This is a genomic window from Tenacibaculum sp. SG-28 (assembly GCF_002954385.1).
In the GTDB taxonomy this organism is placed as follows: Bacteria; Bacteroidota; Bacteroidia; order Flavobacteriales; family Flavobacteriaceae; genus Polaribacter.
This window is the reverse complement of sequence record NZ_MQVY01000003.1, coordinates 83,420-141,090: the sequence shown is the minus strand read 5'-3', so window position 1 is coordinate 141,090 and position 57,671 is coordinate 83,420. Positions and strand designations below refer to the sequence as shown.

Here is a 57,671-nt window from a genome sequence, read left to right as displayed (position 1 = left end):
CAGAGCCACACAGAAAACATATTTACCAGAAGATGGTACATGAACTTAAGCTATCTCATATGAAGGTTTCGATGGTATATGCTTTGTTGCAAATTTTAATCAATTTGGTTGTTTTTAAATTTTATAATGCAGATTTAAATACGCAATTATTTATAATTTTCTTGGCAATAGGTTTTTCGATCTCATTATATATTATGATATTTAAGTACGTTGAAAAGACTCAAAAAAAATTAAAATGAAAAAAATTGCAATTGTAGGATCAGGAGGATTAGGACGTGAGTTACTTGGTATAATTCAATCTATTAATCGTAAAATTGAAACATGGGATATTTTAGGATTTTATGATGATAATTTAATAAGTGAAAAAATTAATGGTTATCCGATAATAGGCAAAATTAAAGAATTAAATGATATTAGAGAGGAAATAAGTGTAGTTATAGCCATTGGAAATCCAAGAGTCAAAAGTATAATTAAAAATAAAATTAACAATCAAAATATTATTTTCCCAAATATTATTCATCCATCAGTCGAGATTTATTCTAGTGATAATGTCACTTTTGGAGAAGGGGTAGTAATTGCTGCTAATGTTGTTTTCACTGTAAACATTAAGATAGGTAATTTTGTTTATATAAATACTTCCTCAGTAATAGCCCATGATACTTGTATTAATGACTTCAGTATGATAATGCCTACAGTTTCTATTTCTGCTGGAGGTGAAATAGGAGAAAGAGTTTACATAGGTAATGGTGCAAAAATTGATTATTATGTAAATATTCCAGATGATACTGTTATTAGTTCAGGTACGATCTTATCAGGATAATTATATAAATCTAACTTATTTGGTTAACTTTAGAACTCTATAGATAATTTATGAAAGGCATCATCTTAGCAGGCGGTTCAGGAACAAGGCTTTACCCTTTAACAAAAGGGGTTTCTAAACAGTTATTACCGATTTATGACAAACCCATGATTTATTACCCTTTATCGGTTTTAATGCTGGCTGGTATTCGGGAGATTTTAATTATTTCTACGCCACAAGATTTGCCAAATTTTAAAAAACTTTTAGGAGACGGTTCCGATTTGGGAATTGCCTTACACTTTAAAGAACAATCTACACCAGATGGTTTAGCACAGGCATTTATCATAGGGAAAGAATTTATTGGTAATGATGATGTGTGTTTGATTCTTGGCGATAATATTTTTTATGGGCATGGCTTTTCAAAAATGTTACAAAATTCGATACGGATAGTACAAGAAGAACAAAAAGCTGCCATTTTTGGGTATATGGTAAAGGATCCACAACGCTATGGGGTAGTTTCTTTAGATACAGAAGGAAATGCTATTTCTATCGAAGAAAAGCCAAAAGTACCCGCTTCAAATTATGCCGTAGTAGGTCTGTATTTTTATCCTAATGATGTTGTTGGTATAGCAGAAAAAGTAAAACCTTCTAATAGAGGGGAGTTAGAAATTACTTCAGTAAACCAAAGCTATCTTACACAAAACAGGTTAAAAGTTTCTCTAATGGGACGTGGTTTTGCGTGGTTGGATACCGGAACACACGACTCCTTAATGGAGGCTGGGCAATTTATTGAAACCATCGAAAAACGTCAAGGCTTAAAAGTAGCGTGTTTGGAAGAAATAGCCTATAACATGGGGTATATTGACAAAGTACAACTAGAAAAAATCACGAAACCTTTACTTAAAAGTGATTACGGACAGTACCTTTCTCGTTTGTATTTGTAAACTATTATCATGAAGTCAGTCGAAGGGTTGTTCTCGACGGAGTTTATCTTGAGCAGTAGTCGAAACACTCGAACTGACATTTTCTTGACTCGAGCTTGAACTGAGAATGTTTTTGTTTAAACAATTTTATTTACGGTGTTACTTCTATTTTTTTCGTAGGTTTGTTTTTATAGTTTTAGGTATTAGTTAAGAAGAAAGTATTCCATGAAAAATATTTTGGTAACAGGAGGTGCTGGGTTTATTGGTTCGCATGTCGTACGTTTGTTTGTGAATAACTATCCAAACTATAACATTATTAATTTAGATGTGCTCACCTATGCAGGAAATCTGGCAAATTTAAAAGATATTGAGCATAAACCGAATTATACTTTTGTAAAGGCAGATATTTGTGATTACCAGAACATGGTAAAGATCTTTAGTGAGTTTAGCATTGATGCTGTGATACATTTAGCAGCCGAATCGCATGTGGATCGGTCTATTAAAGATCCGTTTTCCTTTGCGAAGACCAATATTATGGGAACCTTAAGTTTGTTAGAGGCAGCTAAACAGCAATGGGATGGTAATTTTACAGGTAAATTATTTTACCATGTTTCCACCGATGAGGTTTATGGAACTCTTGGTGATGATGGGCTCTTTACAGAAACAACTCCGTATGACCCACATTCGCCATATTCCGCCTCAAAAGCTTCTTCCGATCATTTTGTAAGAGCTTTCCAGGATACCTATGGCTTACCAACAGTGATTTCGAACTGTTCCAATAACTATGGTTCGTATCAGTTTCCAGAAAAATTAATTCCACTTTTTATACATAATATTTCTAGTAATAAACCTTTGCCAGTCTATGGAAAAGGGGAAAACATTCGAGATTGGTTGTTTGTAGAAGATCATGCTCGTGCTATAGACACTATTTTTCATAAAGGAAAACGAGGAGATACTTACAACATTGGAGGTTTTAACGAGTGGAGAAATATAGATGTAATAAAAGTTTTAATTCGTACCGTAGATAGACTTTTAGGGCGTAAAAAAGGCCAGTCTTTAGATTTAATCACCTATGTTAATGATAGACCCGGGCACGATTATCGTTATGCTATCGATTCGTCTAAATTAAAGGATGAACTAGGTTGGGAGCCATCTTTACAGTTTCAAGAAGGAATCGAGAAAACAGTACAATGGTACTTAAACAATGAAGCATGGGTTCTTAACATAACTTCCGGAAGTTACCAACAATACTACAAAGACATGTATGGGAAGTAAACAGTAATTTTTATAAGCAACCAATAAAGTATGGAATCTATTGTAACAGGAACGCATATAGATAAACTTTTATTCGATTCAGTTAACTATAAAATCTTATTTATATAGAGATTATTAAAGATATAAAACGGTAATTCTACATGCAATTACGAATACCCAACCAATTAAAGCACATAATAAGAATTATCTTATTTCAGTCTTCGCAAGCTCAAATCCGGGTTGTATTGGATGATAAATAATCCTGTATTGGTGGCTGCACCAAACATTTTTTTACGGTAGTCAAATTTATTTTCTAAGCGGAAAGATACACCGTCTTTAAAGGTACTACTTAATTCATTTCCAGAAGCCATACGCATTAAGATATCATAAGTAACATCAAAACCCCTAATGGCATATTCCGATGGTAAGGCATTGTTTTTCACTCGGTAGGTTTTGTAAAAGGCGTTTAGTTCTGGAGAGTTCTCATCGGCAAAATAAGGTGCTACATAGGTGAAATCCATAGCAGCCAATTTGTTGTTGTCTATTTTATCGTATCCTTTACTCTTATGAATTGCAAAAACCTGTACCGTAACCCCTTCTGGAAGCCCAATCATGCTATTTAGAGCGTCCGCAATTGCCACCTCATTCTCTGCTGTTATAATGATCCAGTTGCGATGTGTGATACTCATTTTTTCCGTAAAACGCGACTTTTTAATATACCCATCTTTGGGGTTTAAAACATGAATATCACCAATAGAATCGTGTTTTTTAAGATCTGCAACGATTTCCTTACCGATACTTTTGGAATTGGTTTTGTTATCTCCTACAACAAAAATAGTCTCGCCTTGGTAATTCTCTTTTAGGTATGCGGTTAAGTAAGCTGCATAGGTTTTCTTTTCAGGCGCTGCTTTTACTAATTTAGACGACGATAAATTACTTTGCTTGCTCGAAAAATGAGGGAAAATAACTGGCACATCTACTTTTTTGGTAACCATGCTAACTTTATCGGAATAAAAAGGTCCGATAACTACATCTACCGCATCCAAACGATCTTCTGCTAGAATACGTTCTACTTGATTTCCTCGATTTCCGGTGTCAAAAACCGATTCGTTTACTGAAATTCCTTGGGTACGAATCGAATCCATAGCGATGGTAGCTCCTAGATAGAAGTCAGTAACCATATTTGCTAGCGTATTTTTTTTGAAAATTGCAGCAGGTGCTAAAGTATCGTATTCGGTAGCTTTAAATGGCAATAAAAAGGCAACATTAATAGATGTGTTTTCTGCTATTACGTCTTGATAAAAGCTACGATTTTCATCTGTACTATCGGCGTCTTTGCGTTTTATTTTCAACAATTGTCCTGCGGAAATAGCGTCGTTCTGAATCTCTGGATATTCCGGATTTAACGCAACAAGATCTGGTTTGCTAATATTGTAAAAACGCGTTATGCTGTATACCGTCTCTTTTGGCTGTACTTCATGCGTAACAAATTGTGCTACAATTTCTTTTTTGTTCAGCGTTATCGTTTCCCGATTCGCCTTTACTTTTAGAACCTGTCCAATACTTAATGTGTTACTTTTAATACCAGGATATTCTGGGTTTAAGGCCATTAAATCGGTTTTAGAAATACCATACATTTTGGTAATTCGATAAACCGTTTCTCCGGCTTGCACTTCATGAGTTTCGTAATTGGTAATAACGGTAGTTTCATATACTTCTTCTTCCTCTGTAGAAGTAGCATCTTCGTCAGTAGACTCTACTTGCCCTTTTGTGTCTTTTTCATCAGGAGTAACCACAGCATAGCTTGGTTCATCTCCTAAATTACTTTTCGCAATGGCAGGATTTGGAATTACAATTACATAGTTACCTTCTAAGGATGCGTTTATATCCGGATTCAAACGTAGCAAATCACCCTCAGAAATCTGCAAACGCTTGGCAATCTCTGCTATGGTTTCGCCTTCTTGTACTTTATAGGATATATATCGCTTTTGTTGTCCGCACGATATGGTAAAAGATAAAACTCCTGCTACGATTAAAAACTGTAATTTTCTCATGTATTTTCTCCTGTTAATGTAACCAATTAGAAATACAACGTTATTCCCACTCAATTGTTGCTGGTGGTTTTGAACTGATGTCGTAAACCACTCTGTTCACGCCTTTAACGTTGTTAATTATTTTATTAGAGGTCTTTTGTAAAAATGCATAGGGTAAATTTACCCAATCGGCTGTCATACCATCCGTACTTTCCACAGCGCGCAATGCTACTACTTTTTCATAGGTTCGCTCGTCGCCCATAACACCAACAGAATTTACAGGTAGTAAAATTGCTCCCGCCTGCCAAACACTATCGTAGAGACCGTCTTCTTTTAAGCCTTGAATAAAGATGGCATCTACTTCTTGTAAGATACGAACTTTTTCGGCAGTAATGTCACCGAGAATACGAATGGCCAAACCAGGTCCCGGAAAAGGATGTCTTCCTAATAATTCTTTATCAATTCCCATAGAGGCACCGACACGTCGTACTTCATCTTTAAAAATCATACGTAAGGGCTCTACCACTTTTAATTTCATAAAATCGGGTAAACCACCAACATTATGATGACTTTTTATTGTTGCCGAAGGTCCTCCGTTTACCGATACGGATTCGATTACATCTGGGTATATTGTTCCTTGTGCTAACCATTTAGCATCTTTAATTTGATTTGCTTCGTCGTCGAAAACATCGATGAATACCTTGCCAATTGCCTTGCGTTTTGCTTCCGGGTCGGATAACCCTGCTAAGGCATCTAAAAAACGAGAGGAAGCATCAACTCCTTTCACATTTAACCCCATACCTTCGTATTGTAGCAGTACATCGGTAAATTCATTTTTACGCAACAAGCCATTGTTTACAAAAATACAATGCAAATTACTGCCAATTGCTTTGTGCAGTAGCACTGCTGCAACGGTAGAGTCTACACCACCCGATAAGCCTAAAACTACTTTGTCGTTTCCAATTTTTTCACGCAAACCACTTACTGTTTCGTCTACAAAAGAGGCCGGTGTCCAGTTTTGTGTAATTCCAGCGATGTTTACTAAAAAGTTCTCTAGTAGTTGTTTGCCATCGGTAGAATGATAAACCTCTGGGTGAAATTGTATGGCATAGGTAGTCTCTCCCTCAATTTTATAGGCAGCATTGGCCACATCATGTGTACTTGCTAAAAGTACCGCATTGGTTGGTAATTCTTTAATAGTATCAGAATGGCTCATCCATACTTGACTTCCGGTGTTTATGGCAGCAAAGAAAGGTTCGTTATCTTTGATGTATGAAAGGTTAGCTCTTCCATACTCTCTGGTATTAGAAGGTGCTACCAAACCTCCCGAAAAATGGGCGAGATATTGCGCTCCATAGCAAACAGCTAGCATCGGTTTTTTCCCTCTAATTTCCGTTAGGTCGGGGTGTGGTGCTTCTTCTGCTCTTACGGAAGAAGGACTTCCCGAAAGAATTACCGCTTTAAAATCGTTTAGGTTTTTAGGGATTTTATGGAATGGATGAATTTCACAATAAATGTTTAATTCTCTTACACGGCGCGCAATTAATTGCGTGTATTGCGATCCGAAATCTATTATAAGTACGTGGTGTTGTTGCATCCGCAAAAATAATATTTAGATTTTAGATTTTCCTATTTTGTAGCTTTATTTTTTGATTAATATTGATAGATAATGGCATTTATATTCATTCCGGCACCAACCGAAGCAAGCATAATTACATCGCCCTTTTCAATTTCATGGTTTGGAAGTTTTCCCTTGAGAATTAAATCGAGAAGGGTCGGCACCGTTGCTACGGAGCTGTTCCCTAGTTTTCCAATGCTCATAGGCATAATATTCTCCGGAATTGGTTTTTTGTAGAGACGATAAAAACGCTTAATTATCGCTTCGTCCATTTTTTCATTAGCCTGATGGATGAGTATTTTCTTTAGCTTTGCCACAGGAACACCGCTTTTATCTAGCGCAGTTTTCATGGCCATGGGTACCTTATTTAGAGCGAATTCGTATATTTTACGACCATGCATTTTGATATATCTGGTATCTTGATCTAAAGCGAGGTTGTATGATTTTCCAAAAAATAAATGGTAAGCTTCCTCTTTCGCAAAGGTCTGGGATGCATGACTAAGAATACCCTTAGACGAAGTTTTTTTTGCCTCTACGATGCAGGCACCCGCACCATCGCTGTAGATCATGCTATCTCTATCGTGGTGGTCTATAACTCTCGAGAGTGTTTCTCCGCCAATAACCAATACTTTTTGAGCAATACCAGCTTGAATAAAAGCCTGTGCCTGGATTACGCCCTGTACCCAGCCAGGGCAACCAAAAAGGATATCGTATGCAATACAATTTGGGTTGTCTATCTGAAGTAAATGCTTCACTCGTGTTCCTAAACTCGGTAAAATATCGGTTTGGGTAGTTTGGTGCCGCACATCCCCAAAATTGTGCGCAAATATGATATAGTCTATAATTTCTTTATCGATTTTAGCATCTTCAATGGCCTTTTGCGCAGCGAAAAAACCAAGGTCGGAGGCAAGGTGATCGGAAATCGCATACCGACGTTCCTCAATACCAGTTATCGATTTGAATTTTTCAATAATTACCGGATTTTCATTTTCAAAAGCGACTCCATTAGTATGTAAAAAGGTATTTGTATTAAATTGGTCGTTTACTTTGGTAACTGGAGGGATATAGGTACCTGTGCCTGTTATTACTGCATTCATCATAAGGGATTTCTCATATTACATCCCATAAATAAAAGGATTTAAATTTACAAGAACGGGAACTTCCAAAAGAATCGTAAAATTTTTACGATTATGATAAAAAAAACTCTTGTTTTTTATAGATATGAGCTATCAAAGGAAAATGGAAGTAGGGATAACAGCGATTTAATTTTTACAATTTTTCCAACTTCCCCCATAAAAATCAGGGTTATTGGTTCTTTTTGATTGATTTCATATTCAGAAAGGGTTTGTCTGCAGGCGCCACATGGCCCCACGGGTTTGTCTACGGTACTTGTACTTGAAGAGGCAGTGATGGCTATTTTTTTAACGACCATGTTTGGGTGCTCTGAACCCGCTTTCCATATAGCAACTCGCTCTGCACACATACCTGACGGGTAGGCAGCATTTTCTTGATTATTACCTGTGATTATGGTGCCGTTATCTAGTAAAAGAGCAGCACCTACACTAAACTTAGAGTAGGGGGCATAGGCAAGATCTCTAGCTGCAATAGCTTGCTTCATGAGCTGAATGTCTTCTGCAGAAAGCTCCGACATTGTTTCGTAAACTGTGGCAGCCGTTGAAATAGTAATTTTTCCATAAATAATATCAAGTCGAAAAAAGCCGCCAAAAATGACAGCTTTATATTTCTATGGCTAATTTACGAAAAAAACAATACTAGTAATCGTCGTAAATTTCTCCTAAGTCAAAGGCTAGAGAGAAACGTAAGGTGTTTTCTAACGGATTGTTTACGTCTGAAGTATTCATTAAATAAGAAAGGTCTAGAGAAAAAGAACGCGCTTTAAAACCAGCACCCAAGGTAAAATATTGTCTGTTTCCTTTGTTTTCGCTTTCGTGAAAATATCCAGCACGTAATGCAAAAGCTTCATTGTACAGATACTCTGCGCCTAAGGCCCAAGTGATTTCTTGCATTTCTTCGCTAAAACTGCGATCTCCCAAAGAAGTAAACATGCCTTCAAACCATCCTTTGGTAGAATTAGGATCGGAAGGAACCAGTAATTTGGTAAACTCTAGGTTTAAGCCTAAGAGGTTGTAATCGTCGAAGATAAAATCAAAACCACCACCCAATTTAAGGTTGGTCGGAATGAAGTTTTCGGTGCCCGGAGTATAGCTTACTTTGGGTCCTATATTGGTTATGTTTACTCCAAAGCGGTATCGTCCATTAAAAGTACCGTAATTGTCTTCTTCCGAGCGATAATACGCCGATACGTCTACACCAAAAGAGTTCACTGCTTTTAAAGTATTGTCTACGTCTAAGTTAGAGTTTATATATTTCAAACCAACTCCCATAGAGAAGGTTTCACTTAATTTTAAAGAGTAAATTCCTGTGATTGCAAATTCATTTGGATTTTCATATCCTAAATTTTGGGCAACATCACTGGTAAGTTCTATTTCTCCTAAAGAAAAATATTTGATGTCTACTCCCCAAGCTGCGTTTTCTTTAAAACGATTGACATAGGATAAATTTCCGACAAAAATATCATCGGTAAGGTTCCGTAACCAAGGAGTATAATTTAAACCAATACTAATTTGGTTTTCGTTAAAAGCTGTTTTGGCCGGGTTGTGAAAAATAGCATAGGCATCCGACGAGGTTCCGACTCCGATATCACCCATACCTCCGGCGCGAGCATCGGTGGTAATAAGTAAAAATGGCATAGCGGTAGTAATTCCCTGTTGTGCCTTGGCATTGAAGGAGATACTTAAAAATAACAGAAGGGACGTTAATTTTTTCATGTAAGGTTTTATTGTTGACGTTTGCAAATATATACTTTTAAAAATGATTATAAAATGACCAGTTTTTCATACTTTTCAGCAACGATATTGGTGGTGTTAGACCGCACACTTAGCTTGTACACATAAACTCCTTTGGCCAGTTTATTCCCAAAATCGTCTAAACCGTTCCATTGAATTTCTCGCGATAAATTACCCGTAGTTTCTACCAATTGATTGAGGGTTTTTACTAATTTTCCTGCCACGGTAAAAACTTGTACCTGAACTTCTAACGGTTCATTGGGCCTATTGTGGTTAAACCAAAACTCCGTGTAATTTACAAACGGGTTGGGGTAGTTTAACACGTTTGTTAGGCTTAAGGTAGCATCGCTAACAACCATAAAGCTTAACGAGGTTTCGGATGAATTATTGTAGGTGTCCCAAGCTTTTATTTTTAAGGTGTGCATCCCTGTGGAAAGATTTCTCAGTTTGTAGCTAACTTCACCTTTAGTAAAATCGTCTAGTTCTGTTTGGTAGAAGTCGTTTAATATAATAGGTTCAGCAGCATTGTCGTCTAAAATGGCCACGATATCGTGGTCTACGGCAGTGATGGAAGTATTGATGCCACTTTGGTCTGCTAGTTTAACAATTAAATTTGGAGAGCTGTTGGTGTTGCCACCATCTACGAAGGATAGGTCGTTGAGAAATGCACTAATTTCCGGGCCAGTATTGTCTTCAGGAGCATTTTCATTAATTCCTCCAACGACAATATCAAAATTAGCGCCTCCTTTATCGGTACTATTATTCGATGCGTACATACTAATTTTACCAGTACCATATGCAATTTTTATGTCTTTAGGAACAATAAATTCAAAGGTAAATTGGCCATTGCTTACCGATGCCTGCCCGCGAAATAATTTACTCTCTTGGGTGTCGAAGGTATTGATAACTCCAAAACCATCGTTATCTAGGGTTTGCTTGTCGATAGATTTATCGAAAATAATGGTCGATAACTTTCCGTTAAAATTGTTTAAAACTGCATTATTAGTATCAGTAACTGTTCCGGAAAAAGAAACTCTCGAAAGTGCTTTAAGCGTATCTATCGATTGGCTAATGTCTACCCCATTCATTTTGGTAATACGAATGTTGGGTTCGGGAATTGCCAAACGCATGGCTGGGTCTCCAAAGAAATAGATAAAGAACTTTTGGGCGCTGCTTGTGGTGTTTTTTGCTTTTACCAAATTTTCAGCGATGCTACTGCTATTATTGTCGAAGGCTAATACGTATTGGCTTAAATTTTTGTTGAATTGTTCACCAGTAGATATAAAAACATCGCGGGTAGTGGTAATCATACTAACCGCTCCTCCGTTTCTATTGAGAAACAAACGCTCTCCTGCAGTTTCTCGCAATGGATTGTCAAATCGTGAAAACTCACAGGTAACCGTGATAAAAAGTGGTAGGGTATTAGGGTTGTTAAAGGCTTCAATTTGTGGGGTCTCTAAATATCGTTCTTCTCCGAGACCATCTTCTCCACCATGGCCAAAATAATTGAACACTAGGGTGCCTGTTTCCACGGCATTATTTAGGGCGGTATTTACCTCCGGGTAGCGTTCTCCTCCAGAAGAATTTTCCTGTTTGTAGGCATCGGCATAAATTTTCCTAACGTTAAAAATTGGTTGGTATTTTTTGATAGAGTCTGCAACACCCTCTAGCCCAGTTTGCAGTGATTTGTCAGAAACGACGTCAATGTCATCTGCAAGCAAGGTAACAGTATTACGCCAATCTCCAAAGGAATTCGTGTCGTAATAGCTAAGTATTTTATCTACTACCTCTTTAGCTTCTAGCGCCGTGGTTACTGGAATTCTCCCTGAAGCGATATTAATTGCGTCCGAGGTTAGCATTTCACCATCCTCATCGTCTAACATTACGAAGTAATCGTCGGTAACATACGAATTTACCAAATCAAAACTTTGTGCCGCATGGTAAGTAGGTACAAGATTATTATTGTCGGTTATACGATCTTTGTAATCGTAAGAGGAGTCGCCAAAAAAACAAACATAGCGCAGTGCTTTATTTCCAGTAGAATTATTGTTCAGGTGTTTGATAAAATCTCGAATTCCGGTTATGTCGGGTACTCCTGAAGCGAATTCATTGTAAATTTGATCTAAAGTTACCACTTGGGTACTGAGGTTCGAATTTTGGCTATGATAGACCGCTAATCGATTGGCTTGGGTAACAAGACTTTGATCGGTAATAATAAGGTATTGAATATCGCTGAGGTTATGTAAGTTCTGATTTTCAATTTTACCAGAATTTACGGCCGTTGGTTGGTAGGTGTCGGAATAATTAACTACGACGAATTCCTCTAAAGTATTCGAGTCTGCTGCAAAGCGAAAATCTCCACCAGAAGTATTGTTTGCTATTTGTTGCGGTTCTATGGCATTTGTTACTCGCCAAACTTGGTCGATGTTGTCTGGGTTTTGAATGCTGTAGCTAACGATTTCTCCCGAATTGATTGCTGTAAAACTTCGAAAACCAAATTGCTTACCAGTGGCTAACAATTGTTTGGTACCTATAATTTCTATGTAATCTAGATAGGCTCTAGCAGAAGGCAAACCATTGTTGTTATAACTAATGGAAACTTCTACATAATCGGAAGCATTGCTGTTAAGCCTACCTTCTCCGATTCTCTGTATCGCTAAGGAACTTATCCCTGAACCAGAGACGGGCGGGAAATTTAAGGTAGTTATGTTCGTTCCGTTGGCAGTAACGCTCATGGTTGAGTTTAAAGAAGATATGGTAACACCACTTACTCGCACTGTTAGGGCACTATTTGCTTCTTGCTTCGGAAAAGGAATGCGAAAGTTTTGTACGTTTTCAAAATTAAAATCTTCGCCAAACCATTTACGTCCTACCGCAAATAGATTAATTGCTTCTTTTTCATAAAAGATATAGTCATTGTAGGTGCTAATGGTGGTTGTGCTTGGTTGTGAAGGGGCTGTGTAGGTATTTATTCTCTTTCCATTGGTATCTCCGATGGTAAGGAAATAATACGCGGTATCACTGTAAATATTTTGTCGATGTGCAACAACCCCGGTAGCTGGGGTAACTTTCCAATCGTGGGGTCCTACTCCGTAAAATAACAGATAGTCTTCGTTGTCAAATCGTCCGTCTTGCTCTCCACTAACATAGATGGCACATTCTTGCAAGTCTTCGGCTCTTGTATCGCTAATTTTTTGCGGTAACATTTTTCCACCGTTCCCGTAGATTTTTATTTTTTTTGGGTCGAGGCCACTGGTATTTACTCCCAATTGCGACAAAAAAGCTTTGTCTATTTTAAAAACTCCGGTTGTATCAATAGAAAATTTATACCAATCACCTTGCGATAAAACTGATTCTGACTGACTTAGTACCACCGAGGCAAAAAGTAAACAAAAAAGACTACTGTATTTTTTTATCATTCCCACAAAATAACGAATTTTAACGCGAGTTATTTTAATCTTTTTCATAGATTCGTAATAATATTTATAAAAATGTTCCGTTAGCTTATACGTAATGACGAATATTTTTGTTTCTGCTGCCTTTTATAATTCATATTTCTTGGTAGAATATTTAAATTATGTAAATTGCAGCACCCTTAAAAACAATTAGACATAGATGAAAAGTACAGTGAAATTATTTAGTTTTTTTACCATTGCGGTATTTTTACTCAGTGCTTGTAGCAGTAAAAATGGAAGCTCAGGAAAGTCATCCCTTACTGGATGGAACTTTAACGATCCTAATTACGGAGGATACTTAAAGGGTGAGTACAAAGCAGGTAAGAATGTTCCCCCAGGAATGATTCACATTGAAGGAGGTACCTTTACTATGGGTTTAGTACAAGACGACGTAATGTTCGACTGGAATACTACCCCAAGACAAATGCACGTTCGTTCGTTCTACATGGATGAAACGGAGGTAACTAACTCGGAATACTTGCTGTTCATGCAGTATACTAAAGATGTATTTCCGCCAGACGAACCACAATTCAAGCATATTTATTCTTCCATTTTACCAGATACGCTAGTATGGCGTAAAGGTTTAGGGAACACCAATCTTTTATCCGAAAGTTATTTACGTCATCCTTCCTACTCGGAATACCCTGTAGTTGGGGTAAGCTGGATCCAGGCCAATAAATACTGTAAGTGGCGAACGAATGCCGTAAACCTTAAAATTTTGATGGATAAAGGGGTTATCAAAAATATTTTCAAAGACGATTCCCTTTCTTTTAAAGGAAAAAATAACTTTGATACCGATGCGTATTTAACCAATCCATACGCCCTTTTTGATGGGGATTCAACTATTTATAAAAAAGGATTACCAGTAGCAAGAACCAAGGGTTCTCCTAAACCAGCCAAAGGCCAATTCACCGGTAGACAAGTTACCTCTACCGATGGTATTCTTTCCCAAAAGTTTAGACTACCTACCGAAGTGGAGTGGGAATATGCAGCAAAGGCAGTTTTTGAAAACAGAGAGTATAACAACATTCGTGGTAGAAAGAAATACGCTTGGAGCAGTAAGTATACTAGAAACAGAGATAAGCGTAACCGAGGCGACCAATTGGCAAACTTTAAACAAGGGAAAGGAAACTATAGTGGTATTGCTGGCTGGAGTAGTGATGGTTCAGATATCCCAAATGCTGTAAGAAGTTATCCACCAAATGCCTTTGGGTTGTACGATATGTCTGGCAACGTGGCGGAATGGGTATCGGATGTGTACCGACCAATCATCGATGCCGAAGCAAACGATTTTAATTATTTTAGAGGAAATATTTTTACTAAAAAGTTAATCAACGAAGACGGAAAAGTAGTTATCGTAGGCGATCAAATTGGAGATATTGAATACGATACCTTAGAAAGTGGTAGAATTATTCCTAAGGATCTACCAGGTAGCGTAAAATACATCCCGGTAACCAAAGAAGATACCTACATGCGTAGAAATTATAACCTAGCAGATAACTCTAGTTTAAACGATGGTGACCAGGCTTCTTCTAAATTGTACGATTTAGACAAAGACCAGTTAATTGGGCAACCACGTATGTACAATTCACCCCAACGTCCGGAGGCAGAAAAGGATTCTTTAGGAAGAACGATCAATGACTATAAATACGATGGGAAACGCCGTACTACCTTAATTAGTGATAATTCTCGTGTGTATAAAGGTGGCTCTTGGGCGGATAGAGAATACTGGTTAGACCCTGCGCAGCGTCGCTATTTTCCGGAGTACATGGCTACCAATTATATTGGTTTTAGATGTGCTACCGATAAGATGGGGCCTATGATGATGAACAAAAGCAAAACAGCTACTCCTCGTTACGTAAACAAGTAGCTCTAAATTTTAAAATATTGGCAAACCTCATTGTTTACAATGAGGTTTCTTATTTTTATACTATGAATATAGAAAAAATATACATTGCTTATCAGGAGCACTATTTGGTAGACACCGACACCCGTTCGATTCGTAAAAACACCATGTTTTTCGCTTTAAGAGGTGTTAATTTTAATGGGAATGTCTTTGCTGCTGAGGCCATTGCTAAAGGTGCTGCTTATGCTGTAGTTGATGAAGAAAAATATGCTACCGCGCCAAATATTTTTCATGTATCCGATGTTTTAGCAACCTTGCAAGCACTCGCGAAACACCATCGAAATGTATTGGGTATTCCTATTGTAGCTTTAACAGGAAGTAACGGAAAAACGACTAGTAAAGAATTAATACATGCCGTTTTAAGGAAAAAGTATGTCGTTGTGGCCACCAAAGGGAACCTTAATAACCATATTGGTGTTCCGTTAACCTTACTATCGATGTGCCCTACCACGGAAATTGCAGTGGTAGAGATGGGGGCAAACCATCCAAAAGAAATTGCTTTTTTATCCGATTTGGTACAGCCCGATTATGGCTATATTACCAACTTTGGAAAAGCACATCTAGAAGGTTTTGGTTCGCTGGAAGGGGTAGTGCGGGCAAAATCAGAACTATACGATTACCTTCGAAAGAACCATAAAATTGCCATTGTCAACCCGGAAGATGCTAAACAAGTTGCCCGTACAAAAGAGATTAATCGTATCTTTTTTAGTTCGGATATTATATACAAAACAGCCAAGCCTTTTGTGCAACTTACATTTAATGACCATTTAATTACGTCTCAACTCATAGGGGGGTATAACTATACAAATATTGCTGCGGCAATTACAATAGGGGTAACTTTTGAAGTTCCAGAGCCTTCGATTTGTTCTGCTATTAGCAACTATGTTCCCACCAACAATCGTTCTCAAATTATAAAGAAAGATTCGTTAACCATAATTTTAGATGCCTATAATGCCAATCCTACCAGTATGCAGCATGCACTAGATAGTTTTGCTGTACAAGAAGCAGCTAATAAATTGGTTATTTTCGGCGATATGTTTGAATTAGGATCGGATAGTGCACAAGAGCATCAAGATCTAGCAGAAAAGATCCTAGCTTACAAGTTGAAGGATTCCATATTGGTAGGAACGCATTTTTCTAAAGTTTCGTCGCCATTACAAAAGTTTCCGAATACAGAGGCACTTATGGTGTATTTAAAAAGTAAGCACTATAGCAATAGGAGTATTCTTATAAAAGGATCTAGAGGGATGGCCTTGGAAAAGTTAGTTTCTTTTTTGTAAGTTTTGGAGTAGTTTTTGATATAGAATAGTTTTTTATATTAATATCTATTAAAATAGTCTTATTTTGAATATTTATATACTTTAAATTTAATTGATATGTTTTTCCTTAAGAAGAAAGAAGTTCCATTAACCGAAATTTTCACCGATAGCTTTGTGGATATACATTCGCATTTGTTGCCAGGTATTGATGATGGTGCTAAAGATATCGAAGACAGCATTGCCCTGATTGCAAAAATGCATTCCTATGGAATCAAGAATTTTATTACTACACCACATGTTCTGGGCGACGTGTACCCAAACTCTTCCAAAATCATTCAAGAAAAGGCAGCTTTGGTTAGATTGGAATTGGAAAAGACAGGCTTTAACGATATCTCTTTTCGTGCTGCAGCAGAATACATGCTAGACGAACAGTTTGTAGCGCGATTAGAAGCAGACGATATTCTTACCCTTTCTGGAAAGTATATCTTGGTAGAAATGTCTTACTTTAATGCACCGTATAATCTGATGGATGTTTTGTTTCAAATCCAGTTAAAAGGATATAAGCCTGTTTTAGCACATCCAGAGCGCTACCATTTTTACCACAACGATTTTAATATGTATTACAAATTAAAAAAAGCAGGCTGTGTATTCCAGTTGAATTTATTATCCTTAACTGAACAATACGGAAAAGGGGTGCAAAAAACTGCGCAAAAGTTACTAAAAAAAAGTTTATACGATTTTGTAGGTACCGACACCCACCACCAAAACCACCTGCGATTATTACCTAAAATAGGAAGTCAAAAAGCGATTCAAATGGTACAGAATTTAGCTGCTAATAATGCTGTTTTTTATAAAACAGAATAATAGTTAAATTTAAATATTAAGCCCAAAAGAGAATTGTTGTTTTCAATTCTATTTTAATAAACTAAAAACGCCATACATTTTGTATGCGTTTGCTATATATTCTAATGAATCTATTTATCTATTGAAAATTCGTTTGTACCATGGCGATGAAGTTTCTTCTTGTATCCCGTAACCATAACCATAACCATAGCCGTAACCATAACCATAACCTCTACTCATATCCGTGTCGTTTAGTACGATGGCGATATTTTTGAGTTTTTGGTCGCGGTATAAGGTTTGCGGAACTACAAGCATGCGTTTGTCTAGGTAGTTGGCACGAACCACATAGAATACCAAATCTGCATATTTAGAAATAAGTAAGGTATCCGTTACCAAGTTTGTTGGTGCGGTATCTACAATTACATAATCGTAATCTCGTGCCAAGGTTTTAAATAGTACCTCTATTTTAGCACTCATTAATAATTCTGCAGGGTTCGGAGGTATTGCCCCCGAGGCTATTATGTCTAAATTCGGAATCTCTGGAATTCCAAACTTTAAGGAGTCTAAAGTTACACTATCGTTGGTTAGGTAGTTCGTTACTCCTTTACGATCGGGTATCTCAAGATACTCCGTGATCTTCGGAGCACGAAGGTCCATACCAATTAATATGGTTTTCTTACCCGATAAACATAACGAAGCTGCCAAGTTTATGGAACTAAAAGACTTTCCTTCTCCACTTGTCGTAGAAGTCACAAATATGGTATTACCTCCCTGATTCGAACTATTATTTAGTAACATAAAGTCCAAGTTCGTTCGTATAAGACGGAAGGCTTCTGCGGCGCTCGAGCGAGCGTTCGCACTAATTACTACTTTTTGTTTTACCTCTGAATGTGGGATATCTCCCAAAAACGGTATAGTCGTATGCTCTTCGATATCTTTTTTGGTATGTACCTTGGTATCCAATAGGTCTCTTAGGTAAATAAAAATAAATGGAAGGATTAAACCTAATAATAATGCCGCCAAGTAAATGATGTTTTTCTTTGGGCTTACTGGTATTTCAGATCCATAAGCAGTATCGATTATTTTCGCATTAGGTACTGCGCTAGCCGTAAGAGAGATGGCGGTTTCTTCTTTCTTCTTTAGTAAATACGAGTATAAACCAGCGATGATTTCTTGTGAACGTGCAATGTCTAAAAAAGCTCTTTCTTGGGTAGGTATGGCAGCTATTTTAGCATTGTAGCGGCCTGCTTCTTTTTGTAAGGTATTTAGGTTAATCTCTAGTAAACGCTCGCGGTTGCTCAAACTACGTTGTAACGAAGACCGAATATTGTCGATATTTTCTTGTACCTCAATGACGACGGTATTTTTTAGCCCTGCACTCTTTAGTAAACGTTTCTTTTGAATTAACAATTGATTGTACTCCGCGATAGATTTGGCAATGTTCGGGTCTTCTAACCCAAGATTGGCCGGAAGTAACTCTTCTTTACTACCAATTTCGTTTTTTAAAGCCTTTACCAAGCTTAATTCTGTAGTAGCTTGAATTACTGCTTGTCTATTGGTTGCGTTGGTTTGCAAGATTAATTCAGCTTCAGAAGAGATATCTGTAATATTATTTTTATTTTTAAAATCTTTTATGTTATCGTCTAGTTTCGCTAGCTCTTTACTAATGGTGGTTAAACGCTCAGCTATAAATTCATTTGTTTTTTCCGACACTAGTCTTTTATCCGATATAGCATCGTTGTTGTATTGTGTTACTAATTCGTTTACTATGTCTTCGGCTTTTTCGATAATGGTGCTTTGCATACTTAGTTTTAAAACACTTGATTTCTTACTAATTGGAGCGACAGATATTGTTACTCTTAAACCGTCAATTAAGGTATTAAAAGGTGTAATACTTACTTTTATTTTTTTGTTTACAGTCTCTTTTGTAAACTTTTCCGTTTTGTAAACTACAAGGCTATCAATAGAAGAATTTTTTGTCACTGCACCAAAAGTCCCAGAACCTACTTGTGAGCCTTCGGCATTGAATATGACAAAAGAATTCCTGTCTTTTGGCTGTATACTAAATTTAATATTTAAATCTTGATTAGATTTTGCAAAAAGAACTTTTATGGGGGAATTTGTATATAGTTCACTCTCTTTTAACCTTCCCTCTTTATAATAGGATGTGTTTAAATTTAAATTGGTTATTACATCTCCTAGTAATTTTCGAGATTTAATTACTTCAATTTCATTTTCGAGATTTTGACCAGATCCTCCAACGATTCCAAGGTCTTCAAAGGCGGCTAACTCCCCGGAGATTCCTCCTTGTTTATCGTCTTTAATTAAGATGGTGCTTGTAACGTTATATTTTGGGGTTGCATAGCGTAAGTAGGTATAGGCACCTAATAATGCTAACAGTACACCAAGTATAAACCATTTCCAATGAAATAGGTATTTTTCTAGTTCTGCTCTGATGTTAATGGTGTCTTGCTCCTGTAAAGGAGCATTTAAATCTTCTCTATTCATAACTATCGGGAAACTATTGCTAAAATGGAAATTATCAAACCAGCGATTGAAATAAATAAACCGGTGTTTTGGTTCGCAGAGGCTGATTGATAGCGAGCCTTGTTGGGTTGTACGTATACCACATCGTTTTGTTGTAAATAATATACCGGAGAGGTAAATAATTGGTTAGAGCGTAGATCAAGTTTATAGCTAGTAATTTGTTTTCCTTCCTCTCTTTTCACCTCGATATAACGGACTCCTGAAATATTTAAATCCCCAGCCAATCCAACAGCCTCTAATACCGTAATACGTTCGTTTGGAATGGTATAGGTTCCAGGATTTTTTACGTCTCCTAAAATGGTTACGGTATAATTGGCAATACGAATATTTATTGTAGGGTTTTTAACATAATCGGGATCTAATTTGGCTTTCAGCATTGCTATGGTTTCTGCACGTGTTAGCCCTGCTATTTTTAGTTTTCCTAATACCGGAAAATCAATATTACCTTCATTATCTACAAGGTAAGATTGCTGCTGTGGCGGTCCTGCTACATTATTCGTTGTTGTAGCAAAGTTAACCGCCGGTAAATTAAAGGGTTTTGTAGCTTCAATGTCTAATGCAGATACTGTAATCTCTAACAAATCATCTGATTTAAAGATAGTCTTGTAACTGTTAGTTACATTGGTTTGGTCTACTTGATCGTATTGAAAGTAAACGATGTCTTTTTTAGCAACACAGGAGGCTAGAATTGTTACTGCTAAAAGCAGGACAATCTTGGTAACTTTTTGCATTTGAAAACTATTTTTTGCGAAAGTACTAAATTAATTTTTTATTGGCGTGTCTAAATTTTCAAAAATGGAATTGTTAGAAATATATTCGGGAACGATATCTTTGAGTAACCTCACTACCATAGCATTATCAGTGGCATCGTTTTGAGTACACAACTCCTCTATCTTTTTACCTATTTTTTCAGGGTTAATCGCTTGTGTAGCAGCAATCATAATCTTTTCATGGTACGTTGCCGTGGTATTCTCGCCATTAGCAAGCAATTCTTCGTATAATTTTTCTCCAGGGCGTAGGCCAGTTATTTTAATGTCGATATCTTCTGGGTAGCGCAAGCCAGAGAGGTGAATCATTCGTTTGGCGATATTATAAATCTTTACCGATTTCCCCATATCAAAAATATAAATTTCCCCGCCATTACCCATGGTTCCGGCTTCTAATACCAATTGGCATGCTTCCGGGATGGTCATAAAATAACGGGTAATATCTTTGTGGGTAACGGTTAACGGTCCTCCATTTTCAATTTGTTTTTTAAACAATGGAATTACCGATCCGTTAGACCCTAAAACATTACCAAAGCGTGTGGTGGTAAATTTAGTAGTATGCTCCTTGTTATTACTCAAACAACTAATATACATTTCGGCGACCCGTTTGGTAGCTCCCATTACATTGGTAGGATTTACGGCTTTATCGGTAGAAACCATCACAAAACGATCTACTTCATGTGCCACGGCCAAATCAGCGATGTTTTTGGTGCCTCCTATATTTATCTTTACTGCTTCATATGGGCTGACCTCCATCAAAGGCACGTGTTTGTAGGCTGCTGCATGGTATACCTTACTAGGCTTATACGTGCTAAAGATGTCTTGCATTCTAGTGAAATCTCGTACATCGGCAACAATAGCGATAAAGTTACTTTTATTTTTATGTACCAATTCTTGTTGCAGGTCGTAGAGTGCAGATTCTGCCTGGTCTACCAAAATAAGCTGCTCGTATTCGTAGTTACTCAACTGTCTTGAGATTTCTGAACCTATGGAACCCGCAGCTCCAGTTACTAAAATCACTTTGTTTTTAACATCTCTATTAATAATAGGATTGTCTATGCGAATTGGTTTTCTATCGAGTAAGTCCTCAATTTTCACTTGTTTAATTTGGTTGGCCTCAAAGTCATTTCCAATCCATTTGGTTAGTGGTGGAACAATTTTGATTTGTACACCAAGTGCTAAAAGTTTATCGGTTAGGTATAGTAATTTTTCAGATTTTAGGTTTTGAATCGAAATAATTATTTCATCAATTTCATGTTTGGCTATAAACTCTCTGGTAATTTTTTCACTGTAGTAAATCTCAATCCTATCAATTTTCTTTCCTACCTTTCTTCGGTCATCGTCCATGAAACCTACTACCTGGTAGTTGTTCTTCGTATCTCGGTTTAAAGCTCCATAAGTAATCATCCCAGAGTCTCCTGCGCCATAAATCAATACATTGATAATCTCATCGATATCGGAAGATATAATTTCATAAAAAGCCTTAAAAACAAAGCGACTAGTTACCAATAGAATAACCGAAATTAAATAGTGGATGATAACAATAGATTTTGGAATGGTAAACCACGAAAATAGTCCAAACGCGCTATTCAGTAATACAAAAACTGCAGTTATTATAGACATTAGAGTAACCCCAACAAATACATTAAAGGCATCTCTTGTACCGGTATGTCGTATGATGCCGCGATACGAACCTACGGTTACAAAACTCACCAAAGCAACAACTCCAATCAATGGAATTTGGTAGAGTAATAACTCAGTTTCAAAGTTCAAACTTGCGTTGAAGCGAACGGTATAAGCTAAAACAAAGGCAAGACATACGAGAAATATATCTACTACCAGAACTACTACGTTGGAGGCGTAGCGATCTATTAGCTTAAAAAGTAAGTTCTTAATCATGATGAATATGCGCTATTAATAGAAATGTACTTATATTTTATGAATTGTACTTTTATACAATTATATCTTCTTCATTTGTTGTTTCATCATTTGCATTTGCTCCTTCAACATGCCGTGCTTGTCTAGTTTTTTTGCTTCTGCCATAAGTGTTGTAGCCTCACGTTTTCTTCTTTTGGTCATTGCAATTCCAGCCAATTGTAATTTTGCCATAGCCAAATCGTGATCCATCGACAACCCTAGTTTCACCGCTTTTTTTAAGAATTTTTCTGCTTGTGTAATGTTGGTTTGTGATAGCATGATGCCTTGCAGGTAGTTGTAGTATCCTTCTTGCTTTTTAGTTAAGGCAGTGCTTGGGTTTTTGATGTACCCCAACCATTTTTTGGCTCCATCGAAGTTTTGCTTGCGAAGTTGTAAAAATGCTAATAATATAAATTCGTTTTTAAAGTAGAATAATACGAAAATCCCTGCAAGCAGCAGTATGGAAATTCCGTTCATGATGTGACCTTGGCTAAATTCATACACCGACCATGCAGCTGTAAGTACTGCTAAAACTAATTTTATATTCTTATTAAACATACCGTTATATTCTTTTTTTGCGCGACAAAAGTACAGTTTTTGTGCCTAAAATCTTATTTCTTTTGAAGTTTTTGGTTTTTAAACCTTGCCAAAAGCGTTAACACAAAAATAAATGCAATAAAAATATAGGCTTCTTTTGGTGTAACGGCTTGGTCACCACTCGCGTAGGAATGTAAACCTGAAAGGTAAAAGTTAACGCCAAAATAGGTCATCATAATCGATAAATAGGAAATAGCAGAGGCGACGTTAAACGCCAATGGTCCTCGTAAACCTGGTATTAGTCGCATGTGCAAAACAAAGGCGTATACCATAACAGAAATGAGTGCCCACGTTTCTTTAGGATCCCAACCCCAGTAACGACCCCAGCTTTCATTGGCCCACATACCACCTAAAAAGGTTCCTATGGTAAGCAGAACAAGCCCAACCGTTAAGGTCATTTCGTTAATAATGGTAAGCTCTTTTATGTAGAGGGTCATTTTCTTTTTGTTCTTTTTGGTAGTAAACAACATCAAAAACAGCACAAAAACACCCAAAATCATTCCTAGAGAAAAGGGCCCGTAACTAGCTACGATAATAGATACGTGTACTTTTAGCCACCAAGAGTTTAATACTGGTACTAGATTAGCTATTTCCGGGTCCAGCCAGTTTTGGCTTGCAAAAAATAACGTTATAGCGGTAATAAAGGTTGCCGCGGCAATGGTAAGCGTAGAGTTTTTTCCTAAGATCAAACCAAAAAGCATAGTAGCCCAAGCCACAAATAAGATAGACTCGTAGGCGTTACTCCATGGTGGGATACCACTGATATACCATCTTGCTGCCAAGCCCAGAGTTTGTAATACAAAAAAGGCAATAATTAACCCTATGAGTGCTTTCATGACTAATACCGGCCACTTCTTTGCATTGAAAATAGAGATTACAAAGAAAATAATCAAAACGACACTAGTGAGCCCAAAGTATTTAATCAGTTTTCCGAAAACATTAAAATTGTTATAGGCAATTTCTGCCTTAATCTTATCGGTAGAAGGTATTACGGCACTACCGTATTTAGTTTGAAATTTTTTAATACCATTTAGTATCTTATCCGTTTCGGTATAATCGTTTGATTGTTTCGAATCTTGCAACATACGCAGGTATACAGGGAGCGATTGTCGCACAAAAACAGAGTCTGTACCGGTAAAATTTGCTTGCGCGGTTTCTGGTTGCGATACCCATTTGTTGTTTTCGTCTCCGGGTATTGGATAGATGCGAAGAATACCACCACCCAAAGCTTTTGATAACAACCAAACACGCTGTTCAATTTTTATGATATCGGTTTCAAATTTATTTTGAATGCGTTTTTTTTGTGCCTCCTGTACTAAATTTCCAATTTTAGAGGTTTGGTTTTCATCGTAAAAATCGATGAATCTTGCGTATTTGGCATCCTCTGGTAATTCTAAAATTTCTCTAATTTGGGTGTTTCCTTTTTCTAAATATATAAAAGGAACGTTAAGCCAAAACATTGGGTTTTCTGTAATCGATAACAATACTTGGCTCGCATCCATTCCTTTAAAGGTATCGGTATGTGCTACTTTTCGCACTAGTTCTGAAGCAAACGTGTGGGCCGGTTTCATTCTTCCTCCTTCGTCTTGAATAACTAGTGTACTAAATAAGTCTGCATGCGCTTTAGCTACTTTATTAGCAACTAAAATAGAATCTATTTGAGTTTCGGTTATTCTGCTTGGAGCATGCGAACTATGTGACTCTTGTCCGTAACTTACTAAAGAGAATAGTAGGAGGCAAATACTCAAAGAAGCTTTTTTCTTTCGTAATTTATCTAAGGATTTTTTAAGCGCATCAAAACGAGTTCCTTTGGCAAAAAGACCAATCGTCATTGCAGTAAATAGAAGTATATACCCTATATAGGTAATCCAAGTGCCCCAAAAATCGTGGTTTACTGACAAGTGCGTTTGTTCTTTGCCGTTTTCAATTTTGTAGCTAGATTGGAATAATTTATAGCCTCTGTAGTCTAAGATATTGTTCATAAATATTCTAAAATCAAAGGTTTCTTTTGGATCAATGACGGTTATTTCACTCGCATAGGCAGAGGCATTTTCCGAACCTGGATATTTCTCTAGTTGAAAGTCGTTTAATTTAACCTGAAATGGCGTTTCTAATTTTTTAGCACCATACCAAGCTCTAAAGTTTAAATCGCCAATGCTAAAACTTTGCTGGTTATCTACGTTAAATTGTCCTCCAAGGAATTCTACTCTTTCCGTAGCACCATCTGCAGTGATGTCAAAAATTACCGTATCGTATTTTTTATCGTCTTTTTTTCCTCGAACCGTTCTTACCGCTCCTTTTTCAGGGGTTTTTGGAACTACAAATTGAAGACCTCCGATATTGTGTAGGGTTAATAATTGTAAATGTTGTACACTGTCTTTAACGATAGCTCCTCTTTTTTGATCTGCCATGCGTAGCCAATCCCCATCGTTCTGTGACGATAATTTTAAGGCATCTCCTTCGTAAAAGAAGTTAACAGAAGCATTGCGATTCGGCGCATCAAAACCTACTAAAATATTGTGGATATTTTCTATGGTTCCTCTTTTGATATAGTGCTCGTGTCTTGTTCCTCCAGAACTTTCTACTAAAAATAAGTGTTCTACGCCATTTTCGTCTGGTACTAATTTTTGTTCCGACCAGGGGATGTAATCCACGAGGTTGAATTCTACTTGATGTGGTTTACTATTGGGGTTGGGTTGGAATTTTTCTGAAAAAGAAACAGTGTTGTCTCCCCATGCAGAAAGCAATAATTTATTGGCGGTAACCTTTTGAAATTGATTGTCGTCTATGGTTACGTTAAGGTAATTTGTATCGGAGAAAAAAGTATTGGTAGTTTCTCCTTCGTCTATAATCATGATTCCCTCATAACTTATATATCTGGTAATTCCGGCACCAATCAATACCAATAAAAAAGCCAAATGGAATACTAATACAGACCATTTTTCTCTTTTGTACAAGCGATATCGAAAAATATTTCCAAAGAAATTGATAACGAAAAACACCATAATTAATTCAAACCACCAAGAATTGTAAACGAGGGCTTTAGAGGTTTGCGTACCAAAGTCGTTTTCAATAAAGGTTGCAATACCCATGGCTAAAGCAAATAAAAAAAACAATACTGCGGTAAGTCTGGTAGAATAAAGGAAGTCTAAGATTTTCTTCATGTGAAAATGCGATATGTATAAAACACCGCAAATTTACGTATTATTCACAGACTTTTTCTTAGGTTAGTTAGCTTTTTTTTTGTGTAGAATCATTAAAAATAGAGTAATTTACCTATAGCTACTGCTATAACAAATAGATTCTTAAAGTATTGTTAAATTTTGATTAAAAAGAATTCAGTAGTATTCTGATTGCTAGGTTTTAACTACCAATTTTTTCCCCCATTTGCACAAAAGTTTCAATTTTGTTTTTCGTGTTGGCAATAATGTCTGGGGCAATGGTAAATTTTTCACGATCTACTAGTAATACCACACTAGAACCACCAAAGGCAAAATACCCCATTTCGGCGCCTTTTTCCACAGCCTGGTTTGGCGTATAGGTTTCTATTATACTGCCAACCATGGTTGCTCCAACTGGTGCGATAAGTATGTCTCCTTTATTTTGTGTTTTTAAAAGGCAATATTCTCTTTTATTTCCACAGAATACCTCTGTGAAATGCGACGCTAATGCATACGGGGAAACCGATAAATACGAACCGTCAATCTTTTGAATTGGCGATGGCGTTCCCGAATACGGAAAATGATAGCGATGGTAATCGTTTGGTGCTAGTCTTAAAATTATCAGCGAAGTATTAGCGTAAGCTTTGGCTAGTTTTTTATCGGCTAAAAAAGCTTCTAGGGTGAAGTCTTGTCCTTTGACAAAGAATTTTTCGAGATCTTTAATATTCTCGAAAGCAAGCATTTTACCATCTCCAGGAGAAACTAATCCTTCTTCAATTGTGCGAGCATTCGGTTTTAGTTTGCGATAGAAAAAATCGTTGAACGAAATAAAATCTTCCAGTGATTTTTCCGACTCTTCCATGTTGATTTGGAGCTCTTTCACAAAACTAGGTATCTTAGAAACAGAGTTGGGTTTATCCATAAGCCTTCCGTAGTATTCGGATAAAAACTTTCGTTTTACCAATGGTAATAACGCCATTTTACCAAACGGATTATGGTATAGCAATTTTAGAAATCCTTCCCCAGGAGGAGTTTCGGATTGTTTTATACCTTTTTTTCTATGGATGAATTCTATTTTCATAGCGTTTACATTATTCAGCGATACTTTCAATTAATATGGTAAGCATGTCAATGGCTGCTTGGGCTATTTTAGTTCCCGGGCCAAAGACGCCAACCGCTCCTTGTTCGAATAAAAATTCGTAGTCTTGCGCGGGTATTACACCACCAACAATAACCATAATATCCTCTCTACCGTATTTTTTCAAGGCAGAAATTACTTGCGGCACTAAAGTTTTGTGTCCTGCTGCTAAGGAAGAAATTCCTAAAATGTGTACATCGTTTTCAACGGCTTGTTTCGTAGCCTCTTGTGGCGTTTGAAAAAGAGGGCCTATGTCTACGTCAAAGCCAAGGTCGGCGTAACCTGTCGCTACTACCTTCGCACCTCTGTCGTGCCCATCTTGTCCTAGCTTAGCAATCATTATTCTAGGACGTCTTCCTTCTAGCTCTGCGAAGGTATCTGCTAGTTTGGATGCCTTTTGAAACAAGGCGTCATTTTTTATTTCTTTACTATACACTCCTGATATTGTTTTGTGAACCGCTTTATGTCTTCCGAATTCACTCTCCAAAGCATCCGAGATTTCTCCAAGAGTGGCTCGGTTTCTTGCAGCTTTTACGGCCAAGTCTAGTAAATTGCCGTTACCGGTTTTTGCACAATCGGTTAAGGCATGTAGTGAAGCTGCTACCTTGTTGGCATCTCTTTTTGCCTTCACATCTTGTAAGCGGTCTATTTGTGACTGTCTTACTGCTTCGTTGTCTACCTCTAAGATATGTAAAGGATCTTCTTCTTGTAATTGGTATTCGTTTACTCCCACAATGATGTCCTGTCCACTGTCTATTTTAGCCTGTTTCTTCGCTGCAGCTTCTTCAATCCTCATTTTAGGAATACCTTTTTCGATAGCTTTTGTCATACCCCCTAATTCTTCCACCTCTTCCATCAGTTTCCAAGCTTTGTCGGCGATTTCTTGGGTTAATTCTTCCACGTGGTAACTTCCTGCCCAAGGGTCTACGGTTTTCGTGATATGGGTTTCTTGCTGTAGATAAATTTGTGTATTTCTAGCAATTCTTGCTGAAAAATCGGTTGGTAATGCAATTGCTTCATCCAATGCATTGGTATGCAAACTTTGTGTTCCTCCAAAAGCAGCAGCCATAGCTTCTACAGCAGTTCTAGCCACATTGTTAAATGGATCTTGCTCTGTTAAGCTCCAACCACTAGTTTGGCAGTGGGTTCGCAACGCCAAAGACTTTTGATTTTTGGGATTAAATTGGGAAACTATTTTAGCCCAAAGCATTCTTCCAGCTCGCATTTTTGCAATTTCCGTAAAGTGATTCATTCCTATGGCCCAGAAAAAAGAAAGGCGAGGAGCAAAACTATCAATATCCATACCTGCTTCAATTCCTTTACGGATGTATTCTAAACCATCTGCTAAGGTGTATGCTAACTCAATTTCTGGTGTGGCACCGGCCTCTTGCATATGATAGCCAGAGATGGAAATTGAGTTAAATTTAGGCATGTTTTTACTGGTGTATTTAAAAATATCCGCAATTATTTTCATCGACGGAGTAGGAGGGTATATATAGGTATTGCGAACCATAAACTCCTTAAGAATATCATTTTGTATCGTACCTGAGAGTAATTCTGGTGCAACCCCTTGTTCTTCTGCTGCAATGATATAGAATGCCAAAATAGGTAATACAGCCCCATTCATCGTCATGGACACCGACATTTTATCGAGTGGTATCTGATCGAACAAAACCTTCATATCCTCAACAGAATCTATTGCAACACCTGCTTTTCCAACATCTCCTTGTACTCGCTCATGATCCGAATCGTAGCCTCTATGTGTGGCCAAATCAAAAGCTACAGACAAGCCCTTCTGTCCTGCCGCTAAATTTCTGCGATAAAAAGCATTGCTCTCCTCAGCGGTTGAAAACCCAGCATATTGGCGTATCGTCCAAGGTCTTCGCACGTACATGGTAGAATACGGGCCCCGCAGGTTAGGTGCTATTCCGGCAACAAAATCTTCATGCGGAAAATTTTGTTTGTTTTCGGTTGTATTTGTTGCTATCTTTATGTTGGATATGTCTTTTCTATTCATTGTCGAGTCGTTCTTGTTCTAGGCTTTCTGCTAACCTTTTCTGAATAATCGGTCTAAGAAGTGTTTTTTCGTTACGCATTGTTAGGAAAGGAGACACTTGGATGTCATTTTTCATGCGATCTTTCTCATTTTGAATACTATTGGTACCTAATAAAATGAGTTCTCCTTTATCAAACTGTTCTTGTTCTTTTTTTGCGGCCTCATCAATCTTACGTTGTAGGGTTCCTTCTTTTAGTTGGTTGAGAAAACCACCTCCATTTTCAATTTGTTTGAATATTTCTAAGGCTTTATTTGCGATTTGTTTCGTAATTGCCTCGATATAGTAGGCACCATCTGCTGTGTGCTGTGCTTGCGAAAGTTCGGCTTCTTTTTGAAGGATTAACAATTGGTTTCTTGCGATACGCTCTCCAAATTCGTTGGGTTCATGAAATAATCTGTCGTACGGTACATTGGCAACCGTATCACAACCACCGATAACTGCACTCATGCATTCTGAAGTAGTTCGAAGCATGTTTACATTGTAATCGTATAAGGTTTTATTTCTAAGACTAGGGGTTACAAATAAATGCAGCGCAGGCTGGTTTTGTATATTGTACTCTTCTAAAAGTGCTTCCCAAAGTAATCGGATGGCTCTTAACTTAGCGATTTCAAAAAAGTAATTACTACCAACCGCCAAAGTGATGTGGATGTTATTAGCGCAATCTTTCCCCAGATGGTTAAGGTATTCGTTTGCATGAGCTAAGGTGTAGGCCAATTGTTGTGGAATGTTGGCACCGGCATTTTGGTACAAAGCGCCGTTAACGCAAATGCTATTCGGATGCAGTTTGTTAAGACTTTGAATACTTGCAAAATCGGATTGCAGGTTGTTAAACCAGTTCCCTGTTTTTGCTAAATTCCCAACAACATCTATATTAAAGTAGAAGTTTTTGCTTGGTAAGAGTACCAATAACTCCTTCATGAAATCTTCAGAAAAGAACTGGAAGCGAAAATAAACCGCTGTTTCTTGTAAACCAGCTGTTAAGATCTCGGGATTGAATTTTTTAGATACGACAAACTCTATGCTATTAGCACCTCTTTGCAGCGCGTCTACTGCCAAACGATTTGCTTCGGCTTCTTGCTCCACAGGAATAGATTGACAAATTGAAAAGCCTTTCCTTGGGAGCTTGATTTTGTGTTTGGTTCTATCTCCTTTGGTGTAGAAGGGCTTCACGGTAATGCCAGAATTTGATTTCCACAAAAGGGTATCGTTATAGTCTGCTCCTTTGAGGTCTACTTGAATTTTAGCTTTCCATGCTTGCGCAGTTACTTTTTGAAATTCGTTAAATAAAAAATCATTCATTATTTTCTAATCGTATCAAATTCGATAATATATATGTCTTCGTTTTTCTTCTTCATCAGGTATTTTTCTCGAGCGTATCTCTCTATCGCCACACTATCCTCTAGGCTCTGAATTGTTTTCTTGTCTTCGGCAATTTTTTTCTCGTGAAAGTCAATCCAAGTTTCCAACTCTTCTACTTCCTTGTTGTATTCTCTATGAATCAGGTAGGAGTTTCCATCAAGAAACAACATCCAAACTACAAAAACGCATATAATGATGACGTATTTGTTGGTGAGTACTTTAACGAGAGGCTTATGTAATAACGATTTAAAATTCATCTTAGAGTCGATCGTTAATTACTGTCCTTACAACATCTATGGCTACTTTATTATGTCCTCCGCCAGGGATAATGATATCGGCAAAGTTTTTCGTAGGCTCTATAAATTGTTCGTGCATGGGTTTTAGCGTATCTTGGTATCGATCTAATACTTCATTGATGTCTCTCCCTCTTTCTTTAATATCTCTCCGAACTCTTCGGATGAGTCTTTCATCCGCATCTGCATGCACAAAGACCTTTATGTCGCACAACTCTCGTAATTCTTTACTGTTAAAAATTAAGATTCCTTCAATAATGATAACTTTCCTTGGGTGTGTTTTTAAAGTGTCTTTCGTTCTGTTGTGGGCTACAAAAGAATAGATAGGTTGCTCGATGATTTTTCCTTTTTTTAGCGTTTCTAAATGTGAAACTAATAGCTCAAAATCAATAGCTCTCGGATGATCAAAATTTATTTTTGTTCGTTCTTCGTAGGTTAAATTATCCGTTTTTCGATAATAAGAATCTTGCGATATAACACAAATCTCTTCCGAAGGAAGTTCATTAATTATTTGATTTACAACGGTTGTTTTCCCACTTCCAGTACCACCGGCAATACCGATTACAAAAATATTTTTCATTATACGTTATATCGTTTTACAAATAACAAATTTAGAAAAAATACGGCATAAAAAAAGTGCTAACGTAATTGTTAGCACTTTTTGCTTGGAGCCGATGGAGGGACTCGAACCCACGACCTGCTGATTACAAATCAGCTGCTCTAGCCAGCTGAGCTACATCGGCCTTTACCTCAAAAGCGTGGCAAATATAAAATGTTTTTTGAAACTGAAAAAAGAAATTTTTATTTTTTTTAAGCTTACTTTTCGCACGAATAAATCGGTATTGTAATTCAGGAGTTTAGAGCTTTTTTATTTTGTGAAGTATATAAAGTTTATAGACCTTTAACATGGTGTTGTAACAAGCTTTGCTATTTTTATTTCTTACCGAAATAGCAATGCTTTTTGGTGTTTCGGCGGCAATTTCTATGGATCCATTTGGGGTATAAATGATAAGCCTGTTGTTTATTTCTTCTTGAAAGTACAAATCAAATTCAAATACTAGCCAGTTTTTAAAACTATCGTAGTTTTTGAAGGTACAAGCTTCCGATAAATTAAGATGGTAAAACCTACTGTCATAAGCAAGATTAGGAACCATTGTTTCTTCTAATATTTTTTTGGCAACAAACATGAATCTGCTATACTTTAAAGAATATTTGTTTTTTAAACAGATATCTACTGAGTAAAACGTAGAAAGTAACTACCGTTACCGCATATAAGAAAGACGCTAATTGTACATCGCCTAAAAAATTGGTAAAAAAGGTATGATATAGCCAAGTATGAAGGTTTTCTGTTTCGTTTACTTTAATACTATAAAAAGATTTGGCAACGACCATCGACAAGAAATATACGGTAATTGCATTTCTACTAACATAGGTGAAAATCTTGCTAGGATTTATATTTTTAACGTCATTAAAATAATAGGCAATACTCAAAATGAAAAAAGCATATCCTGCGGTAACCAAAACGTAACTACTAGACCAAAATGTTTTATTGATTGGGAACCAGATATTCCATACGTATCCTAAAAGTAAGAGTGTAACTCCGAAAATAACGAGTATATACTCTTTTTTCATCTTGGTATTTCTCGTTAAAATAAGTCCTGCCAGTATTCCCAAAAGACAAGTAGCAACAGAAGGAATCGTACTCAATAACCCTTCTGGGTCATACAGTTCTTGCCACATGTGTTTTCCTAGAATCGTATAATCTATATAATTAGCCCAGTTGTTTAGGTTGTTGTCGTACGAAGGCATACTTCCATTTGGAAGTGCTACAAAACCCATGAGAAAAAAGTAGCCAAGCAACAATATTATGGTAGCGAGAACAATTGTTTTTTCTGAACTGTTTAAAAATAAAACAGAAGCAACTAAGAACACTAATCCAATTCGTTGCAATACACCTGGAATTCTAAATTCTTGTAAGTTTTCGAAAAAAGGAAAGATTGGCGTAAATATATTGATAAACAATCCTAAGCCAATCAATTTGGCACTGCGGATAACTATTTTCTTATAGGTACTTTTAGATGGTTTTTTATTTTGATAGGCTAAGGCTATCGATATGCCAACAATAAATAAGAAAAAAGGAAAAATTAAATCTGTCGGGGTGATACCATGCCATGAAGCATGTAGTAATGGAGGGTATACTTTACTCCAAGATCCAGGGTTGTTTACCAAGATCATGGCAATAATAGTAATACCTCTTAAAGTATCTACCGAAGCAATTCTTCCCATCTTCTTGTGTATTTAGTCTTTTTTAAGCCCTAATTTGTGGCCTGCTACTGCGTAATATAGTATTAAGGCATAACACGGAAATAAAATCCAGTAGCTAGAAGTTGAAGCGTTTGCAAGTGCTAAAGATTCTTCCATGCCTTCTTGCATAAGACTTACTTTTTGATGGTCTACTAAATATCCGTACAAAGGTGGAATAATCGCACCACCCGCAATTGCCATGATTAATAAGGCAGAAGCTGTTTTGGTGAATTTACCTAATCCTTTTAAGGTAAGTGGCCAAACAGCTGGCCATACTAATGCATTCGCGATACCCAAAGCTGCCACAAATAACACAGAAGTAAATCCGGTAGTGAAAATAATGCACGCCGTAAGGATAATTCCGAGAATAGCACTTATGCGTAAGGCTAATGCTTGGCTCAAGTATTTAGGAATAAGTACTACCCCTAAGGCGTAGGTTGCTACCATTGCCGATAAGGTAAACATAGTGAAGAACTTGGCATCTGCGCCTGGTATTCCTAAGGAAATTCCATAGGCTATTATCGTATCTCCCGCAATTACCTCTGCACCTACATACACAAATAAGGTAGCCACTCCTAACCATAAATGTGGAAAATGGAAAACACTTTTTTTATCGGCATTGTTCTCCATGGTCTTTTCATCCGATGCTGCCTCTACATGTGGTAAAGGAGCAAATCGAATTAAGATTCCTAAGAGAAATAAAACAACGGCCATTATTATATAAGGAGTAACAACGCTATCTGCCATGGTATTTAAAAGTGTTTCTTTTTCTGTACCACTTACGGTAGCTAACTTTTCTTTGATGCTATCGATTCCTGAAAGTAAGATTGCGCCAAAAATAACCGAACCTAAACCTCCTGCAACTTTATTCGCGATTCCCATAATGGCAATTCGTTTTGCAGCACTTTCAATAGGACCAAGGATGGTAATGTATGGGTTTGAGGCGGTTTGTAATAGCGTCATGCCCATTCCTTGTACGAAAATGCCTAAAAGAAAAACCCAATAAGTTCTTGCTCCTGCAGCTGGAATGAAAATTAATGCCCCAACAGCCATAATTAGCAATCCTAAAGACATCCCCTTTTTGTATCCTACTTTATTAATGACATAAGAGGAAGGTAACGCCATTACCACAAAAGAGATGTATGAGGCAGATGCTACTAGGTAAGATTGTGCATCCGTTAATTCATTTATTGTTTTCATAAATGGAATTAATGCACCATTAATCCAGGTAACAAATCCAAAGATGAAAAATAATCCTGCAATAATCATAATTGGCACCAACATGCTATTGCTGCTAGAAGTTTCTTTAGGTTTTTGCGACATAATTTTGTGTTAAGAAATTAAGTAATTTGGTATTGTAAGTTCTTGGTTTTAGAAAAAAACCGATGCCCAATATACTTAATTCAAAACAAAAGTGTCTTTAAATTTCTACTAGTAACGCATTTTTTAGTACCAACATATTAAAAAAGATGCTGAACATTAAAAAAGGAAGAATAACACTACTAAACTTGTGGTGTTTTAAGAATAATTTGTTTGGTGTTATTGATGTATTTTCTACCAATTGGAATTCTTTTGTTGTTGATTTCAACGGAATTTCCTTCCATAGAATTAACCTTATTAATAGAAATAGTGTAGGACCTGTGAATTCTAAGAAAGTTTTTTTCCGGTAACTCTTCGGTAATACTAGTAAGCGATTTGTGTACAATATGATTGTCTGTAAGTGTACATACCTTGATGTAGTCTTTCAAACTCTCTATGTATAGTATTTCATCGTACTTTACTTTCATTAGCTTTTTATCAACCTTCAGAAAAATATAAGATTCTTCACTTACCGATGCAGTATTTGCTTTTTGGTTAACGTGCATTTTTTGTGTAAGCTTATTGATGGATTTTAAAAACCTTGGAAAAGGAATTGGTTTTACCAGATAATCCAAAACATCCAAATCATAGCTGTCTGCGGCAAATTCACGATAGGCGGTCGTGATAATGACGTTTGGTTTTAATGACATATTTTTAAGAAAATCAAGCCCACTCATTTTGGGCATGTTAATGTCTAAAAATACGACGTCTACTTTTTCGTTTTCTAACGTCTGAATTGCTTCTAGAGGGTTATTAAAGGTATCTACAACGGTAATGTTTTGGAATTCTTGCAAATGATTTTGTATTACCTTTATTGCAAGCGGTTCATCATCAATTATTACACAATTAATTTTCACTGTTTTAGTTTTTTGTTAAAGGAATTTCTAAGTCAACTGCATGAACACTATTCGATTTAGAAATGTTTAGTTTGTACTTGTTCTCATAAATTAAATCAAGTCTACGTTTTGTGTTTGTATTCCCTATTCCCTTTTTTACACTAGTGATTTCTTTGGTTTCATAGCTGTTTTTAACCGTAAAAACTAGATTATTTTGTTTTGTCTTTTTAAATAGGATATAAATATAGAAATTATTACTGTTTCTATCGCCATGTTTAAAGCAATTTTCTACGAAAGATAAGAAAATTAATGGAGGAACTTTCGCTTTACTGATATCTCCATCGATAGCAATGTTAATTGTAGCATTTTTATGACATCGAAGCTGTTGCAGGTCTATGTAGTTTTGGATGTATTCAATTTCTTTTAAAAGTGAAACTTTTTGTTGTTTGATATCGTAGATTACATATTGCATGATCTCCGACAACTTCAATACTACTTCTGGTGCTTTTTTCGACTTTTCTAGAGTTAGGGCATATAAGTTATTTAGTGTATTAAAAAAGAAATGAGGTTGTATTTGTGTTTTTAAAAAGTTCAACTCACTTTTTAAGCGTTCTTTTTTTAAGGTTTCAATTCGGTCTTTTTGGTTTGCCCAATCAATGGTGAGTTTTATTGCCGTTGCTAGTGCTACCACATATAACTCTCCAAGAGTAACTGCGATAATGTGGTTAAATGTAAATGCTTCCTGAATTCCCTCTGCTTCTGGCCAAATATTTTTAGTTACAAGGAGGTAATTTAACCCTGTTCTGAAAATGTAAATTAGCAGGAGGCTGAAAGCTAAGGAGAGAATGTATTGTTTGTACTTTTTTAGTAGTAAAAATTTCGGAATAAGAATGTAGATATTAAAATATACAATTAGTATATGTAGTGGGAATTCCACTAAATTTGATTTTAGAGAATACCAATAATCGTCAAAATAACTTCCCCAACGGATTACATTAAATAAGAAATACCCCAACCAAAAGTAGATGTGGTACTTTGTTTTGATTGTTTTGTTATTTTGAACTATTTTACTGAAAATCAATATATTGTAAATTTATAATAAAAACTAAAAGTGGCAATTTATAAGTAATTTTTTGTTGCTCCAAAAATAAAAAAAAATAGGAATGTTAAATTTTTTAACATAGTCCGGTAATATGAGCTATTCATCCCGTTTTTTGTGTTGTTTAGATATAATTTTTTTTTCTTCTTTTGCAATACGCATAACTTTAAGGAAACAATTAATTAACTTATTCATGAAAAACATAAAATTTTATTACTGTTTTGTTTTTCTTTCTTATTGGTGCAATTCGCAAATGCCCAAGAAAGAACCATTTCTGGAGTGGTGACCTCTGCGTCAGACAATGGGCCGATACCCGGAGTTGGTATTTTAGTTAAAGGAACAGTTAGAGGAACAGAAACTGATTTTGATGGAAAATATCAAATTCAAGTTTCGGAAGGTGATGTACTACAGTTTTCTTATGTAGGGATGAAAACAAAAACGGTTACGGTATTAAACCAAACCACCATTAACGTTTCTCTTGAGGACGACAGCCTTTTAGATGAGGTAGTGGTAACTGCCTTAGGTATAAAAAAGACTCGTAAGTCATTAACGTATGCAGCACAAGATGTAAAAGCTGAAGAAATTAGTAGGGTTAAACAAACAAACCCAATTAATAGTTTATCCGGTAAGGTCTCTGGTTTAACAATTACGAGAAGTGCTTCTGGAGCTGGTGGTTCTGTAAAGGTGCTTCTAAGGGGTGTTGCCTCTTTTGGCAATAATCAGCCTTTGTATGTTATTGATGGAATTCCTTTAAATAATATATCTTCATCTCAACCAAGCGATACATTTGGAGAAATTAATGGAGGTAACCGTGATGGTGGAGATGCCTTATCATTGTTGAACCCAGATGACGTAGAGTCGCTTACCGTTCTTAAAGGTGCTTCGGCTTCTGCTTTATACGGTAGCGCTGGTTTGAATGGGGTTATTTTAATTACAACTAAAAAAGGAAAAGAAGGAAACTTTAAAGTGAATTTCTCTTCTAATCTTACCGTAGATAGTGCCGCGTATTACATGGATTTTAACGATACTGCACAAGCTAATGTAGATGATTTTTTTAGTACGGGAACCACCAATATTAACTCACTTTCTTTTTCAGGAGGTACGGAAAAAGCACAAACCTACTTTTCGTATAGTAATACTTTTTCCGAGGGTATATTGCCAACAAATAGCTTAAAGCAACATACTTTTAACATTAGAGAAACTGCTAAATTTTTTGAGGATAAATTAACGTTAAATGCCAGTGTCATAGGTACGGTACAAAGTATCCGAAACCGACCAGTTTCAGGATTGTATTTTAACCCTTTGGTTGGAGTATACGGTTTTCAATCGGATACAGAAAAATTATCGGATTACAGTGTGTTTGAAGAGTATGACTCGAATAGAAACCTAATGAAGCAACGATGGTTTAGACCTACTTATGATATAGAACAAAACCCGTATTGGATTTTAAATAGAAATACATCCGAAGACGAAAACAAGAAATTAGTAGCCTCTTTAAATCTTAAATTTAAAGTAAACGATTGGTTGTCGTTACAAACTAGAGGTACCTATGACCAGAGTTATGTAAATTTTGAAAAGAAAATATATGCCACAACAGAAGCTACTCTGGCACCGCTTAACGGTAGGTATATATTAAACGAAAATGACTATACACAAATGTATGGCGATCTTATCGCTAATATTAATACGAATTTAGGAGAGGATTTTTCAATCTCAGCCATAGTAGGGGTTAGTACACAGCGAAATACAGCAGAATTATTTGTTGCAGACTCTGGTACCAATGGGGACTTACAGTTTGCTAATGTGTTTGCTCTACAAAATTTTAATGGAAATGCTGCTACTACTTTTCAACAAAATTCTTTTGAATCTCGCACAAATTCTATTTTTTCTAGTGCTACTATCGGGTATAAAGACAAAATTTTCTTTGATATTACTGGAAGAAATGACTGGACTTCTACCTTACCTAAATCTAGTAATTCATTTTTCTACCCTTCTTTTGGTATAACAGGAATCTTAAGCGAAACCTTCAATGTTCCATTTGCTAAGGTAAGGGCTTCGTATGGTGAGGTAGGAAGTGGTGTTGGGACTGATACATATAGTCCGAACCGATCTATTCTTTTTGCAAATGGTATAAACCCCAATGATCCAATCAGACCATTACCCGGTACAATACCAAAACCTGAGAGACAACGTTCGTTTGAAATTGGTACGGAATGGAAATTTGATAACTTTGGTTTTGATATAGGATATTACTACACCAGTACTATTAATCAATATTTTTCATTTGGAATACCAGATTCTTTAGTTCGAGGTATTGGATTGGCTGGGCTAAATGCTGGTGACATTACTAATTCCGGTATAGAAGCTTCCGTGTATTTTAAGCCTATTAGATCTGAAAATTTCAGATGGACTACCATGTTTAACTTTGCTACTAATAAAAATGAAGTTAAATCCTTAACTACTGAAAATTTAATTGAAGGGGTAGAGGAATCTTTTTTTGAAATTAGTCCTGCAGGGGTAAATACTTTTGGAGCTTATTTGGTAGAAGGTGGTGCTTTTGGAGATATTTATGTACAAGAATTAGTTAGGGATGATAATGGTGTGCCGATATATGATAATGATAGTTTCATTATAAAAACAGATGACAGTAATGACATTGCTTTGACAAAAGTAGGTAATCCAAATCCTGACTGGACTTTAGGATGGAGTAACTCTTTCCAATATAAAAACCTATCTTTAGATTTCTTAATTGACGGGAAATTTGGCGGAGAGACGGTAAGTATGACCGAAGCTGTTGTGGAAGGATTTAGTAACAATTCTGCTAGAGAAACTGCTAATCGAGATGTAACTGTAGTTGATTTAAATGGTAATACATCTACTTTGTCTGCACAGGAGTATTATGGCGCAGTTGGAGGAAGAAACGGTTTTTTAGGAGAGTATGTGTATAGTGCCACCAATGTAAGATTAGCTGAGCTTGCCTTAGGATACAGTTTTAATCTTGGAGAAAATTCATTCTTTAAGATGGCAAAAGCCTCTTTAGTTGGGTCTAATCTATTCTTTTTCTACAAAGATGCACCACACGATCCTAACGTGTCTTTGAGTACAGGTAATGCATTACAAGGAGTAGATATCTTAGGTTTACCATCTACAAGAAGCTTGGGATTAAATATTAATTTAACATTTTAAAAATTTCACGATGAGAAATATTAAAAAATATATTCCTTTGGTTGTAGCTAGTATGTTTCTAATTGGTTGCAGCGACTTGGAGCAATACAATGTAAATGATAGAAATATCACACAAGAGCAGCTAGAGATAGATTTTCAACATGTAGGTTCGAGATACAAACCTATTTTTCAAAATATCTACCAGTATAATCCAGCATGGTCGTACCAATTGCAACAAAATTTGAATGCGGATGTCTATTCAGGTTACATGACCAATCCAAGGCCTTTCATTGCAGGAGCAAATAATACGACTTATAATTTAGTTAGCGGATGGAATAACTTTATATGGTCAGTTCCTTATCAAAACGTAATGAATAACGTAGATTTTATATCTGAAAACACAAAAGAAGACTATCCAACCTTATATGGAGTTAATTTAATTCTTAAAGTAGCAGCAATGCATAGGGTTACGGATGTTTTTGGTCCTATAATTTATCAGTATTATGCTGATTTAGATAATCCAGCAGTGTATGATGATCAACAAACTGTTTACAATAAATTTTTTGAAGAGTTAGATGTTGCAGTTGCTAATTTGACAGCCGATTTAGATAGTCAAAGATTTACTGCGTATGATTTGGCCTACGGAGGCGAGTATACCAATTGGGTAAAATTAGCGAATTCATTGCGTTTACGCCTGGCGATACGTATCTCTAAAGTGGATGCGGCTAAAGCTAAAATGGAAGGAGAAAAGGCACTAAGCCAATCTGTAGGGCTAATGGTATCAAATGAAGATGGTTTCTTTATTAATGGAGGCTTGGATCACCCATTAGCTACGATTGATAATTCATGGGGAGATATTCGAATGAATGCCTCTATGGAGTCTATTTTAGTAGGGTACAATGACCCTCGTACTGAAAAGTATTTTGATGCGCCAACGGGTGTTACTGGCTCTGTTAAAGGTGTTCGTGGTGGACTACCATTGTTAGATGGGTACGATGATGAATTGGCGCAAAAAGCAGATTATATCGGTTTTTCTGCTATTAATGATGCTATTCATACACCAAGAGTGCAGTTAATGACTGCGGCAGAGGTAGCTTTCTTAAAAGCAGAAGCTGCTTTACGCGGTTGGGCAGGAGCAGGTGATGCACAGGCAAATTACGAAGAAGGCATTTCTTTATCTTTCCAACAACACGGTGCGAGCGGTGTATCAGATTATATTGCAGACAATACTTCAACACCAGCAGATTATGTAGACCCAGTGAATGCGAGCAATAATATTGCTGCAATGACAGATGTTACTATTGCTTGGAATGCAGGCGGGACCAACGAGGAGAAATTAGAGAAAATCATTACCCAAAAATGGTTGGCTATGTTCCCAGAAGGGCAAGAAGCCTGGAGTGAATACCGAAGAACAGGATATCCTAAGATTTTCCCTGTAGTAAGCAACCAAAGTGGTGGTACAATTGATACCGATATCCAGATTAGAAGAATTCCTTTTGTAGATAGTGAAAATGCTACAAATTCTTCTAATGTTCAAAAAGCAATAACGCTATTAGGTGGTCCTGATAACGGAGGAACAAGACTTTGGTGGGATACTGGAGCCTCAAACTTTTAATTTCATGAAGTTTATTTAACTTGTAATAATCGAGAGTGATGTTCCGTCATTCTCGATTGTTTTTAGTAGTTCTTTTAAAGCGTTTAGTCGAAAAAAATAGAGATAAAATTGCTTCGGATTTATATTTACATATGCAATTCATTTTAAGGTATTGAAAATATGACTATGTCAAAATTTAAAGAAATAAAATATCAACCAATAGGGCAGTTTGAGGAGACTCGTTTTGAAAAAAATCACAACGTTATCTTTAATAATTCTCTAATAGCCTCTAAAATTGTAGCTTCTGAAATTGCGGATTTAATTCGAGATAAAGCTAAAAATAACCAACAATGTGTGTTGGGTCTTGCAACTGGGTCTTCTCCTATAAAAGTATACGAAGAACTGGTGCGCATGCACAGAGAAGAAGGTTTGAGTTTTGCCAATGTAGTTACGTTTAACTTGGATGAGTATTGGCCTATGCAGCCAGAAGATATTCAAAGTTACCATTACTTCATGCACGATCATTTGTTTAATCATATTGATATTTTGCCAGAGAATGTTCACGTTCCCGACGGGACAATTCTACCACAGGATGTCTACCAATATTGTGTCGATTACGAATTAAAGATAAAGGAAGCAGGAGGCTTAGATTTTCAATTATTGGGAATTGGCCGAACAGGGCATATTGGTTTTAACGAACCTGGTTCTCATTTTAATTCTAGTACGCGAAGTATTACCTTAGACCATATTACTCGTGAAGATGCTGCTTCTAGTTTTTTAGGTATCGATAATGTTCCTAAAAAAGCCATTACTATGGGTATTAGTACCATCAAAAAGGCGAAACGAGTTGTTTTACTTGCATGGGGTGAAGGAAAAGCTCCAATAGTACAACGTACCATTGAGGGAGAAATTTCTGCACAGGTTCCTGCTACGTATTTACAGGATCACCAAAACGCAACTTTTGTTTTAGATAGAGAAGCTGCAAGTGCATTAACAAGAATTAAAACCCCGTGGTTAGTTACTTCTTGTGTGTGGACGCATGAATTAAAAAAGAATGCTATTTTTTGGTTGAGTGAAAAGGTTTGTAAGCCTATTTTAAAACTAACGGACAAAGATTACAACGAATATGGTATGGCAAGTCTTTTGGTAGAAGAAGGAAGTGCTTACGAGTTGAATATAAAAATGTTTAACGAGTTACAACATACGATTACTGGATGGCCTGGAGGAAAGCCAAATGCCGACGATTCCAATCGTCCGGAACGAGCGACACCAGAAAAGAAACGCGTTATTATTTTTAGTCCGCATCCAGACGATGATGTTATTTCTATGGGAGGTACTTTTGATCGTTTGGTAGAGCAAGGTCATGAAGTACACATAGCGTACCAAACTTCTGGAAATATTGCCGTTTCCGATGATAATGCGTTGCGTTATGCAGAGGTTTCTAAAACTTTAGCACCAAATTCAGATCTCACCGATACGATTATTGCTTCCATTCTTGCAAAGGAACCCAATGAAATTGATACAGATGAAGTTCGAAAACTCAAAGGGCAAATTCGTAAAGCGGAATCTTTAGGAGCAACCAGATATTTAGGTGTTCCGGATGAAAATGTTCATTTCTTGAATCTACCGTTTTATGAAACTGGTAGAGTTAAAAAAGACAATTTATCCAAAATGGATATCGATATTATGTCGGAGCTTATTGCGTCTGTTAAGCCGCATCAAATTTATGCTGCTGGTGATTTGGCAGATCCTCACGGTACACACAAAGTATGCTTGGATGCCGTTTTTGAGGCTTTAAAAGCTTTAAAGACCGAATCTTATATGAAAGATTGTTGGGTTTGGTTGTATCGAGGTGCTTGGTTTGAATGGCAACCGCATGAAATAGACATGGCGGTTCCTATGAGTCCTGATCAGGTTTTGAAAAAGCGTCATGCTATTTTCTACCACCAATCGCAAAAGGATAATGTAATGTTCCAAGGGAATGATGCAAGAGAGTTTTGGGTTCGTGCAGAGGATAGAAATCGACTTACTGCAGAAAAGTACCGTAGTTTAGGAATGGCAGAATATGCTGCAATTGAGGCTTTTAAGCGCTATTACTTCTAGGGATGAGAAGCTGTTTCTTGTGTGTTTTAGTGTTTTCTCTGTGTTTTTCTTGTGTTGAAAAAACAAAAAAACAAACTATTGTTGGCTCTTGGGAATTACTGTCTGCCCGTATTTATAAAGGAGATTCTAGTTATTCTTCGGTTCATGCAAATGAAAAATTAATTAAAATTTTTAATAGAACACATTTTGCATTCCTGCGGCATGATGTGCATAAAGGAAAAGATTCCCTACCTGTTTTTGTAGCAGGTGGAGGGGAATATACTTTTGAAAATGGTACCTATACCGAATATGTTGAATTTCTCAATTACCGAGAATGGGAAGGTAAAGTTTTCGAATTTAACGCAACTATAGCCAACGACACACTTACGATTTCTGGGATAGAAAAAATAGAAGAATTAGGTGTCGACCACAAAATTATTGAGGTCTATAAAAGGCTTTAAAGATGTAAGATTATGATGAATACAAACATTCTTAAAATACTAACTGTTTTCTTTGTATGCTTTTTTGTAAAGCTACAAGGCCAAGATACAACCTTAGAAGGCCTAAATTTAATGCCTTGGCCTAAAGAAATAGTAAAAAATAATAATAAAGTAACTATTGCAAATGATTTTACGGTTACGTACAATAAATCTTCTGAACGCTTATTAAAGGCTTCGACTAAATTTATTAGAAATATATCTAATTCAACAGGGGTTTTTCTTACGAATGGATTTCCTATTGCTTACACCAAAGACGCTACCGTTCGTATTACTTTTGATACGGTTGCGGAATTGGGTTTACAGGTAGATGAGTCATACACGTTATCGGTTGAAAACTCAAAAGTTTTAATTACGGCCAAAACGGATTTAGGAGCTATGCATGCCTTGCAAACGTTATTACAGTTGGTAAGTTTCGATAAAAATTCTTTCTACATTCCGGGAGTTGCTATTAAAGATAACCCTCGTTTTGTTTGGAGAGGTTTAATGATTGATGTTTCACGACATTTTCATCCGATCGATGTGTTAAAAAGAAATTTGGATGCGATGTCTTTTATGAAGATGAATGTTTTTCATTGGCATCTTTCCGATGATCAAGGATATCGCGTGCAGTCTGATGTTTTTCCAAAACTACACGAAGCGGCTTCCGATGGCTTGTTTTATACCCATGACCAAATTAAAGAGGTCGTAGCCTATGCGAACAATTTAGGAATTAGAGTAGTTCCTGAGATTGACGTTCCCGGACATGCAACTGCGATACTAACGGCCTATCCAGAGTTAGGAAGCAAAGCGGGATATACGTATAACATCGAACGTAATTCTGGTATTTTTCATCCAACATTGAACCCTATCAATCCAAAAGTGTATGACTTTTTGGATACTCTTTTTGGGGAACTTGCTCCCTTATTCCCGGATGCTTATTTCCATATTGGAGGTGATGAAAATGCAGGTAAACATTGGATCAAAATAAGGAGATTCAAAAGTTTATGAAAAAAGAAGGAATCGAAAACAACCATGAGCTGCAGACGTATTTTAATATTAAACTTCAAAAAATATTAAGTAAATATGGTAAAAAGTTAATGGGTTGGGACGAAATCATGACCAAAAACATGCCAAAAACAGCTGTTATTCACTCTTGGAGGGGTGTTAATGAAGGTTTTGAAAAAGGAACTTTAATTAAAGCAGTTAAAGAAGGGTATAATGCGGTTTTGTCTAACGATTATTATATCGATCGAATGCAGTCCGTAAACCATCATTACCTTTATGATCCCACAGGAGGAGAGTCTTTAACCAGCGAGGAAAAGAAACGTGTTTTAGGAGGTGAAGTTACGATGTGGTCAGAATTGGTTACGCCATTAACTATTGATTCGAGAATATGGCCTAGAACTGCTGCAATCGCTGAGCGATTTTGGTCTCCTGAAGAGGTTATCGATATTGCTAGCATGCGTATTAGGTTAGAACCAATTAGTATGCAGTTAGAGGAATTTGGAATTACCCATTACAGAAACAGGGATGTCATCTTACGAAATATAGCAAAGTCAGGAGATATCAGTTCGTTGCTACTTTTGACGAAAATATACGAACCGCTAAAAATTTATACTAGAAATAAAGGAGGTACAGAATACCAAACCTTTTCTCCTTTTACACTTTTTGCAGACGCTTGTTCTTCGGATGCCTCCGATGCCTATTTGTTCAATAAATTAGCAGAAACATTTACAACTGCACCAAACAAAGAAACCAAAGAGAAATTATTACAGTATTTTAACGCTTGGATAAACGGTTATCAGAACTTTAGCGCTATTCCACAAAATCCAATAGTTTCCAATATTACAGAGCACTACAAAACCCTAGAGCAGCTATCATTACTTTATGTAGAGATGCTTTCTAAAGGAACTATTTCAACAAAAAATGTACAACAAGTGGAAGCTTATTTAGACGTATTGAAAGAGCCTCTTGTAGATACCGAATTAGTTATTGTTCCTGGCCTCGAACGTCTAATTGCTAAAGCCAAATAATTATTGATATTTCGCTACTAATGGCTGTTGCGAACGATATTGTATCTTTTTAAAGAGCGAAATAATTACAATGCTAAGCTTTTGTCTTTGTATCGCTGTTCTTTTAATGTGTGTAAATATTATTCAAGATAGAGGTGTATTGATTTAATTTTAACCCTAACGTTTTGTATTCAAAAATATAGTTATAAAAAATCATGATTTTAATTGCCGATAGTGGATCCACAAAATGTGACTGGATTCTTTTAAAAAAGGAAGATAAAAGTATTGTAACACGAATTCGAACCAAAGGTGTCAATCCTTCGGTTCTTAAAAAGAAAAATATCGATTCTATTCTTGATGACTGTAAGGAAATGCTCCATTATAAAGATGCTGTTTCTTCTATATACTTTTTTGGAGCAGGCTGTAACAACAAGAAAGGGGAACAAAAGATTGAAAGTGCTTTTCAAGGTTTTTTCCCTAACGTGTCTTCGATGATTATTCAAGAAGACCTAATGCTAGCGGTTTTCGCGGCTTCCAAAGATCCTTCTGTGGTTTGTATTTTAGGAACAGGATCGAATTGTTGTTACTACAACGGAGATTCCGTGGAGCAGCGGGTTAAAGCAATGGGGTATATTTTAATGGACGAGGGAAGTGGTAACCATTTAGGGAAGGAAGTATTAAAGAGTTATTATTACAGAGAACTTCCAGAGGATCTTAAATTTTCTCTTGAAAAGGAATTTAATTTGCATGACGATAAAGTTCTTGGGAAGCTATATGGTTCCAAATTACCCAATAGGTATTTGGCAAAATATGCCCGATTTTTGTTTGAGAATTTAGAACATCCTTTTGCAAAAAAAATTGTTACCGGGTGTATTTCTGAATTTATTGACAGGCAACTACTACAATACAAAAATGAATTGGAAGCTGTACCTTTATATTTTATAGGTTCAATTGGGTATCATGCTAGAGATATCATAACATCAGAATTAGCCAAAAGAGGGTTGCAGTCTCCCGAAAACTTTATTAGAAGACCTTTAACTGCCTTTATTGAGACTCTTAAAGAGGATGTTGCTTTTTTAGATAATGTCGTGCGATAATTATTTAAAAATAATCGATTAGTCTCGTTTATTTTTGGAATAGATTTCTTTTGAAGAAAGAGTCGGGATGAAAGGATTCGAACCTTCGATCTCTGGTCCCCCAGACCAGCACTTTAACCGGACTAAGCTACATCCCGATGGGGCAAAACTAAAAAAATCTAGGAATATTCCTAGATTTTTTACAAATAAATATTTTAAAAGAACAGTAATTGATTTTACTGATGCTCATAAGTAAGGTTTAGTTTTTATTAGATAGGTTTAGGCGGTTAATGGTTTTCCTTTTAAACGTTTGTCGATACGTTGTTTTACTACGGTTAAACGTTTCATGATGTCCATTAAATTGGTGTCTTTGGTTTTTTTATAAACCTCGTTAATTTCAAGGATAAGTGCCTTTGCTTCTCTTGAGGCCAGGATCCTATCACTAGTGGTAACAAATTTGAATTTTCTGTGTTCAAATTCTTCCGCTTTACTAATTAATTCTAAATTCATATAATTCTCCTTTCTTATTTTTTTAATCTTCTAATTCCATGCAGTACATCGAAAAATTTTTCTTATTGTGAAGATGATTCACAAACGTCTGTTTTTGTATTATATGTGCCAAAAACGGGGTCAAATATAGCTTAATTTGAATGTTATTGTGTTAAAAAACAATCAAAATATATTATTTACTTATAAATTTAATTAATTAACGATTGAATATTTCGTTAAAATAATTGAAATTCTAAACGTGTTGTACTCAAATATAACAAACGTTTTAATTTTTATCAAGTAAATACCAGTTTTTTTAGTGCTAAAAGTAATATTTATTGTAGGTTATTTTCTATTGCAAGTTTAAATTTAAGATTTTGGTTTTCTTTGTATGTAAGTTTTTTGTGTGGCGTATTTATTTGTATTCTATATTTGTATTTATCAAAATTTGTAAATGAAGTTTTTAAATATTTTACTGTTTATAATTCTTTTTGTTTCTTGTGATACCTCAAGAGGAAAAAGAAAAGTACTCGGTGCTAGTGATTTTCAAATTGCAATAAATGCTGAGTTTAAGGATGCCAGCACCTCACCATTGTTAAAAAAAGATCTCAAAAAATTTACAACCCTAGACTTTTTTCCAATTCAGCCTAAGTATAAAGTAACTGCTATACTAACTAAAACCCCTGATGCACCCTTGTATTATTTTCCCACAACTACCAAAAGAACTGTGGTATATGAAAAATATGGGATTGTAACCTTTCGTATTGATAATCAGAGTTTCTCTTTAGTTATCTATAGAGATAAAGCTGTAAGTGCCACCTCTAAAAATAAATTATTTTTACCGTTTTAGATGCATCTAATGGTGTTTCAACTTACCAAGGAGGAAGGTATGTTGACGTTTTAGTAAGCGATACAACTCCTTCGGGTACTGTAGAAATAGATTTTAATACTGCGTATAATCCATATTGTGCCTATAATGACTTGTATTCTTGTCCTATTCCTCCAAAAGAAAATTACATTGCTACAGAAATTTTAGCAGGAGTAAAAGATTTTAAAAAACAACAATAATCTAAGTTATTTCGATGGCGGAGTTAGGCCTTCTTGAATATCTTGTGCGATAGCTTTTTCAAGTTTATTTATATGCTTTGCTCTAACTTTCCTTTTGGTTTCTGCATGTGCACGACCATTTAATTTACCAAACAAACCAGCTATTTTAATCGCCGTTGGGAGTAGCTGTTCTTCCGGCACAGTTTTATCGAGGAATCCTGCTGAAATTGCTTCTTTTGGAGAAAATATTTCTGCATTGTTCACACATCTTTCGACGTATACTGGTGCTAACCTAGCTTCTGCGATTGCAATACCAGCGTTATGCATGGTCATCCCTATCATGACTTCATTTAATCCTATTTTAAAATCTCCTGAAACACCAAGTCGATAGTCTGCAGACAACAAAAGAAAGGCACCTTTCGCGATAGCATGGCCGTTACAGGCAATAATTATGGGTAATGGAAACGAGAGCATTCGCAAAGAAAGTGTAGAGCCTTTGGTTACTAATTCTAAGGCAGATGCTGGAGATTTAGTCATACTAGCTAAGTCGTACCCTGCAGAAAATATACCCTTTTGTCCGGTTATAATAACGGGTTTTCCAGCTTTCTCGACCTTGTCTAAACAGTGGTTTAATTCCGTAACTACATCGTGAGATATAGCGTTTGCCTTACCATTTTGTAAAGAAAGAAGTACGTAATTTTCTTCTTCTTTGTAGTGTATCAATGCATTCATATTATAATATTTTTGTTAGATATATACCGCCAAAAACTGCCAAGAATCCAATAATAAAACTTGCCACGGTATAAATTGCAAAACTCATAAAATCTCCAGACTTTAAGAAAACGTGATTTTCGTATGCAAAGGAAGAAAAAGTAGTAAAACCTCCACAAAATCCAGTGGCTAGTAATAAGGTATGATTTTGTGTTAGAGATTCACTTTTTGCTGCAAACCCAAGAATAATACCTATCAATAAACTTCCTAAGATATTAGCAGCAAAAGTCCCATAAGGAATTCCTGTCTTCGAGTTATTTAATAATTTGCCCAATACATACCGTAATATGCTACCTGTTCCGCCTCCTACAAATATCAAAAATAATTGTTTCATTATTGTATTAAGGTTTAGTATTAAAGGCTCACATCCTCTGCGTCTGTCCAATTCCATTTACCCGAAATAACACCTTTATGAACTGTCATTACTCCTGGGTTGGCACGAATGGCAGTTTTTATAGCCTTTTCATCACAACTTCCGAAGGTATACGGTAAATTATACTCTTTTTTGAATTTGTTTAACGCTTCAAAATTTTGCTCGTAAATTACATCAGCCATCATGATATCGGAGGTTAAAACATAGATGCTATATCCTTTATTTTTTGCAGTACTAGCAATTTTAGATACCGCATGTAAACCCTCTTTGCTAGCTTTATTTATTGTAGTCATGAAAACCAAAAGTGCTTTTTCTTTTTGTAACATTTCCTCCAATTTATCTCCGTCTACCGTTCCAATTTCAAAATCGTGAATAGGAGGTGCTTCATCGCTGTTTTCTTGGTACTCCATACCCTCAGCGATATTGGTTCCAACGGCATAAGCTCTAAAATCAATAATTGGTAAATGGGTTAAAACATAATACACTATTCCTAAGGAAATAAATACAGAACCATAGGTTGCAATACTTGCGAATTTTACAGAGAATATCGGTTTTATATATTTGAGACCAAGAATTAGAACAACAATGAATATCATGAAAACGATATTTTTGTAGAAGGTTTCTCCCGGAGTTAGTTTAATTGCATCTCCGAAGCATCCACAATCGGTCACTTTATTGTAGGTATACGAATACCAGGTTAGGAAAAGAAAAATAGTATTGAGCCCAAATAAACTCCAAACGGTTAATTTTGGTTTGTATCCCACAAGAAGCATAACCCCCAGTGCTAACTCTACGACAATTAACAGCACAGAAAAGGGTAAAGCGAACGGAATTAAAAACTCTAAGTTAAGCACATCTTCGTTGAAATATTCCTCAAATTTATACTGCGAACCAATGGGGTCTATCAGTTTTACAAAACCAGAATAAATAAATAATAAGCCAACTAGTAGTCTTGAAATATGCGTTACATTTTTTAAAAACATAAAAAAGGGGTGTTTTAGAATTAATTAATGGGTAGATTCTTGATGATGTATAAGTGCAAATACCGCATAATTAATCATATCTTGGTAATTTGCATCTATGCCTTCAGAAACGATCGTTTTTCCTTGGTTGTCTTCAATTTGTTTAACCCGCAATAGTTTTTGTAAAATTAAGTCTGTAAGAGATGAAACCCGCATTTCTCTCCATGCTTCACCATAATCGTGATTTTTGTTTTCCATTAATTCTTTGGTTGTACTAATGTGTTTGTCGTAGAAAGTTGTAGCTTCCTCGGTGGAAAGATCTGGTTGTTCTACGACGCCCAGCTCTAATTGAATTAGGGCCATTATTGCATAGTTGATAATACCAATAAATTCAGACTTTTCTCCTTCATTTACCTTTCGTACTTCATTTTCTTGTAATTGCCTAATTCGTTGTGCTTTAATAAAAATCTGATCGGTTAGCGACGGCAATCGTAAAATTCGCCATGCACTTCCGTAATCTGACATTTTTTTAACGAATAACTTCTACAAGTATGAATGACAGAATCGTATTGCGTTGAGGTATTTTCCATTGGTAATTTTATGAAATAATAAGGTAAAAATAACAATTCAATTAGGTTTTCCTTTATTTTTACTAAATATTTTAGTTAGATATTTTATGAAAGGTAAAAGTATAGTTGTTTTTTGTGGCTCCAGTAAAGGCTATAATTCGGTATATGGGGAAGCGGCAGTTGCACTAGGTAAATATTTTGTGACACATAATATACAGTTGGTTTTTGGCGGTGGAAAAGTAGGTTTAATGGGAGTTCTAGCAGATACTATGTTGGCTGAAAAAGGAAAAGTTGTTGGCGTTATTCCGGATCTATTAAAGGTAGAAGAAGTTGTTCATGACGGACTGTCTGAAATTATTGTAACCAAAACCATGAGCGAGAGAAAAGTAGTAATGAGTAAAATTGTAGATGCATACATAACCTTGCCAGGTGGCTTTGGAACCTTAGATGAAATATTTGAAGTATTAACATTACAACAGCTTCAAATTGAGCAAAAACCAGTAGGACTTTTAAATGTCAATGGTTTTTTTAACCCTTTGCTAAGACAATTAGATCTAATGGTTACAGAAGGGTTTTTAAAACCAGAAAGTAGAGCCCTGGTACTTACAGAAGAAACTGTAGCTGGCCTAATGAAAAAGATTAATTCGTATAAGAGCCCAAATAAGGTAAATATTATAAATAAAGTAGTTCGATAAATGACGATTAATTGTAACGGTAATTTAATTGATTTGAGCACACCCAAGGTAATGGGGGTTTTAAATATAACGCCAGATTCTTTTTACGATGGAGGTAGCTATAAAAGTGCAAAGCAAATACTGCAACAAACCGAAAAAATGCTGCGAGAAGGAGCTACATTTATTGATGTAGGAGGATATTCCTCTCGTCCTGGAGCGTCTTTTGTCTCCGAGGAGCAAGAATTACAACGAGTTGTTCCTGTAGTGAAATTAATAGCGGATGAGTTTTCAAATACGGTACTATCCGTAGATACATTTAGAAGTAAAGTAGCTTCTGAAACGGTTGGCGTAGGAGCATCTATAATTAATGATATTTCAGGTGGGAATATGGATGAAAATATGTTCTCTACCGTTTCCCATCTTAAGGTTCCTTATATTTTGATGCACATGAAAGGAACACCACAAAACATGCAAATAAATCCAACGTATACCAATGTTGTTACAGAACTGATTTCTTTTTTTTCTACACAAATCGAAAAGTTATCGAAACTTCAAGTTGCCGATGTAATTATCGATGTAGGATTCGGTTTTGGAAAAACAATTCCCCATAATTTTGAACTTCTAAGAAAACTACACTTATTTAAAAATCTAGAGGTACCTATTTTGGCTGGTCTTTCTAGAAAATCGATGCTGTATAAAACCCTAGACATTACAGCAGCAGAGGCATTAAATGCCACCAGTGTTGCCAATACTGTGGCAGTGCTTAATGGGGCTAATATTTTACGTGTACATGATGTTAAGGAAGCTGTGGAAGTTGTAACTTTATATAACCAGTTGTAAAATTGGATTGAAAAAATGAACCGCAAAATATTTTTAAGAAAAATATCTATTGTCCTGTTAGGTCTAGGAGTTTTTTCGGAGTCGTATACTTGGCAGATAGAATCATTTTGGTTGAAGTTTGTTTCTAAAAATGAGTACATTTACACAAATACCTGATTTTGCATGGATTTTAGTTTTATTGATTTTTCTTTTCTTGATGTATTGGATATTATACTTGTAGCTGCCTTGCTATACTACATTTATAAGTTGTTAAAAGGAACTGTTGCCATCAATATTTTTATTGGAATTGCATTTATATTTATCATTTGGAAAATCACACAAGCATTGCATATGGAGATGTTAAGTGGGATTTTAGGATATTTACTTTCCGGAGGTGTCATTGCCTTAATAATTGTATTTCAGCAAGAAATAAGAAAGTTCTTGTTAATGATAGGGACTACTAATTTTTCTGCACGTAGCGGCTTTTTAAACCAGTTGAAATTTTTGAAATCTGAAATAACTTCGGAAATGGATACGGAAACAATCATTAATTCTTGCTTGCAATTATCTAAAACCAAAACAGGAGCATTAATTGTCATTGAGAGAACAAATAACTTAGATTTTTTAGTAAATACGGGAGATGCCATGAACGCTTTATTAAATCAGGCAATAATTCAAAGTATATTTTATAAAAATAGCCCTTTGCACGACGGAGCAACTATTATTCGCGATAATTACATTATTGCCACTCGTGTTATTTTACCTATTTCCGATAATACACAGATTCCCTCAAGATTTGGGTTACGACATCGCGCTGCAATTGGAGTTACTGAAAAGACGGATGCTATTTGTTTATGTGTCTCTGAGGAAACCGGAGAGATTTCGTATATCAAAGATGGCGGTTTTGTTTTGTATGAATCTACCGATGCCCTGCTGAAAAGGGTTCAAGAAGATACAATGGCATAAAAAAGAGTCTCTAAGGAGAGACTCTTTGTAAAATTTTTTTGTGAAAATTATTTGGCAGGTGCCATTTTTGCTTGAATTTCACTCATTACTTGATTGAATTTTTTAGCAGTTTCCTCATCTAAATTCTTAACAATTTCGCTTCCTTTTTTAGATAATTCTACACCTTTTTTAGCAAGATCAGTATTTTTTACAACATCTCCTTTTGCTTCGATATAATCACTAGCGTATGCTGAGTACTCTTTTAAATATGTATCCACTTCTTCGTTGTCAAAACTTGGAATCGTAATGCCTTCTATGGCAGATTCTACAGCCTCAGCTGTTTTATCAGCAGCTTCTTTAACGGCCTCACTTGTAGCTTCAGCAGCATCAGTAGTTACTTCTTTTACTGTTTCAACGGCTTCTTTTGTTTCTTCTTTTGCATTTTTACAAGAAGTTGCTAATAAAGAGCTAGCTACCACTAAAGATAAAACTAGTTTTTCATGTTTTTCAAAAATTAATAGTTAATAAAAACAAATGTAATACTTTGGCAGATATTAACAAATTTTATCATACAATTTCCTTGCTGAATTGTTTGTCATGAAGATTCTTGTAGAATCCGTTTTCTTTTTTAAGTAATTCTTTATGACTTCCTTTTTCAACGATAGTACCCTTGTCCATAACAATAATGGTATCCGCTTTTTGAATTGTAGCAAGTCTATGCGCAATAATAATGGAAGTTCTATCTTTAGTTATTTGGTCTGTTGCATACTGAATCATTTGCTCGGCATGCGAATCTACAGAAGAGGTGGCCTCGTCTAAAATAAGAATACTCGGTTTACTAACATAGGCTCTTAAAAAGGCAATTAATTGTCTTTGCCCAGAGGAGAGCATAGCACCTCTTTCTTTAACATTATAATCATATCCATTAGGAAGTGTCATTATAAAGTCGTGAATTCCGATTTGTTGGGCAGCTTTTTTTACTTCCTCCTCAGTAATATCAGTATTGTTTAAAGTAATATTATTTAAGATACTGTCTGAAAATAGAAAGACATCTTGCAGTACTATTGCTACTTTTTTTCGAAGCGAATTGACATTATACTCAGATACTTCAACATCGTCTACCGTAATAGTACCACTATCAATTTCGTAGAATCTACTAATTAGATTGATAATCGTTGACTTTCCTGCTCCGGTTGCGCCAACGATAGCAACAGTTTCTCCTTTTTCTACGGAAAAGTTAATTCCTTTCAATACTTCGTCTCCCTTGATGTAGCTAAAATGAACATCTTCAAAAGAAATTTTTCCTTTTATAGTATCTGCTTCCTTATTACCATGCTTAGTTATGGAACTTTCTGTATCAATTATTGCAAAAACTCTTTCACCAGAAACAATACCCATTTGTAGTTGGTTAAATTTATCGGCAATCTGTCGAAGAGGACGAAAAAGCATTTGTGCCATTTTTATAAAACCGATAATAGTAGCCAATTCAATACTGTTGCCTTCCACGACCATAAGACCACCAAACCAAACAATTAATCCAATAGCAATAGAGGACAATATTTCAGCAATTGGAAAAAATATCGAGTAGTACCAAACAGTTTTAATATGTGCTTTTTTATGTTTGTCGTTGATGCTAATAAAATTCTCATATTCAATTTTTTCACGGTTAAAAAGTTGTACGATTTTCATACCTGTAACTCTTTCCTGAATAAAACCATTGAGGTTCGCTACTTGATTTCTTACATCTTGAAATGTTGCTTTAATGGCAATTTGAAAAAGTTTCGTTGCATAGATTAAAATCGGTAAAACAGCTAATGCAATTAATGCCAACTTCCAATTAATGACGAACATTAAAACAGTAACAATAAGCATTTTTAAAATATCACTAACAATCATAAAAACACCCTGCGTAAAAAAAGCAGCAATAGTTTCAATATCAGAAACAACTCTTGTTACTAGTTTACCAACAGAATTGTTATCGAAATACCCCATTTTGAAATCTAGTATTTTTCGAAATGTTTTTGCTCTTAAATCCTTAATGATGTGCTGACCAACCCAGTTTGCATAATAAATAAATAAAAATTGTAGTAGAACTTGTGCAAGTAATACCACAAAAAGTAGTATAATATTATTAAAAAGATTGTTTAGACTTTTAGTTTCTGTAAAATTATCTATGGTATAAATTAATATGTACGGGTCTGCTGCTGCAGTAATTGCTAACAAAATTGTTGAAACTATAGCTATCCCAAACTTTAGTCTATACTTTTTTGCAAAACTCATTAGTCTTGAAAAAATTTTTATGTCAAATGCTTTTCCTGATTTTGTACTCACTATAAATATGTATATGCTACGTTTGTTAAAAATAAACCTTTCGCAGGTACCGAAGCTCCAGCATTGCTTCTATTTTTACTTTCTATTATTTCTCTAAATTTCACCAAGCTAATTTTTCCTAGACCAACATCTAATAAGGTACCTACAATGGCTCTAACCATATTTCTTAAAAATCGGTCTGCTGTAATATAAAAAATAAGAGAGTCTTGGTCAAGTTTCCACTCTGCCTTTTTCACAGAGCATATAAAGGTATGTACGTCTGTTTTTACTTTTGAAAAGCATTGGAAATCTTTGTATTCATACAGTATTTTTGCCGCTTCATTCATCATGTGGAAATTAATATTTTTATACTGAATTTGCCAGGTTGTATCTAACATAAATGGATTTCTTCCAAGCCAGATTCGATACTCATAACTTCTACTGGTTGCGTCAAAACGAGCATGGGCTTCATCAGAAACTAAGAATACATCCCGAATTACAATATCATTTGGTAAAATTGCATTTAACTTATAACAAAAGTCTTTGGGTAATGCATTTGGAATATCAAAATGGGCAAACATTTGTATGGCATGAACTCCGGTATCTGTTCTCCCTGCGCCTACAACGGAAACCTCTTTTTGTAAAATAGTGGATATTCCACTGTTGATTTTTTCCTGAATGGTAATGGCATTCGGTTGTATTTGCCAACCATGATAATTTTTTCCGTTATATGAAAATTCAATAAAATATCTCAAGAAATTGAAATTTAGAATGCTAAATTATGGATTTTTATTCATTGCTTAGATAATATAATTATTGTTTTATTTATTTGAAGAGTGTATCGTTTCTTTAATTAAAATACTTTCTTGATATTTTATCAAAACCTATCACAGAAAATCACAGTCATTTATATGGTTTTAGATTTTAGTATTGTTCTACGTTTTACATTTTATAAACTTTTGTTAATCGGTATTTCTTGTATTCTTGGTAACTCATATATACTAGACAATATCTCCCATATGTCTTCTCCTTTAAGGTAAACTCGCAACACTACATGCGAGTTTATTTATTTGGTATACGATCTGTTTTGGTTATTACTTTATGATGAAGTGTCCTTTTTTTTATGGTTTCATTTTGCTAGTGCTTTAAAAAATGTTGTTTTTTCCCAAATAGCTAAAAAGTATTCCAAATAAAGGCTCAAGTAAACCTTTGTTTAGTTATGGCTTTATTGTTTGAAGTATTTTTAACGTATAAGACAATACCCCCCGTAAGTCTTCCTCTTATACAAAACTCGTAACGCTCGTTACGAGTTTGTTTTTTTACCAGGGCTGTTTTTGAAAGCATATTGGAATCCCTATAAACCTTTGTTAATGGAACTAGTATTTATTTTCGGTATCTTTAAATTTATAAGACAACAATCCCCCCGTAAGTCTTCCCCTTAAAGGTAAACTCGCAATACTACATGCGAGTTTATTTTTTATTATACCTATATATGTTATGGTGATTACTTTAATAAAGACGAACCTTTTTTACTAGTTTTATTTCGCTATCACCTTAATAATATGTGGTTTTTTCCTAAATAGCAAAAAAGTATTCCAAATGAATCTTCAGATAAACCTTTGTTAATTAGTGTTCTCTGTATTCTTAGTAACTTAGATATATAAGACAACAATCCCCCATAAGTCTTCCCCTTAAAGGTAAACTCGCAATACTACATGCGAGTTTATTTTTTATTATACTATCTGTTTTGGTAATTACTTTAAGATGGAGTATCCTTTTTACTTGTTTTATTTTGCTAGTGCTTTAAAAATATTTTGATTTTTCCTAAGTAGCAAAAAAGTATTCCAAATGGGACTTCAGATAAACTTTTGTTAATTGGTATTGTATATATTCCTTGTAACTTAGCTATATAA

General features: G+C 35.8%; 43 protein-coding genes, 2 tRNA genes and 3 pseudogenes (1 of these 48 cut by a window edge). 17 read left to right on the top strand and 31 right to left on the bottom strand.

Annotated features, from left to right (window positions below; all coding sequences use genetic code 11):
• The 4 genes from BSU00_RS08785 to rfbB form a co-directional block, all read left to right on the top strand.
• On the top strand, positions 1-239 hold the end of the coding sequence (locus tag BSU00_RS08785; RefSeq protein WP_105004042.1) for a glycosyltransferase family 4 protein. It extends 739 nt beyond the left edge of the window; the window shows 239 of its 978 coding nt (coding positions 740-978); its start codon lies beyond the left edge, outside the window; its stop codon occupies positions 237-239.
• Entirely contained in the window at positions 236-820 is a 585-nt protein-coding gene (locus BSU00_RS08780; protein WP_105004041.1) for an acetyltransferase, read from the top strand. Before BSU00_RS08785 ends, BSU00_RS08780 begins: the two co-directional genes overlap by 4 nt.
• A 50-nt stretch (positions 821-870) precedes the next feature.
• Positions 871-1,743, top strand: coding sequence for a glucose-1-phosphate thymidylyltransferase RfbA (gene rfbA, locus BSU00_RS08775; protein ID WP_105004040.1), 873 nt, complete (start codon positions 871-873; stop codon positions 1,741-1,743).
• Between the two features lie 204 nt (positions 1,744-1,947).
• Complete coding sequence (rfbB, locus tag BSU00_RS08770) at positions 1,948-2,997, top strand: dTDP-glucose 4,6-dehydratase (protein ID WP_105004039.1); 1,050 nt, start codon at positions 1,948-1,950, stop codon at positions 2,995-2,997.
• Between the two features lie 188 nt (positions 2,998-3,185).
• Here the strand turns inward: rfbB and BSU00_RS08765 are convergent, their stop codons facing one another.
• From BSU00_RS08765 to porU, 6 genes are all read right to left on the bottom strand, one after another.
• Complete coding sequence (locus BSU00_RS08765) at positions 3,186-5,030, bottom strand: LysM peptidoglycan-binding domain-containing protein (protein WP_105004038.1); 1,845 nt, start codon at positions 5,028-5,030, stop codon at positions 3,186-3,188.
• 40 nt (positions 5,031-5,070) lie between these two features.
• Positions 5,071-6,606 carry a glutamine-hydrolyzing GMP synthase gene (gene guaA, locus BSU00_RS08760; RefSeq protein ID WP_105004037.1) on the bottom strand — a complete coding sequence of 512 codons (1,536 nt, stop codon included), beginning with the start codon at positions 6,604-6,606 and terminating at the stop codon, positions 5,071-5,073.
• A 56-nt stretch (positions 6,607-6,662) separates the two neighbouring features.
• The gene (locus tag BSU00_RS08755) at positions 6,663-7,727 is read right to left on the bottom strand and encodes a 3-oxoacyl-ACP synthase III family protein (protein WP_105004036.1); all 1,065 of its coding nucleotides are present in this window, start codon (positions 7,725-7,727) and stop codon (positions 6,663-6,665) included.
• Positions 7,728-7,840: 113 nt separating this feature from the next.
• Positions 7,841-8,278, bottom strand: a complete 438-nt coding sequence (cdd, locus tag BSU00_RS08750) for a cytidine deaminase (RefSeq protein ID WP_105004035.1) — start codon at positions 8,276-8,278, stop codon at positions 7,841-7,843.
• Positions 8,279-8,399: 121 nt separating this feature from the next.
• Positions 8,400-9,476 carry a type IX secretion system outer membrane channel protein PorV gene (gene porV, locus BSU00_RS08745; protein ID WP_105004034.1) on the bottom strand — a complete coding sequence of 359 codons (1,077 nt, stop codon included), beginning with the start codon at positions 9,474-9,476 and terminating at the stop codon, positions 8,400-8,402.
• Positions 9,477-9,523: 47 nt separating this feature from the next.
• Entirely contained in the window at positions 9,524-12,961 is a 3,438-nt protein-coding gene (gene porU, locus BSU00_RS08740) for a type IX secretion system sortase PorU (protein WP_233188675.1), read from the bottom strand.
• 148 nt (positions 12,962-13,109) lie between these two features.
• Here porU and gldJ point away from each other — a divergent pair, with 148 nt between their 5' ends.
• From gldJ to BSU00_RS08725, 3 genes are all read left to right on the top strand, one after another.
• Positions 13,110-14,819: a gliding motility lipoprotein GldJ gene (gene gldJ / locus BSU00_RS08735; protein WP_105004033.1), complete on the top strand. Its 1,710-nt coding sequence runs from the start codon at positions 13,110-13,112 to the stop codon at positions 14,817-14,819.
• 62 nt (positions 14,820-14,881) lie between these two features.
• Entirely contained in the window at positions 14,882-16,135 is a 1,254-nt protein-coding gene (murF, locus tag BSU00_RS08730; RefSeq protein ID WP_105004032.1) for a UDP-N-acetylmuramoyl-tripeptide--D-alanyl-D-alanine ligase, read from the top strand.
• Between the two features lie 96 nt (positions 16,136-16,231).
• Complete coding sequence (locus BSU00_RS08725; RefSeq protein WP_105004031.1) at positions 16,232-16,978, top strand: tyrosine-protein phosphatase; 747 nt, start codon at positions 16,232-16,234, stop codon at positions 16,976-16,978.
• Between the two features lie 114 nt (positions 16,979-17,092).
• Here the strand turns inward: BSU00_RS08725 and BSU00_RS08720 are convergent, their stop codons facing one another.
• The 16 genes from BSU00_RS08720 to BSU00_RS08645 form a co-directional block, all read right to left on the bottom strand.
• Positions 17,093-19,465 carry a tyrosine-protein kinase gene (locus BSU00_RS08720; protein WP_105004030.1) on the bottom strand — a complete coding sequence of 791 codons (2,373 nt, stop codon included), beginning with the start codon at positions 19,463-19,465 and terminating at the stop codon, positions 17,093-17,095.
• Between the two features lie 2 nt (positions 19,466-19,467).
• Complete coding sequence (locus BSU00_RS08715; protein WP_105004029.1) at positions 19,468-20,235, bottom strand: polysaccharide biosynthesis/export family protein; 768 nt, start codon at positions 20,233-20,235, stop codon at positions 19,468-19,470.
• Positions 20,236-20,265: 30 nt separating this feature from the next.
• Positions 20,266-22,170, bottom strand: coding sequence for a nucleoside-diphosphate sugar epimerase/dehydratase (locus tag BSU00_RS08710; RefSeq protein ID WP_105004028.1), 1,905 nt, complete (start codon positions 22,168-22,170; stop codon positions 20,266-20,268).
• A 60-nt stretch (positions 22,171-22,230) separates the two neighbouring features.
• A complete protein-coding gene (locus BSU00_RS08705; RefSeq protein WP_105004027.1) occupies positions 22,231-22,746 on the bottom strand; it encodes a hypothetical protein in 516 nt (171 codons plus the stop codon).
• A 53-nt stretch (positions 22,747-22,799) separates the two neighbouring features.
• Positions 22,800-25,949 carry a cytochrome c biogenesis protein CcsA gene (ccsA, locus tag BSU00_RS08700; protein WP_105004026.1) on the bottom strand — a complete coding sequence of 1,050 codons (3,150 nt, stop codon included), beginning with the start codon at positions 25,947-25,949 and terminating at the stop codon, positions 22,800-22,802.
• Positions 25,950-26,148: 199 nt separating this feature from the next.
• Positions 26,149-27,027, bottom strand: coding sequence for an archaetidylserine decarboxylase (asd, locus tag BSU00_RS08695; RefSeq protein ID WP_105004226.1), 879 nt, complete (start codon positions 27,025-27,027; stop codon positions 26,149-26,151).
• Between the two features lie 10 nt (positions 27,028-27,037).
• Positions 27,038-29,101 carry a methylmalonyl-CoA mutase gene (gene scpA / locus BSU00_RS08690; protein WP_105004025.1) on the bottom strand — a complete coding sequence of 688 codons (2,064 nt, stop codon included), beginning with the start codon at positions 29,099-29,101 and terminating at the stop codon, positions 27,038-27,040.
• Positions 29,094-30,440, bottom strand: a complete 1,347-nt coding sequence (locus tag BSU00_RS08685) for a methylmalonyl-CoA mutase subunit beta (RefSeq protein ID WP_105004024.1) — start codon at positions 30,438-30,440, stop codon at positions 29,094-29,096. The genes scpA and BSU00_RS08685 overlap by 8 nt, the downstream gene beginning before the upstream one ends.
• A complete protein-coding gene (locus BSU00_RS08680; protein ID WP_105004023.1) occupies positions 30,440-30,757 on the bottom strand; it encodes a septum formation initiator family protein in 318 nt (105 codons plus the stop codon). The genes BSU00_RS08685 and BSU00_RS08680 overlap by 1 nt, the downstream gene beginning before the upstream one ends.
• Before the next feature lies 1 nt (position 30,758).
• Positions 30,759-31,364, bottom strand: a complete 606-nt coding sequence (udk, locus tag BSU00_RS08675; protein WP_105004225.1) for a uridine kinase — start codon at positions 31,362-31,364, stop codon at positions 30,759-30,761.
• A gap of 95 nt (positions 31,365-31,459) precedes the next feature.
• Positions 31,460-31,536 (bottom strand) — tRNA-Thr (locus BSU00_RS08670).
• 114 nt (positions 31,537-31,650) lie between these two features.
• On the bottom strand, positions 31,651-31,947 hold the full coding sequence (locus BSU00_RS08665; protein ID WP_146104830.1) for a hypothetical protein: 297 nt from the start codon (positions 31,945-31,947) through the stop codon (positions 31,651-31,653).
• 40 nt (positions 31,948-31,987) lie between these two features.
• Positions 31,988-33,079, bottom strand: a complete 1,092-nt coding sequence (locus tag BSU00_RS08660) for an acyltransferase family protein (RefSeq protein ID WP_105004021.1) — start codon at positions 33,077-33,079, stop codon at positions 31,988-31,990.
• 12 nt (positions 33,080-33,091) lie between these two features.
• Positions 33,092-34,420 (bottom strand): sugar MFS transporter, encoded by a 1,329-nt coding sequence (locus BSU00_RS08655; protein WP_199176778.1) that lies wholly within the window; start codon positions 34,418-34,420, stop codon positions 33,092-33,094.
• A gap of 179 nt (positions 34,421-34,599) precedes the next feature.
• Positions 34,600-35,313 carry a LytTR family DNA-binding domain-containing protein gene (locus BSU00_RS08650; RefSeq protein ID WP_105004020.1) on the bottom strand — a complete coding sequence of 238 codons (714 nt, stop codon included), beginning with the start codon at positions 35,311-35,313 and terminating at the stop codon, positions 34,600-34,602.
• 4 nt (positions 35,314-35,317) lie between these two features.
• Positions 35,318-36,373: a sensor histidine kinase gene (locus BSU00_RS08645; RefSeq protein WP_233188674.1), complete on the bottom strand. Its 1,056-nt coding sequence runs from the start codon at positions 36,371-36,373 to the stop codon at positions 35,318-35,320.
• A 258-nt stretch (positions 36,374-36,631) separates the two neighbouring features.
• On the opposite strand from BSU00_RS08645, the gene BSU00_RS08640 reads away from it, so the two are divergent.
• From BSU00_RS08640 to BSU00_RS08615, 6 genes and pseudogenes are all read left to right on the top strand, one after another.
• Positions 36,632-39,577, top strand: a complete 2,946-nt coding sequence (locus tag BSU00_RS08640; RefSeq protein ID WP_233188673.1) for a TonB-dependent receptor domain-containing protein — start codon at positions 36,632-36,634, stop codon at positions 39,575-39,577.
• Positions 39,578-39,587: 10 nt separating this feature from the next.
• Complete coding sequence (locus tag BSU00_RS08635; protein WP_105004018.1) at positions 39,588-41,171, top strand: RagB/SusD family nutrient uptake outer membrane protein; 1,584 nt, start codon at positions 39,588-39,590, stop codon at positions 41,169-41,171.
• Positions 41,172-41,336: 165 nt separating this feature from the next.
• Positions 41,337-43,253: a glucosamine-6-phosphate deaminase gene (nagB, locus tag BSU00_RS08630; RefSeq protein WP_105004222.1), complete on the top strand. Its 1,917-nt coding sequence runs from the start codon at positions 41,337-41,339 to the stop codon at positions 43,251-43,253.
• Between the two features lie 2 nt (positions 43,254-43,255).
• Entirely contained in the window at positions 43,256-43,693 is a 438-nt protein-coding gene (locus tag BSU00_RS08625) for a hypothetical protein (RefSeq protein ID WP_105004017.1), read from the top strand.
• Positions 43,694-43,705: 12 nt separating this feature from the next.
• Positions 43,706-45,744: pseudogene (locus BSU00_RS14060) on the top strand (beta-N-acetylhexosaminidase).
• A 194-nt stretch (positions 45,745-45,938) separates the two neighbouring features.
• On the top strand, positions 45,939-46,820 hold the full coding sequence (locus BSU00_RS08615; protein WP_105004016.1) for a BadF/BadG/BcrA/BcrD ATPase family protein: 882 nt from the start codon (positions 45,939-45,941) through the stop codon (positions 46,818-46,820).
• Positions 46,821-46,882: 62 nt separating this feature from the next.
• Here the strand turns inward: BSU00_RS08615 and BSU00_RS08610 are convergent.
• Positions 46,883-46,957, bottom strand: a tRNA-Pro gene (locus BSU00_RS08610).
• Between the two features lie 121 nt (positions 46,958-47,078).
• A complete protein-coding gene (locus BSU00_RS08605; RefSeq protein ID WP_105004015.1) occupies positions 47,079-47,309 on the bottom strand; it encodes a hypothetical protein in 231 nt (76 codons plus the stop codon).
• 433 nt (positions 47,310-47,742) lie between these two features.
• Here BSU00_RS08605 and BSU00_RS14055 point away from each other — a divergent pair.
• Positions 47,743-48,356, top strand: a pseudogene (locus tag BSU00_RS14055) (DUF1684 domain-containing protein).
• Between the two features lie 6 nt (positions 48,357-48,362).
• Here BSU00_RS14055 and BSU00_RS08595 read toward each other — a convergent pair.
• The 4 genes and pseudogenes from BSU00_RS08595 to BSU00_RS08580 form a co-directional block, all read right to left on the bottom strand.
• Entirely contained in the window at positions 48,363-49,067 is a 705-nt protein-coding gene (locus BSU00_RS08595) for a crotonase/enoyl-CoA hydratase family protein (protein WP_105004014.1), read from the bottom strand.
• Position 49,068: 1 nt separating this feature from the next.
• Positions 49,069-49,440 carry a fluoride efflux transporter CrcB gene (crcB, locus tag BSU00_RS08590; protein WP_105004013.1) on the bottom strand — a complete coding sequence of 124 codons (372 nt, stop codon included), beginning with the start codon at positions 49,438-49,440 and terminating at the stop codon, positions 49,069-49,071.
• Between the two features lie 20 nt (positions 49,441-49,460).
• The gene (locus tag BSU00_RS08585; protein ID WP_105004012.1) at positions 49,461-50,462 is read right to left on the bottom strand and encodes a DoxX family protein; all 1,002 of its coding nucleotides are present in this window, start codon (positions 50,460-50,462) and stop codon (positions 49,461-49,463) included.
• Positions 50,463-50,486: 24 nt separating this feature from the next.
• Positions 50,487-51,031 (bottom strand): annotated as a pseudogene (locus BSU00_RS08580) (DUF1599 domain-containing protein).
• Between the two features lie 86 nt (positions 51,032-51,117).
• On the opposite strand from BSU00_RS08580, the gene BSU00_RS08575 reads away from it, so the two are divergent.
• The 3 genes from BSU00_RS08575 to cdaA all read left to right on the top strand — a co-directional run bounded on the left by BSU00_RS08575 (position 51,118) and on the right by cdaA (position 53,469).
• The gene (locus BSU00_RS08575) at positions 51,118-51,705 is read left to right on the top strand and encodes a TIGR00730 family Rossman fold protein (protein WP_105004011.1); all 588 of its coding nucleotides are present in this window, start codon (positions 51,118-51,120) and stop codon (positions 51,703-51,705) included.
• Positions 51,706-52,524 (top strand): dihydropteroate synthase, encoded by an 819-nt coding sequence (gene folP, locus BSU00_RS08570; RefSeq protein WP_105004010.1) that lies wholly within the window; start codon positions 51,706-51,708, stop codon positions 52,522-52,524. It abuts the gene before it with no gap.
• A gap of 162 nt (positions 52,525-52,686) precedes the next feature.
• The gene (gene cdaA / locus BSU00_RS08565; protein WP_105004009.1) at positions 52,687-53,469 is read left to right on the top strand and encodes a diadenylate cyclase CdaA; all 783 of its coding nucleotides are present in this window, start codon (positions 52,687-52,689) and stop codon (positions 53,467-53,469) included.
• A 47-nt stretch (positions 53,470-53,516) separates the two neighbouring features.
• Here the strand turns inward: cdaA and BSU00_RS08560 are convergent, their stop codons facing one another.
• The 3 genes from BSU00_RS08560 to truA all read right to left on the bottom strand — a co-directional run bounded on the left by BSU00_RS08560 (position 53,517) and on the right by truA (position 56,513).
• Positions 53,517-53,927, bottom strand: coding sequence for a hypothetical protein (locus tag BSU00_RS08560; protein ID WP_105004008.1), 411 nt, complete (start codon positions 53,925-53,927; stop codon positions 53,517-53,519).
• Positions 53,928-54,015: 88 nt separating this feature from the next.
• Entirely contained in the window at positions 54,016-55,779 is a 1,764-nt protein-coding gene (locus BSU00_RS08555; protein ID WP_105004007.1) for an ABC transporter ATP-binding protein, read from the bottom strand.
• Positions 55,779-56,513, bottom strand: coding sequence for a tRNA pseudouridine(38-40) synthase TruA (gene truA, locus BSU00_RS08550; protein WP_105004006.1), 735 nt, complete (start codon positions 56,511-56,513; stop codon positions 55,779-55,781). The genes BSU00_RS08555 and truA overlap by 1 nt, the downstream gene beginning before the upstream one ends.
• Positions 56,514-57,671 lie beyond the last annotated feature (1,158 nt).

Coding starts and splice junctions, on each gene's coding strand:
- BSU00_RS08780 (WP_105004041.1), top strand. CDS start 236: ATGAAAAAAATTGCAATTGTAGGATCAGGAGGATTAGGACGTGAGTTA.
- rfbA (WP_105004040.1), top strand. CDS start 871: ATGAAAGGCATCATCTTAGCAGGCGGTTCAGGAACAAGGCTTTACCCT.
- rfbB (WP_105004039.1), top strand. CDS start 1,948: ATGAAAAATATTTTGGTAACAGGAGGTGCTGGGTTTATTGGTTCGCAT.
- BSU00_RS08765 (WP_105004038.1), bottom strand. CDS start 5,030: ATGAGAAAATTACAGTTTTTAATCGTAGCAGGAGTTTTATCTTTTACC.
- guaA (WP_105004037.1), bottom strand. CDS start 6,606: ATGCAACAACACCACGTACTTATAATAGATTTCGGATCGCAATACACG.
- BSU00_RS08755 (WP_105004036.1), bottom strand. CDS start 7,727: ATGATGAATGCAGTAATAACAGGCACAGGTACCTATATCCCTCCAGTT.
- cdd (WP_105004035.1), bottom strand. CDS start 8,278: ATGTCGGAGCTTTCTGCAGAAGACATTCAGCTCATGAAGCAAGCTATT.
- porV (WP_105004034.1), bottom strand. CDS start 9,476: ATGAAAAAATTAACGTCCCTTCTGTTATTTTTAAGTATCTCCTTCAAT.
- porU (WP_233188675.1), bottom strand. CDS start 12,961: ATGAAAAAGATTAAAATAACTCGCGTTAAAATTCGTTATTTTGTGGGA.
- gldJ (WP_105004033.1), top strand. CDS start 13,110: ATGAAAAGTACAGTGAAATTATTTAGTTTTTTTACCATTGCGGTATTT.
- murF (WP_105004032.1), top strand. CDS start 14,882: ATGAATATAGAAAAAATATACATTGCTTATCAGGAGCACTATTTGGTA.
- BSU00_RS08725 (WP_105004031.1), top strand. CDS start 16,232: ATGTTTTTCCTTAAGAAGAAAGAAGTTCCATTAACCGAAATTTTCACC.
- BSU00_RS08720 (WP_105004030.1), bottom strand. CDS start 19,465: ATGAATAGAGAAGATTTAAATGCTCCTTTACAGGAGCAAGACACCATT.
- BSU00_RS08715 (WP_105004029.1), bottom strand. CDS start 20,235: ATGCAAAAAGTTACCAAGATTGTCCTGCTTTTAGCAGTAACAATTCTA.
- BSU00_RS08710 (WP_105004028.1), bottom strand. CDS start 22,170: ATGATTAAGAACTTACTTTTTAAGCTAATAGATCGCTACGCCTCCAAC.
- BSU00_RS08705 (WP_105004027.1), bottom strand. CDS start 22,746: ATGTTTAATAAGAATATAAAATTAGTTTTAGCAGTACTTACAGCTGCA.
- ccsA (WP_105004026.1), bottom strand. CDS start 25,949: ATGAAGAAAATCTTAGACTTCCTTTATTCTACCAGACTTACCGCAGTA.
- asd (WP_105004226.1), bottom strand. CDS start 27,027: ATGAAAATAGAATTCATCCATAGAAAAAAAGGTATAAAACAATCCGAA.
- scpA (WP_105004025.1), bottom strand. CDS start 29,101: ATGAATAGAAAAGACATATCCAACATAAAGATAGCAACAAATACAACC.
- BSU00_RS08685 (WP_105004024.1), bottom strand. CDS start 30,440: ATGAATGATTTTTTATTTAACGAATTTCAAAAAGTAACTGCGCAAGCA.
- BSU00_RS08680 (WP_105004023.1), bottom strand. CDS start 30,757: ATGAATTTTAAATCGTTATTACATAAGCCTCTCGTTAAAGTACTCACC.
- BSU00_RS08665 (WP_146104830.1), bottom strand. CDS start 31,947: ATGGTTCCTAATCTTGCTTATGACAGTAGGTTTTACCATCTTAATTTA.
- BSU00_RS08660 (WP_105004021.1), bottom strand. CDS start 33,079: ATGGGAAGAATTGCTTCGGTAGATACTTTAAGAGGTATTACTATTATT.
- BSU00_RS08655 (WP_199176778.1), bottom strand. CDS start 34,420: ATGTCGCAAAAACCTAAAGAAACTTCTAGCAGCAATAGCATGTTGGTG.
- BSU00_RS08635 (WP_105004018.1), top strand. CDS start 39,588: ATGAGAAATATTAAAAAATATATTCCTTTGGTTGTAGCTAGTATGTTT.
- nagB (WP_105004222.1), top strand. CDS start 41,337: ATGTCAAAATTTAAAGAAATAAAATATCAACCAATAGGGCAGTTTGAG.
- BSU00_RS08625 (WP_105004017.1), top strand. CDS start 43,256: ATGAGAAGCTGTTTCTTGTGTGTTTTAGTGTTTTCTCTGTGTTTTTCT.
- BSU00_RS08615 (WP_105004016.1), top strand. CDS start 45,939: ATGATTTTAATTGCCGATAGTGGATCCACAAAATGTGACTGGATTCTT.
- BSU00_RS08605 (WP_105004015.1), bottom strand. CDS start 47,309: ATGAATTTAGAATTAATTAGTAAAGCGGAAGAATTTGAACACAGAAAA.
- BSU00_RS08595 (WP_105004014.1), bottom strand. CDS start 49,067: ATGAATGCATTGATACACTACAAAGAAGAAGAAAATTACGTACTTCTT.
- crcB (WP_105004013.1), bottom strand. CDS start 49,440: ATGAAACAATTATTTTTGATATTTGTAGGAGGCGGAACAGGTAGCATA.
- BSU00_RS08585 (WP_105004012.1), bottom strand. CDS start 50,462: ATGTTTTTAAAAAATGTAACGCATATTTCAAGACTACTAGTTGGCTTA.
- BSU00_RS08575 (WP_105004011.1), top strand. CDS start 51,118: ATGAAAGGTAAAAGTATAGTTGTTTTTTGTGGCTCCAGTAAAGGCTAT.
- folP (WP_105004010.1), top strand. CDS start 51,706: ATGACGATTAATTGTAACGGTAATTTAATTGATTTGAGCACACCCAAG.
- cdaA (WP_105004009.1), top strand. CDS start 52,687: ATGGATTTTAGTTTTATTGATTTTTCTTTTCTTGATGTATTGGATATT.